The sequence below is a fragment of the Anaeromyxobacter sp. SG17 genome, from assembly GCF_022690695.1.
Classification (GTDB): domain Bacteria; phylum Myxococcota; class Myxococcia; order Myxococcales; family Anaeromyxobacteraceae; genus Anaeromyxobacter; species Anaeromyxobacter soli.
The window spans coordinates 1-42,137 of record NZ_JALCYX010000037.1; the positions used below are offsets into that span (position 1 = coordinate 1).

Sequence of the window (42,137 nt, forward strand, 5' to 3'; positions counted from 1 at the left end):
GGGATCGCTCCGGCCGCACTGCGTCCACGCGCGGAGGTAGAGGCGGCCGGGATCGTCGGCGCCCGGCTCCTGCGCCGGCTCGCCCCGGGCCCGCCGGGGCGCGCCGCGTCGCGCGCGGGCGGCGCGCCGCCGGTGCGGCAGGCGAGGGCGGCGAGGAGCGGGAGCAGCAGGGCGGCGCGGGTGGACCCGGGCACGGGCACCTCGTCGAGGAGGGTGGTCCTGGAACGAGAGACGCCCGCGAGCGGGATGTGACGCTGCGAGAAGGTCGGCGCCCTACAGGAACTCGCAGAGGTACGCGGCCGGCGCGAGCGCCTTCACGTCGAAGCCGCTCTTCGGCGGGACCTCGAACGTCGTCCCGGCGGGGAACGGGCGGAAGGTCGCGTCCCCCGGGAGCTTCGCCCACAGCTCGCCGGACACGACCGTCATCCGCTCCGCGGCGTCCGTCCCGAAGTGGAACTCGCCCGCGTCCACGACGCCGACCGTGTGGCGCCGCCCGTTCCGCTCGAACCCGACGCTCTGGACGCCGCCGTCGAAGTACGCGTTGTGCTTGAGCATGAAGGGGACTGAAGCACGGGCGCGGCCGTCCTTTCAAGGGCGAGCGGCCCGCCGGCGGCGGGAGCGGCCCGCGCCGGGGAACCCGTTCGCCAGACGGCCGATCCTCGCCAGCCGTCGTTCAGCGGCGCCGCTTCTGGCCGCTGCGGCCGACGCTCCACGACCCCACGAGGCGCGACTTCCCGCCGGAGCCGGAGCCCGCGTCGGTCGCGCTCGCGCCGCCTCCGTGCTGCGAGCGGGAGGCGCCCGACCGCTGCGCGCGGCCGTCACCGCGAACGCGGGCGCGGGCAGGCTTCGCCTGCTGTGGGCGGTGGCGCGGCTGCGCGGGGCCCGGGTCCTTCTGGGCGGACGCCGCGCGGGCGAGCTCGACCTGGAAGATCTCCGCGTCGCGCGGCACCTCGGCGCGCGGGAGCACCGCGCGCGTGAGCCGCTCGATCGCGTGGAGGAGATCGCGCTCCTCCGGGGCGGAGAAGCTCGAGGCCCTGCCGCTCGCGGCCGCTCGCGCGGTGCGGCCGATGCGGTGCACGTAGTCCTCGGGCACGTGCGGCAGGTCGAAGTTCACGACGTGGCCGATCTCGGCCACGTCGATGCCGCGCGCGGCGATGTCGGTCGCGACGAGCACGCGGTAGGTCCCGTCCTTGAAGCCGTCGAGCGCCATCCGCCGCTGCGCCTGCGAGCGGTCGGCGTGGATGCGCGCGACCTTGTGGCCGGCGCGCCCGATGTGCTTCCAGATCTTGTCGGCGCGCCGCTTCGTGCGGGTGAACACGAGCGTCGAGTCGCCGTCGCGCTCGAGCAGCGTGAGGAGGAGCGGGAGCTTCTCGTGCTGCCCCGCGAGGAACACCTGCTGCTCGGCGCGCGCCGCGGTGGTGCCGCTGCGCGCCACCTCGACGTGGACCGGATCCTTGAGGTGCGCGCGCGCGAAGTCGGCCACCTCGCCCGCCGTGGTCGCGGAGAAGAGCAGCGTCTGGCGCTGCTTCGGGAGCCGCCGCAGGATCCGGTCGAGCTGGGGCTTGAAGCCCATGTCGAGCATCCGGTCGGCCTCGTCGAGGACGAGCACCTCGATCGCGTCGAGCTTGGCGTTGCCCTGCTCGAGATGGTCGACGAGCCGCCCGGGCGTCGCGATGACGATCTCGCGCCGCTCCCGGAACGCCTCGGCCTGGGCGCCCATGCCCACGCCGCCGATGATCACCGCGCCGCGCACGCGGCGGCCCCGGCCGAAGCGCTCGAGCTCCTCGCCGATCTGCACGGCGAGCTCGCGGGTGGGCGCGAGCACGAGCGCCCGCGTCCCGGCCGGCTTGCCGGCGAGCCGCTCGATGATGGGGAGGAGGAAGGCGGCGGTCTTGCCGGTGCCGGTGGCGGCCGTGCCGATGACGTCCCGGCCGGCGAGCGCCGGCGGGATGGCCTCGGCCTGGATGGGGGTCGGGTGCTCGAACCCGGCGTGCGCGAGCGCGGTGAGCGCCTCGCGCGACAGCTTCAGATCAGCGAAGGACTTCGACGTCGACAGAGGGTGCTCCTCGTGGGAGGCGCGCGGCGATTCGCGGCGCGCGTCTTGAAGTGAGGCCGGCTGAACGGGAGGACCGCGCGGGCCGGGATCTCCCGGCGGACAGGCTTCGGGCGCGGTACGAACGAAACGGCCGCGAATGGTATACCCGGCCGCGGAAGCCGGGGCAACGCGCGATCGCTCGGGGTGGGGGCGGGTGGGCGAGCGGCTGCCGGGATCGCCGCGGTCGCGCCCGGGGCGAGCGGGGCGCGCGAGAGCGCGATACCGGGGGGACATGGACGCACGAACGACGCTGAAGCGGGCCGGGCTCTTCGTGGCGCTGCCGGCCGCGGCCGTGGCGGGCTGGGCGGCGTTCGTCCGCCCCTGGCTCCGCCGCTGGGGCGCGACCGACGAGGAGATCGCCCGCCCGATGCCGGGCGACGAGCTCGTCTCGAGGCCGCGCTACCGGTCCACGCGCGCCATCACCGTCCGCGCGCGGCCGGAGGAGATCTGGCCGTGGCTCGCGCAGATGGGCAACGGGCGCGGCGGCCTCTACAGCCTCGACCTGCTCGATCGCGCGCTCGGCGTCCTGGACGCGCCCAGCGAGGAGCGGGTGCACCCGGAGTGGCAGGACCTGAAGCCCGGCGACGTCGTGCCCATCGGCGGCACGCCCGGGTGGCCCGTGCACGCCGTCGAGCGGGAGCGCTCGCTCGTCCTGCGCATCGAGCACGGCGAGGCGCTCGTCACGCAGGCGTGGGGGATCTACCCCGTCGACGCGGAGACCACCCGGCTCGTGCTGCGCGTCCGCGGCGCGGCGCCGCCGGGTCTCCGCAGCACCGCGCTCGTCGCGATGATCGAGCCGCAGGAGCTCATGATGGTCCGGGCGCAGCTCCTCGGGATCCGCCGGCGCGCCGAGGGGCTCGCCCGCGCCCGGCGCGCCGCGGCGCAGGCGGCGGCCGGCGGCGACCGCGGTCCGTGACGGGGTCAGGCGTGCTCGAGGCGCGCCTTCCCGAACCGCGTGCGCGCCCACGCGTGCAGGGCGTGCGGGAACCCGGTCTCCGGGAGCACCATGAACGGACAGAGATCGGTCACGACCGAGATCCCGTGCGCGTCGCAGTAGCGCACCGCCTCCGGGCTCGCGGCGCCCACGCCCATCCCCCTGTGCATCCAGACGTAGCGCACGCCCGCGCGGGCGCAGTCGCGCACGACCTCCTCGGTCTGGGTGGGCGGGGTGAGGAGGAGCGCCGCGTTCACCGGCGGCTTCACGTCCTGGACGTGGGGGAAGCAGGCCTTTCCCTCGGCCACGTCGAGGGCGGGGTTCACCGGCACGACCTCGTAGCCCGCCTTCACGAGCGCGCGCAGCACCTGCCGGCTGAAGTCCTTCTCGTCGCGCGAGATCCCGACCACGGCGATGCGCTTCTGGGCCAGGAACTCGCGGGCGCGATCGAGCGCGATCCCCCGCATGGCATCCTCCTGTGACTCCGGCTACCGCCCCGGGTTGTGGGGTCCTCGGTAGAGTCTACGCGGCTCGTCGCTGCGTGAAGCGCGGCGCCGCGCCGCGCACCCGGCCGGCCAGCCGAGCCGGCCCCGGGCGCGAGGCCCATGCTGCAATCACGACGGTCGGAGGACGGCATGGCGGAACGAGCGGGGGGCAAGCGTGCGAGGAGGTCTCAGGGGCGTGCGCTCTTCCGGGCGAGGTCTTCCTCCGCGCGCCTCGCGAAGACGACCTTCGCGATCGCGGTCGGCGCCGCCGCGCTCGGCGCGCTCGCGGTCGGGAGCGTCGCCGTCGGCGCGCTCGCGATCCGCAAGCTCGCCGTGGGCCACGCGCGGATCGGCCGGCTCGAGATCGACGAGCTGCACGTGCGCAGCGCGCGTGGGCTGCCGCCGCCGCCCGCGTGAAGGCCCATCCGGGCCAGGCAACCTCGCGGCGCGCGCGCCCTGACGGCTCAGCGCCGCCGCCACCCGCGGCGCCGGTCGCGCAGCATCTCCCGCGCTGCGTTGTAGCCGCAGGCCCCCATGATCCCGCCGCCCGGGTGCGTGGCCGCGCCGCACAGGTACAGGTTCGCGATCGGCGTGCGGTAGTCGGCGAAGCCGGGCAAGGGCCGCATCGAGAAGAGCTGCGGGAGCGTCATCGCCCCCTGGAAGATGTTCCCGCCGGTGAGCCCGAAGCGGCGCTCGAGGTCGGGCGGCGCGAGCACCTCGCGCGCGAGGACCGACGCCGTGAACCCGGGCGCGTACTCCTCCAGCGCCGCGAAGCAGCGGTCCGCGAAGCGCTCGCGCTCCTCCTCCCAGCCCCCGCTCGCGAGCCGGTAGGGCGCGTACTGCACGAACATGGACATGAGGTGCTTGCCGGCGGGCGCCACGGTGTCGTCCACCGCGGAGGGGAGGGTGCACTCGAGCACCGGGGCGCGCGAGGGCAGCCCCGCGCGCGCGTCGTCGAAGGCGCGCTCGAGGTAGTCCATCGAAGGCGCGACGTGGATCGTGCCGCGGTGCTCCGGCCCCGGCTCGCCGCCGCCACCCCCGGGCCGCGCGCTGAAGCGGGGCAGCGCCGACAGCGCGACGTTGATCTTCACGGAGCCGCTCGCGTAGTCGATGCGCCGCGCCCGCTCCGCCACCGCGGGCGGGAGGTGCGCCTCGCCGACGAGGCCGAGGAGCGTGCGGGTCGCGTCCGCGTTCGAGGCGACGCGGCGGGCGAGGAGCTCCGTCCCGTCCCCGAGCGCGACCCCGCGGGCGGCGCCCTCCCGGACGAGGATCCGCTCGACGCGCGCGCCGGTGCGGATCTCGGCGCCGGACGCTCGCGCCGCGGCGGCGATGGCCTCGGACAGCGCGCCCATCCCGCCGCGCACGTAGCCCCAGACGCCCCGGGCGCCGTCCACCTCGCCCATCACGTGGTGGAAGAGGACGTAGGCGGTGCCCGGGGTGGAGGGCGAGGCCCAGGCGCCGATGATGGCGTCGGTCGCGAGCGTGGCCTTGAGCGCGTCGGACTCGAACCAGCGGTCGAGGACGTCGCGGGCCGCGCCGGCGAGGATCTCCACCGCCGCCGGGCCGTCCTCCCTGCCGAGGCGCAACAGGCGCGCGCCCATGCGCGCGAGGCGCAAGAGCTCGCGCGGGCGGCGTGAGAACGGATCGGGCGGCGTCTCGAGGAGCGCCGGCTCGATGGCGCAAGCGATCCGCTCGAGCTGCGCCTCGTAGGCGGGGAGCCGCGCCGCGTCGCGCGCCGAGAACCTCGCGACCTCTCGCTGGTTCCCGGCGAGGTCCGGCCCGAGGAGCAGCGAGCGGCCGTCGGGGAGCGGCGTGAACGAGGAGGGATCGCGGCGCAGCACCCGGTAGCCGTGGCGCGCGAGCTCGAGGTCGCGGACGATCTCCGGGCGGAAGAGGCTCACCACGTACGCGGCGGTGGAGACCTTGAACCCGGGCCACGTCTCCTCGGTGGTGCACGCGCCCCCGACGCGGTCGCGCGCCTCGAGCACGAGGACGCGCTCGCCCGCGCGGGCGAGATAGGCCGCGAGGACGAGGCCGTTGTGGCCTCCGCCGACGACGATGACGTCCCAGCTGCGCACCGGTACGCGCGGGCCGATGGCGCCGCGCCCGCGGGAGGCCCTAGCGGTGGGAGGGAGGCGCCGCGCGGCCTTCCCGGGCCGGGCGCGCAGCGCCTCGGATCGAGCTCACGCCTGGTGGTGGATGCAGAGGATGTTGCCGTCCGGGTCCTTGAACCAGGCGCAGGTCTCCTTCCCGACCTCCGCGATGCCGTCCTTGGTCTTCAGGGCGGGGTACTCCTCGAAGCTCACGCCGCGCGCCCGCAGGTCCTTCACCTCGGCGGGCACGTCCGGCACCTCCCAGCTCATCGCGGTGTGGTCGGACTGCGGCGGGGTCTCGCGCGGATACAGCGCGAACTCACCGCCGTCCCCCTCGAACACGACGTCTCCGTTCTCCAGGGTGCGGGTCGCGTGCAGCCCGAGCTTCTCCTCGTAGAACCGGCGTGCCCGGGTGATGTCGGTGACCGGCAGCATGGCCGTGAAGTGACGATTCCCCAGCATGTGGCGCCTCCTGTTCCGCGGAACTGCCGGGAAGGACCGTAAGTGGCGCGGCAGCCTGCCGCGCCTGCCGGCTGGGATCCCGCGCGCGGGGGGCGGCGCCGACCGATCGGGCGCCGCTCCGTCCGCGCGCAGCCGGGTGGCGTCCGGCGCGCGCGGGACGTAGCATGCGCGCCCCATGGAGCTGGAGCACCGCACCGTGTCCCGCTACCGGCTGCGCCCGGAGGCGTCGCGCGCCACCGCGCGTCGCATGAACCGCCGCTTCCTCGCGACGCTCGTCGCGGTGGTCGCGCTCGTGCTCGCCGCGTACGGCGCCGGGCTGCGCGATCCCGGCCGCGGCTTCGACGCGCTCGTGGTCCCGTTCGCGCTCCTGCTCGTGCTCGCCGCCTTCTCGTACGTGCGCCGGATGCGCCGCTTCCGCGCGCGGTGGGCGTCGTTCGAGATCGCGCTCGAGGAGGACGCCATCGGGCGCGCGGTGGTGGGCTTCCCGCCCGTGCGGATCCTGCGCGCGGAGGTGGCGGCGATCGAGGACGTCCCCGCTGGGCTCGCCGTGCGCGCCCGCGACGGCCGCGGCCTCGTCGTGCCGCGCGAGCTCGACGGCTACGAGCGCGTGCGGGCGACGCTCGCCGGATGGGGGACGATCGCGGCGCGTGGGCGGTGAGCCGCGCTCGTTCGTGCGCGCGCGAGCGCTCGCCCGGGGGGCGCCGCCCCGCGCAGCCGGGCGGCGGTCAGAGGTCAGAGGTGCACGACCCGCACGCCCGGCTCCGCCGCGGCGAGCGCCTCCGCGAGCACCGAGCGGTGGCAGCGCGCGGGGTTCGCCTCCGCGCAGAGGAGCGCCGTCCGCGCTCCGGCCGCCGCGTCGAGCACCGCCCGCACGGCCTCGGGGCGCTCCGCGAGGTGCGCGCGGTAGCGCGCGAGGACGCCGGGGAGGTCGGCGGCCGCCTCCGCGTGGAACGGGTTCCCCGCCTCGGGCAGGTGGCGGTACTCGAACCCGGCGGCGACGAGGGCGCGCTCGAGCGGGCCCTTCGAGAAGCCGGGCTTCGGCGAGCGGGCGGAGCGCCTCACGTCGAGGACCCGCGTCACCTGCGCCTCGCGCAGCCGGGTGGCGAGGGCCCGCACCGAGCGTCCCTCGTACCCGATCGTGAAGACGAGCGCGGCGGGCGTCACTGCTTGAGCTGCGGGCGGTGCTGGGCCTCCTCGTCGAAGCCGTGCGCGACCACCACGTGGTAGACGGCGTACGGCTCCTCGCCGGAGCCGCCCACCAGCTCGAACAGGAACTGCCCCTGATCCCCGTCGGGATCGGGCATCGCCTGGACGAACATCACCTCGCGCGACTCGATGAGGATCTCGCCGAGGAGCTGCTTGCCGCGGAGGACCTGGATGGTCGGCGTGCGGTCCTCGTCCTCCTCGAGGTGCCAGTGCAGGTCCTCGTGGTCGTAGAGGTAGGCGTCGGCCGTGCCCGCGCGGAGGATGCAGTTCGCGTGGCGCTTGAGCCAGCGCCAGAAGCGGTCGAAGGCGAGGGTGGTGCCGGTCTCGACGGTCACGGGCATGCGCGGAATATACCGGGCGGAGGAGCGCCGCGGGGCGCACAGGGGCGAGCGTGGGGACGCCCGTCCGGGGCCAGCACGGGGTCCCCCCACGCGGGCGTGCCCCGCCTGCGCCCGCGGGCTCTATGCACGGGGAAGCGCCGGAGGCGCCGCCGGACGGGAGGTGCGCCATGCTGTGTCAGGACGTCATGAAGAGCGAGGTCGAGACGTTCCGCGAGACGGACCCGGTGATCGACGTCGCCCGCCGCATGCGCGAGGTGAACATCGGCTTCGTGCCGATCTGCGATCGCGACGGTCACCCGGTGGGCGTGCTCACCGACCGCGATCTCGCCCTCCGCGTCTGCGGCGAGGACCGCCGCGCGAGCGAGACGCGGGCGGGTGCGGTGATGACGCGCGAGACCATCACCTGCCGCGACAGCGATCCCATCGAGGCCGCCGAGCAGCTCATGGCGCGCTACCGCAAGTCGCGGATGATGATCGTGGACGAGGAGGGCCGGCTGGTCGGCGTCATCAGCCTCTCCGACATCGTGGAGGAGGAGGACGATCGCCGCGCGGCCGAGACCATGCGGTCGGTCTCGGAGCGGGAGCTGCATTGATCTGACGGGGGCTGCGCCCCCGCCCCGCCGACGGCTGGCCGCCGTCGATCGGCTACCGCGCGTCTCTCGGCTCCCGCTCGGCGAGCGTGGACACCGCCTCGACCGCGCCGCCGCGGAGGTAGAGCCGCGGCACGCGGGCGGTGAGGCCGGCGAGGATCTCCCAGGAGATCGTGTCCACCAGGGACGCGAGCTCGTCGGCGTCCACCCGCTCGTCGCCGTCGCGGCCGAGGAGCGTCGCGACGTCTCCCGCGCGCACCTCGGGCACCGCGGTCACGTCCACCATGCACATGTCCATGGCGACCCGGCCGACCACCGGCGCCCGGCGCCCGCGCACGAGCACGTGGGCGCGGTTGCCGAAGGCGCGACGGTACCCGTCCGCGTAGCCGCACATGACGAGCGCGACGCGCGACGGGCGGGGCGCCGCCCAGGTGCGGCCGTAGCCGACGGTGGCGCCGCGCTCGATCTCGAGCACGCGCGCGATCCGGCTCCGCAGCGACAGCACGGGCACGAGCTCCGCGTCGGTGCCGCACCACGGCGCCGGCCGGTAGCCGTACATCGAGAGGCCCGTGCGCACGACCTCGAGCGCCATCTCGTGATCGAGGAGGACGCTCGCCGAGGCGGAGCAGTGGCGCTCCTTGACGAAGGGGAGGCGTGAAGAGACGTCGCGCAGGATCTCGAACTGCCGGCGCGTGAAGCGCTGATCTCCCTCCTCCGCCGCGGCGAAGTGGGTGAAGAGGCCCTCGACCGAGAGCTCGGGGATCTCGCGCAGCCGGTTCGCGAGCGCGACCAGCGCGTCGGGCCGGAGCCCGTGCCGGTTCAGGCCCGACTCGAGCTCGAGGTGGACCGGGACCACCGCGCCGCGCCGCTTCGCGGCGGCCGCGAGCGCCTCGGCGACGTCGGCCGCGCCCACCGTCGGGCGGAGCCCGAGGGCGACGACGCGCTCGGCGTCGCTCGGGGGGGTGTAGCCGATGACCAGGATGGGCGCGTCCACGCCGGCGCGGCGAAGCTCCTCCGCCTCGTCCACGCAGACCACGCACAGCCCCGAGGCGCCGGCGGCGAGCGCCGCCCGCCCCACCGCCACCGCCCCGTGGCCGTACGCGTTGGCCTTCACGACGGCGTAGAGCCGGGCAGGCGCCGCGCGGCCCGCGAGCAGGCGGACGTTGTGAGCGAGCGCGTCGAGGTCGACCTCGGCCCAGACCGGCCGGCCGCCCCACTGGGAGGGGTTCGTGGACATGGAGCCGTCAATATACCCGCCGGCCCCGCGCTGCCAGAGGGGCGATCGGGCGCCCGCCGTGCCGCCGCCCTCACGAGGGCCCGCCGCACCGGGGGCCGGCGCGCGAGACGGCCCATCATTCGCGGCACCGGAGGCGAGCCGAGGTGAAAGGAACTGTGGTCTGGAGGTTCGCGTGAGCAATCGATACCAGCAGCTCTGCCAGACGCTCGAGGACGCCCGGTCCCGGTTCGCCGCCTACCACTCCGAGTGCGTGCTGTTCGCCGCCACGCTGTCGCGCGGCCTCATCGAGTACGCCGGGTGGCCCCGCGAGCTCGTCACCTACGAGCCGCTCCCCGGCGACGTGCCCGCCGCGCCGACCCACCGGATCGAGGACGCGATGCACCTCGACGCGGACGCGTTCTGGCACGTCGGCCTGCGCCTCGCGATCGAGGAGCCGCGGGCGCGCGACTCGATCCTGCTGCGCGTCCGCTTCAAGAAGCTCGACACCCGCTACATCGTGAGCCTGTTCGGCTTCGAGGACTTCGAGGTCGCGGCGCCGACGCCCGAGCAGCTCCAGCCGATCTACGAGTCGATCCTGAACGCGGTGAAGCGACACTACGAGTACGGGCTGCGCCTGTTCCTCGAGAACGGCGGGCGCGGCCTCAAGATCCCCATCTCCACGGACCGGCTGCTCGAGCTCGCGCGCGGCGCGCCGCCGGTCTCGGCGCCCGGCGAGGCCCGCGAGGGAGCGGAGGCCGGCGAGGAGGAGCCCGCGCCCGCGCCGGAGCCCGCCCCCCACGCGAGGGCGGCGCCCGCGCCGCGCGCCAAGGCCACGGGGCCGAGGGCCAAGGCGGCCGTCAGCGGACGAAGCTCTCCTGGTAGCCCCCGTCCTCGACCCCGAGCGCCGCGGGGGTCGCGGCGAGCGGGAGGTAGCAGTCGAGCATGACGGCGAGCTCGCTCGTGGTGCGCGCGCCGATCGAGCCCTCGTAGGCGCCGGGGTGCGGGCCGTGCATCACGCCCGCCGGGTGATGCGAGATCGAGCCCGGGCCCACGCCGCGCCGCGAGGTGAACTCGCCGCGGACGTAGAAGAGGAGCTCGTCCACGTCCACCGACGCGTGCGGGTAGGGGCAGGGGACCGCCTCGGGGTGGAAGTCCACCACGCGCGGCACGAACGAGCAGACGAGCGCGCCGCGGGCGGCGAAGGTGCCGTGCCAGGTGGGCGGCAGGTGCACGAGCCCGGCGCGAGGCTGGAAGTTCAGGATCGGGAAGGCGAACGGGTAGACGGCGCCGTCCCACCCGACCACGTCGAGCGGCGACTCGTCGAAGCGGAAGCCGTGGAACGCGCCCGCGCGCTTCACGAGGAGCTCGCGGATCCCCTCGTCCATCGGCCCCTTCCACTCCACGCGGCGGAAGTCGCGGTGCGAGTAGGGGGCGTCCATGCGGAGCTGCCCGGTGTCGTTCCGCCACTGCGAGGGCAGGTGGACGCCGCCCGGGAACTCGAGCGAGAGCCAGCGCTGCGGGCCGGGATCCGGCACGAAGCGGTGGAGGAGGCCCTTCGGCACGTAGACGTAGTCGTCCTTCGCGAAGCGCAGGTCGCCGAGCGGCGAGCGGAGGAGCCCGCCGCCCTCGAACACGAAGAACAGGTCGTCGCCGTCGCCGTTCGAGAAGTAGACCGGGTCCTCGGCGGAGGGGGTCGCGAGGCCGGCCACCACGTCGGCGTTGAAGAGGAACGGGACGCGCGCGTCCACCGCCGGGCCGGACGGGGCTGGGAGATCCTGCGTGCGGTAGTGGCGCTTCAGGAGCGCGCGGGGCGGCGCGGCCTGCGGGAGGGTGAAGCCGTGGCGGACCTCCGCGGCGTGCGTGGCGTGCGGCCGGTGCCGGTGGTACGCGAGGGTGTACGCGCCGTCGAACCCGGCGCGCGTGAACGCCTCCTCGTGCAGGAGCCTGCCCCCGGCGTCGCGGAAGGCGATGTGGTGCTTCCGCGGGACCTCGCCCTGGACCATCCGGTCGAGCATGGCGGCCCGCGCTACGCGCGCCCCTCGCGCTGCTGCTCGCGCTCGATGGACTCGAAGAGCGCCCGGAAGTTCCCCGCGCCGAAGCCCTGGTCGCCCTTGCGCTGGATGATCTCGAAGAAGAACGGGCCGGCCTCGGGCTCGTGGTAGAGCCCCGCCGCCTCGCGCAGGAAGATCTGGAGCAGGTACGAGCCCGGGCCCGCGCCGTCCACCAGGATCTCGAGCTCCTGCAGCGTCTTCACCTCCTCGTCGATCCGCCCGATCCCGGTCTGCTGGATGCGCGCCGGGAGCGCCTCGTAGTAGGAGGCGGGGGTCGGCATGAACTCGACGCCCCGCGCGCGCAGGCCGCGCACCGCGGAGAGGATGTCCGTCACGGTGAGCGCCGCGTGCTGGATGCCGTCGCCGCGGTGGTCCTCGTTGAACACGTTGATCTGCGAGGACTTGAAGGCGGGGCGCCACGGCTCGTTGTTCGCGAACTTCACCCCCGAGCGCAGGTCCTTCATCACGACCGAGCGGAGCCCGGAGCCCTTCTGCGCCTGGACCGCGGCGCGCTTCGCCTCCGCCGCGTCCTTCGTGTGGAACTGCACCTCCCAGAACTCCTCCATCCCGAGCACGTGCTCCATCCAGAGGAGCGCCGGCTTCATGGTCTGGAAGTTGGAGGTGAGGTGGTCGATGTAGCCGAAGCCGAACGCGTTCGCGCCCCCCCTCGGCGCCGCGTGGCGGGCGACGCCCGGGTAGAGCCCTCGGTAGCCGCGCCGCTCGACGAAGCGGAAGGTCGTGTCGCCGAGCGGGGTCGTGATGTTGAAGGTGCGGAGCGTGCCGCCCTCGTCCTCGTGGACCTGGAGGTCGGTGACGGGCGTGCCGCCGCGCTCCTCGAGGAGCCGGAACGCGCGAGCCGCGTCCTCCACCTCGAAGATCACCGCGCCGACGCCGTCCGGGTGCTTGCGCAGGTAGCGCCACGCGCGGCCGCCCTCGCCGAGCGGCTGGGAGCAGAGGATCCGGACGTCGCCGGCCTCGAACGCGGCGGAGCGCTGGTGGCCCTCGCGATCGAGGTCCGGCGTGGACGCGCCCGTCTCCGCGAAGTCCAGCCGCTCGAGGTAGAAGCGCCGGCTCCGCTCGAGATCGTGCACGTAGTAGTGCAGGGCCTCGATGCGGACGATCCCCAGGGGCTCGAGAGTCGTGGTCATGGTGTCCTCCGGTCCTTCGGCGGTGCGTCGGGCTGGCGGTCGGGGTGGGCGTCCTGGAACGGCGCGAGCGCCGCGCACGCCTCCTCGATCCGCAGGAGCGTGGGGTAGGGCGCGACGTCCAGCGAGAACCGCCGCGCGTTGTAGAGCTGGGGCACGAGGTAGCAGTCGGCGAGGCCGGGCGCCTCGCCGTGGCAGAAGCGGCCCGTCTCGTCGTCCTGCAGGGCGCGCTCGAGCGCCTCGAGGCCGCGGCGGATCCAGAGCGCCGCCCACTCCTTCTCGTAGCCGGGCAGCTTCTCGCGGAGGGTGCGCAGCACGATGGCGTTCTGCAGGGGCTGGATACCGGAGTTCACGTGCTCGGCGAGGGCGCGGACCCGCGCCCGCCCGTCGAGGTCGCGGGGCAGGAGCGGCGCCTGCGGGTAGCGCTCGTCGAGCCACTCCAGGATCGCCATCGACTGGGCGAGCCGCACCGAGAACCCGTGCTCCGAGACCTCCAGCACCGGCACCTGCGCCATCGGGCTCCGCTGCTGGTAGACCGGGTCGAACTGCTCCTGGGCGAGCAGGTTCACCGGGGCGTACTCGTAAGGGAGCCCCTTCAGCGCGAGCCCGATGCGCACGCGCCAGGCGGACGAGGAGCGCCAGTAGGAGTAGAGCCGCATCACGGCGTCACCACCCGCTGGTCGATGGTGCCGAAGACGTTCCGGCCGGCCAGGTCCCGCACCTCGATCTCGATCCGGTCCCCGGGCGCGAGGAACCGCGTCCGCGGCGCGCCGTGGTCGATCATCTCCCGGGCCCGCTGCTCGGCGATGCACGAGTAGCCGCGGGCGCGGTCGGCGTTCGAGACCGTGCCGCTGCCGAGGATCGTGCCGGCCGTGAAGGCGCGCGTCCTCGCCACGTGCCGGAGGAGGTCGTGGAAGGAGAAGTGCATCTCCGGCCCCGTCTCGACGTCGCCGACCCGCTCGCCGTTCCAGCGCACCGTCATGCGCAGGTGCAGCCGGCCGCCCCGCCAGGCCTCGCCGAGCTCGTCGGGCGTGACGGCGAACGGGGAGAACGCCGTCGCTGGCTTCGACTGGAAGAACCCGAAGCCCTTGGCGAGCTCGGGGGGGACGAGGTTCCGGTGCGTGACGTCGTTCGCGAGGCAGACGAGCCGGACGTACCGCTCCGCGTCGGCCGCCGCGACGCCGCGCGGCACGTCGCCGAGCACGACGCAGACCTCCGCCTCGAAGTCCATGCCCCAGGCCGGATCGGGCAGGGGCAGGTCCTCGCGCGGCCCGAGCAGCACGCCCGAGCCGCCCTGGTAGACCAGGGGATCCTGCTCGAGGGTGGGCGGCGGCTCCGCGCCGCGCGCCTTGCGGACGAGGCGCACGTGGTTCAGGTAGGCCGAGCCGTCCACCCACTCGAACGCGCGCGGCAGGGGCGAGAGGAGCCGGGCAGGGTCGAGGGGCTCCGCCCTGGCGCGATCGGCGTCGAGCGACGCGGCGAGGGCCCGCAGCGCGGGCTCGCGCGCCTCCCAGGCGTCGAGCGCGGCCTGCAAGGTCGGCGCGACGCCGGAGGCGTCGGCGAACGCGGCGCCGTCCCGGCGCACCACCACGAGCCGCCCGTCGCGGCTCCCGTCACGTAAGGTCGCGAGGCGCATCTTCGGGCGAAGGGTCTAATGGGCGCCCGCCCGAGACGCGAGGTGCGCGGGGCGTCCCGTGTAGGGCGAGCGGGCGGCCGTGCCGTGCCGCGTCGCGGCAGGCGCCGCGCCGCCCTCGAGAGCATCCCGGGCGAGCAGGGCTATAAGAACCGCCCGTGACCGCCCTCTCGCTCTCCGCGCACGCCTCCATCTCGGAGCTCCCCGCCGAGGAGTGGGACGCCCTCTTCGCCCACGAGCCGGCCCGGGCGAGCCCGTTCGTGCGCCACGCGTTCCTGCGGGCCCTCGAGGAGAGCGGCTCGGCCTCCCCGCGCACCGGCTGGCGCCCGCGCCACCTCGCCCTCCGCCGCGGTGGGACGCTCGTCGCCGCCGCGCCGGCGTATCTGAGAGGCGGCTCCGACGGGGACTTCTCGCGCGACTGGGAGTGGGCGGCGGCGGCCGAGCGCGCCGGGATCCCGTACTACCCGAAGCTCGTCCTCGCCGTCCCATTCACGCCCGCCACGGGCCGGCGCGTCCTCGTCGCCGGCGGCGAGGACCGGCGCGCGCTCGCCGCCGCGCTCCTCGCGGGCGCACGGCGGGTCGCGCAGGACGAGGGCGCGCACGGGCTCCACGTGCTCTTCGCCGACGCGGAGGAGGCGCGCGAGCTCGAGGAGGTCGGGCTCGCGCTGCGCGTGGACTTCCAGTACCACTGGCGGAACGAGGGCTACGCCTCGCCCGAGGAGTTCCTCGCGCGCTTCCCCTCGAAGCGCCGGAACGCGCTCCGCCGCGAGCGGGCCGCGCCGGAGCGCCAGGGGATCGCGATCCGCACCGTGCGCGGCGACGAGCTCTCGCGCGACCCGGAGGGCTGGGCGCGCGCGTGCTACCGGCTCCACCGGGCCTCGACGGACCGGATGGTGTGGGGGATGCGCTTCGTGAACCTCGGCTTCTACGAGCGCGCCCTCGCGTGGCTCCCCGACGCGGTGGAGGTGGTGGAGGCGCGACGCGAGGGGAAGCTCGTCGGGATGGCGTTCAACGTCGCCGGCCCCGACCGGCTGTACGGGCGCTACTGGGGCTGCGTCGAGTCGCACCCGTTCCTCCACTTCAACGTGGCGCTGTACCACTCCATCGACGAGTGCATCCGGCGCGGCACCCGGGTCTTCGAGGGCGGCGCGGGCGGGGAGCACAAGGTCGCGCGTGGCTTCGAGCCGGCGGAGACCTGGAGCGCCCACCTCCACCTCGACCCCCGGCTCGACGTGGCCGTGCGCCGCCACCTCGCGGACGAGCGCGAGGAGCGCCTCGTCGCCGTGCGGCGCTGGCGCGAGGAGCACCCCCGGCTCGGCGGGTGAGCGGCCGGTCTTTCAGCGCGCCCAGGCGAGCGTGAGCTCGCGGCGCCACACCGCGCCGCCGTGGACGCTCGCGAGCGCGCGGGCGTCGGCGAGGAGCGCCGCGAGGGCGCCCTCGCCGAGCGCGGGGCCGACGTAGGAGAGCGAGCGAAGCACGGCGTCGAGCCGCTCCGGCCCGAGCTCCTCCTCGTCGTCGAAGCCCTCCGTCTCGGGCGCGCCGAGCCCCGCGACGGAGAAGAGGAGGCCGACGGGCGGCGCCGCCGGCCGGGCCTTGAAGTTCGCGGCGGCGATCCGCTCCGTGAGCGCGGCGAGGAACGGGGTGTCCGCGAGCCGCGGGGTCACCACCGCGAGGACGCCCGCCGGGGCGAGGAGCCGCGCGGCCTCGCGCGCTCCGCGCGTGGGATCGACCCACTGCAGGGCGTCCGCGAGGACCACGAGGTCGAACGCCGCCGCGGCGAGGCCGGTCTCCTCGGCCGCGGCGTGCACGGCGGTGACGCGCGGCGCGCCCGCCGCCGCGAGGACGTCGAGCATGGCGCGCGCCGGCTCGACCGCGTGCACCTCGGCGCCGAGCGCCGCGAGCGGGAGCGCGAGCTGGCCGGTGCCGGCGCCGAGGTCGGCGACGCGCGCGCCCGGACCGCCCGCCAGCGCGAGCAGCCGCGCGACGAGCGGCGAGGGGTAGCCCGGCCGCTGCCGGTAGTCCTCCGCGAGCCGGTTGAAGACCCAGCGGGAGGGATCGGAGACGCGGACGCCGTGGCGGGACACGGGCCTAGCCTAATCGAGCCGCGCCCGCCGGGCGCCCCGCGGCCGGGAGGACCGCGGTGGCGCACACGGAGCGGCGAGGCCGGTGGCGTCAGCGGCCGGCGCGCGGCATGCGCCACTCGAGGCCGGCGACGGCGCGCACGTTGTCGTAGCTCCAGCGGATGTCGTAGTAGCGGCCGGCCGGATAGACGCCGGGGACGTAGTCCGGGTAGTTCGTGTCGCGCGTGATCCACTCGGCCTCCGCGCGCAGCGCGAGGCCGCCGGCGAGCGCGTAGCGGAGCTCGCCGCCGAGCGCGAGGCGGTTGTCGTGGAGCCGCGCCCCGTCCGACGTGTTGGTCTTCGAGTCCGGCCCGTAGCCCCGCAGCCACGCCTCGGCGCGGAGCTCGGCCGCGAGCCGCTCGGTGAGCGGGGACTTCACGATGAGGCGAGGGTGCTGCCCCTGGTAGGAGTAGTAGCCCTGCCAGGCGTCGCGCTGGACCTCGTACCCGTAGCGGAGCGACACGTCGACCTTGCCGCCGAGCTTCGAGAGCTCCACCTCCACGGAGGGCTCGAGCGTGTCGAGCTCCTGCTCCGGGTTCCCGCTCGTGGCGCCGGTGCCGGCGTCGCGCGCGAGGAGCGTGAAGTCCTGGCGGTGGGCGTAGTCGATCCGGAACGCCGTGGCGTAGCGCTCGCCCAGGATCCGCCACGAGGCCTCGAGCTGGTTCTGGCCGTTGTCGCGGGGCGTCAGGTGCATCGGCACGGCCGGGTCGAAGTTGGGGTCCTCGACGTAGGAGTACGAGACGTAGCGGTACTTGAGCCGCAGGTGCTGGTGCGCGAACGGCGTCGCGTAGAGGTTCAGGCCGGCGCGCCACGTGAAGTAGCCGTAGCGGTCGGTGCCCGGCATGTCGCCGAGCGCGTCGCGCTGGTAGAGGTCCTCCCAGCCCGGCCGCCAGGCGCCCCCGACCGACGCCTCGGCGCCCAGGCGGAGCCGCTTCAGCACCCGGTACTCGGGCTCGACGCCGACCGAGCCGGTGGTCTCCGACAGCGTCGCGCCGAAGGTCTGCCGGTGGGCGAAGCGGACGGGCAGGTCGAGCTGGAAGGCGCCGCTCCGGAGCTCGGGCGTGAGCGCACCCTCGGCGAGGAGGAGCGTGCCCGAGTCGCGGCGGACGCCGTAGCCGTCGAAGGCGCCCGCGTACAGGCCGGCGCGCGCGTCGAGCGTCCACTGCGGCGTGGCGTCGGCGGCACCGGCGGGGGGCGCGGCGGCGAGGAGGGTGAGGGCGGAGGCGAGAGCGAGGGAGCGGATCATCGCGGGGTTCCTTGTCACGGGCAGACGCACGGCGGGGTCGCGCCGGCGAGGTAGGTCGCCGTCGAGGAGACGTAGGGGCTCGAGGGGAAGTCGGCGGAGAGCTTCGCGTAGGCGGCGCAGGCCGAGGCCGGGGCGGGATCCGACGCGTGCGGGGTGGTGCAGAACTGCCAGGTGGAGTTCACGTAGGTGCGCGCGAGGTAGTGCAGCGCGTTGTCCGCGTAGGTGCTCGTCGCCGGGACGGCCCGGAACGCGGCGTCCGCCGCGGCGAGGTCCGCCGGGTCGAGGCCCGCGCTCGCGTAGTAGAACGCGTGCGCGTAGCGGGCGCGGCCGAGCCAGTACTGCGCGGAGCCCGCGAACGTCGTCGCCGGCACCGCGAGGGTCCGCTGGAACGCCGCGATCGCCGCCTCGAGGTTGGCCTTGCGGGCCGCCGCCTCGGAGGCGGAGAGCCCGGTGACGGTGGCGGTGGCGTTCACCGGCTCCTCGAGATAGCTCCGCCCGAGGTAGTACTGCGCGTTGTCGTAGTAGGTGCTCGTGGCCGGCACCGCAGTCAGCTCCGCCTCGGCGAGGTCGAGCAGGGCGGCCGCGCCGAGCCCGTCGCCGGCGTTCGCGCGCGCGAGCCCCAGCTCGAAGTCGCACCGGCCGAGGTAGTACTGCGCGTTGTCGGCGTACGTGCCCGTCGGGGAGGCCGCGAGCGAGCGCTGGAACTGCGGGCGCGCGGCGGCGTAGTCGCCGAGCTGGAACCGGGCGCGGCCGTCGAAGTAGGCGGCGTTGTCGATGAAGGGCGAGGAGGCGAAGGCGGCCTGCATCGCGTCGAGGCGCAGCGCCGCGTCCTGGAGCTCCGCCGGATCCCCGCCGAGGACCCCGCGCTCGTAGCTGCAGCGACCGGCGAGGTAGGCGGCGTTGTCGAGCCGGATCGAGGTGGGGAACTGCACCGGCAGGGCGTCGAACCTCGCCCGCGCGTCCGCGTAGTCCTGGAGCGCGAGCGCCGCCTTCGCCGCGCTCGCGGCGGGGTCGGTCGCGGCGAGGGCCCGCGCGTCGGCCGCGGCGACGTTGGCGGCGTCGTAGAGCGCGAGCCCCTCGGCGAAGAGCGAGTCGCCGGGGCGGTTGGGATCGATGGGGACCTTGCCCGGCGCGCTCGCGCCGTCATGCCCGCCGCTGCACGCGAGCGCGAGCGCGGCGAGGGCGGCGCAGCAGGCGAGGCCGCGCGAGATGTTCAGGTGACGCTGGTGCACGGGGGAGCTCCTCGGTGGGGCGCTAGGGCGCGACGGCGGTGGTGGGGGTGGCGAGGTGCGGGCCGAGGGCGCCCGTGCCCGCGCATCGTGAAAGGAGGCCCTGCACGGCCGGGTCCTTCGGGGCCTCGGCGAGGAGCCGTCGCGCGGTGCGCTCGCAGGCGGCGCGGTCGCCCTGGCGGGCCGTGAGCTCCGCGAGGCCGGCGCGCGCCTCGAGATCGCCGGGGACGAGGTCGAGGAGCTCCTCGAACGCCTTCCGCGCCTCCGCGAGCCGGCCGGCGTCGAGGTGCAGCTCGGCGAGCGCGCGCAGCGAGGGGGCATGGGCGGGGTCGATGGCGAGCGCGCGGGCGAGGGCGTCGCGCGCCTCGTCGCGGCGCGAGACGGTTCCGAGCACGAGGGCGAGGTCGTAGAGCGCCGACACGCTGCGCGGCGAGCGGGCGAGCAGCGCCTGGTACGCGGCGATCGCCTCGTCCGGCTTCCCGGCGCGCGCCGCCGCGACGCCGAGGGAGAGCTGCGCGGCGTCGTAGCCCGGGCGCGCCGCGAGCGCGCGCCCGAGCGAGGACCGCGCCTCGTCGAACCTCCCCGCCTCGGACTGGAGCTGCCCGAGCGCGAGCCACGCGGGCGCGTACTTCTCGTCGAGCGCGATCGCCTTGCGGTAGGCCGCCTCCCCCGCGGCGCGATCGCCGCCCGCCTCCTCGAGCTTGCCGAGGTTCACCCAGGCGGCGCCGTAGGCGGGGCGCAGGCGCAGGGCCTCGCCGTACGCGGCGCGCGCCGCGGCGGCGTCCCCGGCGCGCTTCTCGAGCACGCCCAGGTTCAGGTAGGCCTCCGGGTAGTCGCCCTTCGCGACCTCGATGGCCTTGCGGTACGCCTTGCGCGCGTCGTCGTCGCGGCCGTCGCGATCCGCGACGAGCGCCGCGAGGAAGTGATGCTCCGGCTCCGCGGGCGCGTCGGCGACGAGCCGGTCCGCCTCGTGGCGCGCGCGGGAGAAGTCGCGCGACTGGAGCGCGAGCCGCAGCAGGCGGCGGCGGGCGTAGCGCTGGGTGGGGTCGAGCCGGAGGGCGCGGTCGTACGACTCGAGCGCCGCCGCCGTCTCGTCGGCCCGCTCGTGCGCGCGCCCGAGCAGGGAGTGGACCGCGGCGAGGTCCGGCGCCACCTCGGCGGCCCGGAGGAGCACCTGCACGGCGCGTCGCACGTCCGGGGCGGAGCCGGTGCCGAGCCAGGCGCGCGCGGTGCCGAGCAGGATCTCCGCGCTCGCCGGCGCGTACTCGATGGCCTTCGCGAAGCGCCGCTCGGCGTCCTCCCGCCGGCCGGCCGCGAGCTCGGCCGTGCCGAGCGCCACGAGCGCGCGGGCGCGGTCCTCGTTCGAGCCGGACTGGGCGGCGGGCGCGAGGATGGCGACGGCGCCGACGGGATCTCCCCGGCGGCGGAGCAGGTTCCCGAGCGCGATGCGCGCCTCGCCCGTGGGCCGGAGCGCGAGCGCGCGACGGAGATCGCGCTCGGCGCCGTCCAGGTCGTCGAGGCGCGCGCGGGCGAGCCCGACGCGGAGCGCGCGCTGCGGGCCCGGCCCGAGCTGCTCCGCCCGCACCAGGTGCGGGAGCGCCGTCGCCGCGTCGCCCGCGGCGAGGAGCACCGCGCCGAGCTCCTCCTCCACGGCGGCGGAGCCGGGGCTCTCGGCGAGGGCGGCCTCGTAGAGCTTCAGCGCCTCCGGCTTCTCGCCCCGGCGTGCGGCGCGCCGGGCGCGGGCGTGGGCCTCCGAGACCGGCCCCTCCTCCCCGGCCGCGGCGGGCGCGGCTGGCGCGTCGCCCTCGTCCCCGAGCGACTCCTCGTCGCCGGCGATGGAGATGACGAGCGGGTCGTTGCCGCGGCGCGCCGCGAACCCCTCGAGCGCGAGCGCGCCCGCGAGCAGCACGCCGAGGAACAGGAGCATGGGCCAGAGGCGGTCGAGGACGAGGCGGTTCATGCGGCGCTCCCGCTCGCGGCGAGCGCGCCGGGGACCTCGACCACCGCGGGGAGCCCCGCGAGCGCGTCCCCGAGCGCGACGCCGGTCACGTTCTGGATCTCGAGGCCCGGGCGGGCGTTGATCTCGAGGACGAGCGGGCCGCGCTCGCGGTCGACGACCACGTCCACGCCGAGGTAGCCGAGCGGCACGGCCCGCGCGGCCCGGCGCGCGACGTCGAGGATCTCCGGCCAGCGGGGCAGGGCGATCCCGACGAGCGGCGCCCCCGACTCCGGGTGGCGCTCCACGGCGCGCCCGTGGTGGAGCGCGCGGGAGGTGCGGCCCGTCTCGAGCTCCACCGCGATGCCGAGCCCGCCCTGGTGCAGGTTCGCGCGACCGCCCGACTCGGCGGTGGGGACCCGGATCATCGAGAGCACCGGCTCGCCGCGCAGGGTGATGACGCGCACGTCGCAGAGCCCGTCGGCCCAGAGCGCGGCGAACACGTCGTGCGGGTCGACGCGGCGCTCGACGAAGGCGCGGTCCTCGAGCTGGTTCGAGTGGACCCCGAAGACCACGTCGGCGAGGTGCCGCGCGAGCGCGTGCGGGGTGAGGAGCGCGCCGCCGGCGCGGCGCCAGCCGCCGGCGTCGGGGAGCCACTCGCCCGCGACGAGGATCCCACCGCCGCCCGAGCCGTTGGCCGGCTTCACGACGAACCGCGACCGGCCGCGCAGCGCCTCGACGACCCCGGGGACGGAGAAGAGCCCGTCGCACACCGCGAGCGTCTCCGGGACCGGCACGCCCGCCTCCGCGAACCGCTCCTTCGCGAGGAGCTTGTCGTCGGCGAGCGGGTAGTCGCGCCGGTCGTTGTTCGGGTAGACGAGGACGAGGTTGCGGCGGTTGATGCCGTAGACCGCCTCGCGGCGGGCGAGGAGCGCGCGCACGCGGCCGCGCGCCGCGGCGAGGAGGCTCACGGCGCGCCTCCGGTCAGGAGCCCGCGGAACCGGCGGTACTCGCTGAGGCGCATCCCCACCCAGCGCCCGAGGTACACGTTCGCGGCGACCGCGAGCAGCAGCACCTCGGGGAAGCCGATGACGAGCACCTGCAGCGCGAGCGAGTTCATCACCACGTAGCAGGCGAGCATCACGACGAGCGTGCCCCCGAGCTCCTTGCCCGCCGCGCGCGGCCCGTGCTCGGTGAGCGACAGGTAGAAGCGCTCCGCGCAGATGGCGAGCACCGCGAGCGGGAACATCGTGACGTGCGTGAGCCCCGCGACGCCCAGCCGCTCCGCGAGCATCGAGGTGCCGACGAGCGTGACCACCACCGCGGAGAGGAGGATCGCGAGCGTGGGCGAGTGGAGGAGCTCGAGCCGCGCGACGGCCCAGCGCGCGGTGGCGACCGCCGCGACCACGATGAGCACCGCGAGCGCGCCGTAGCCCGCGCCGGTCTCCCCCGCCGCGGCCGCGAGGAGCGCCGGCAGGAACGTGCCGAACGTGGGCATGCCGACGACGTTCCGGAACAGCACGGTGAGGAGCGCGCCGATGGGGAGCATGAGGATCGTCCGGAGCAGGCTGAACGGCAGCTTCAGGCGATCGAACAGGCCCCACACGTCGAGGAAGGTGAAGGAGGCCTTCGCGCGCGGCGACGGCACGAGCTGCGTGCGCGTGTCGAACCGGTAGTCGAAGTTCACGTCCGAGGTGTGCCGGAACAAGACCTCGTCGCCGTAGTACAGGGAGAGGTAGCGCTCGGGCAGCTCGGCGAAGTGGTCGTTCGTCGGGCAGAACGGGATCCAGTGGCCGGACACGTACGCCTCGACCCACTGGTGCGAGGTGCGCTTCACGCCGGGCTCGAGGATGAGGCCGCCCACGAGGCGCGCGGGGATGCCGGTCGCGCGCGCGAGCGCGACGAACAGGCGGCTCTTGCCGTTGCAGCTCGCCTCGCCGAGGCGGAGCGCGGTGAGCGCGTCGGTGGTCCCCTTGAACGGCCGGGTCGTGAGCCCGTGGGTGTAGTCGTGGATCCGCCGCAGCCGCTCCATCACGGTCCCGCGGTCCGCCCCGATGCGGGCGAGGGTGGCCGCGATCTCCGGCGCGTCCACCTGGATCTCCTTCTCCGGGCGGAGCGCCGCCGCGGTCGAGGGAGGATAGGAGGACGGCACGGCGAGCTCGGCGGGGATGCGGTACGAGACGCGCCGCGGCACGATCTTGACGGTGTGCCGGATCTCCGCGCCGTCCGGCACCTGCGCGCCGACCCAGGTCGCCACGCGGTTCGGGCCGTCGAACACCTGCGAGAGGTGGAAGCCGGCGGACTCGGTCCGCTCGTCGGAGATCGTCTGCCGCGCGTCGCTCGCGGGGAGGAACGTCCGCACGCGCACGTCCCCGCCGTGCCCGTCGAGCCGCAGCGCGTACGTGACCTCGTACTGCCGCACCGGCAGGACGTCCGCGAGCGAGTAGCCGAGCGCGCGGACCTTGTAGAGCATCAGGCCGGCGGTCGCCGCGACGAGGGCGACGATCGTGACGGCTACCTTCCGGGGGTGCGCGACGGACATGAGGGTGCGGCGGATGATCGCGGCTACTCTCCGCCCGGTCAACCGTGCGCTCCCTCGCCCCCTTCGCCGACAGGTGGGACATCCTGCGGCGAGCGGTGCGCACGCGCACCTCGGCCGAGCGGCGTGTTCGGGCTCCACGTCGGGCCCGACCGCGCGTAGGCTCCGCACGACCGAACCGGAGGACCGCGTGATATCCGACGAGCTCCGCGCCGCCGCCCGCCGCGCCGGCGCGCTCCCCGACGAGGCGCTGCTCGCCGAGTGCGAGGAGGCGTTCTTCGTGGGCAGCGGCCCCGGCGGTCAGCACCGCAACAAGACCGAGAGCGCGGTGCGCCTCGTCCACCGCCCCACCGGCGTGACGGTCACCGCGACGGAGCGGCGCAGCCAGCTGCAGAACCGCGCGGCGGCGCTCGCGCGGCTGCGAGAGCGGCTCGGCGCGCTCGCTCACCGCCCGAAGCCGCGCCGGCCGACGAAGCCGACGCGCGGCTCCAAGGAGCGGCGCATCGCCGAGAAGAAGCGGCGCGGCGAGCGGAAGGCCACGCGGCGGGGATGGGACTGAAGGACGGCCTGCGGCGCGCGAGCGGCCGCGGGCGCGAGGTGAGAGCGCGCGGCGCTCGCGGCTCGACCTCAGTTGCCGAGCTGCGACGCGAGCGGGATCGGCGCCACGACCCCCGCGGCGACGAGCCGCTCGAGCGAGGCGCGCACCTCATCGGCGGCGATGCCCGCCGCCTCGAGCTCGCGGACGAGATCCGGGACGCCGAGCCGCTTGCCGCGGAGCTCCGCGAGCACGATCCCGTCCGCCGGCGCCACGCGATGCGGCCCTGCCCACGCGGCGAGCGCGGCGTCGAGCGCGGCCCGGCCGCTCGAGCGCGCCTCCGCGACGACGTTGCGGTACGCGGCCTCGGCGTCCGCGCCCTCCGGGGAGAGCGTGAACTTCTGCCCGCGCGGCCATCGCTTCGCTTCGTTGCGTTTGCCCAGCATCGGCGGGAACTTATGCGGCCGAGGCCGGGTGGTTGTCAATCATCGGCTCCCCTGGGACCTGGTGGGAGCGGAGCGTCCGCCTCCCCCGGCCGCGGAGCGGCGCAGGGGCGGGCGGCTCGTCAGCAGCCGCCCGGCTCCAGCCGGGGGTTGAAGGCGACGAGCCCTTCGCGCCCGAAGACGCGCTGGATCTCGATGCGGAGCCCGTCCACGAGCTCTCGCTGGCGCGCCTCCGCCAGGAACCGGATCCCGTCCTCCTCGATCACCACGTCGCGCTGCGGGTCGGCCGTCTCGTCCAGAGACAGGTTGAAGCTCACGCCCCCTCAGCCATGGCCGACGTGGATCCGGACGTACTGCGCGTGCTCGCCCGTGCTGGCGAGCGCGCGGAGCGTCTCCAGGGCGCGGGGCTCGATCTCGATGACGGGGTCGGGCTGGGAGGTCATGGGTGCGTTGGAGCCGTTCTCCGCGCGGAGGGTTCCGGAGCTCGGGCCGTCCGCGGGTGAGGGGAGGGGGAGCGCGAGGAGGCCCCGTCGCGGGCTGGACGCAGGACCCCACTCCACCCATGAGATGGCGTCGCATGGAGGAGGAACGCGAACGCCGGCAGCGGGCCGCCCCGGGGTGGGGGAAGGCCCAGGTCCTCGCCATCGGCCACTCCACGCGACCGATCGCGGAGCTCGTCGAGCTGCTCCGGGGCGCGGACGTCGTCACGGTGGCCGACGTCCGGACCATCCCGCGCTCGCGCGCGAACCCGCAGTACGAGGGGCCGGCGCTCGCGCGCGCGCTCGCCGCCGCGGGCATCGGCTACGAGCACCTGCCCGCGCTCGGCGGCCTCCGGCGCGCGCGCAAGGACTCGCCCAACGCGGGGTGGAGGAACGCGAGCTTCCGCGGCTACGCCGACCACATGGCGACGCCCGAGTTCGAGGAGGGGCTCGTCCAGCTCCGCACGGTGGCCCGCGGGGGGCCCGTCGCGATCCTGTGCGCGGAGGCGGTCCCGTGGCGCTGCCACCGCTCCCTCATCGCCGACGCGCTGCTCGCGCGCGGCGTCGTCGTCCAGCACATCGTCGGGCGCGGGCGGACGCGGCCGCACCGGCTCACGCCGTTCGCGCGGATCGAGGGGCGCCAGGTGACGTACCCCGAGCCCGCGCCCGACGATCGCGGCGCCGGTGGCGGAGGACGATGACGAGCCCCACCACCGCGCTCGCGAGGAGGACGGCGTTCGTCGCGACGAACACCGGGTTGCCGACGAGCGCGCTGTAGAGCGTGAAGCCGGTCGAGGCGGCGATCTGGCCCACGAAGAGCCAGCGCGAGACGCCCTCGCTCGATCCCTCCTTCCACTGCTTGTGCACCTGCTTCGCGAGGGTCGCGACGAGGACGAGGGAGCTGAGCCAGCCGAGGAGCTCGGTCACCCGTGAACGGTGCGCCTCCGCGCCGGGCCCGGCCACCGTTTGCGTTCGCCCCGCCCGCCGGGCGACACTCCCGCCCCCTCCCGCCCCGAGGAACCCCGTGCGCACGCTCCCGCTCGCCCTCCTGCTCGCCGCCGCGCTCGCCGCCCCGGTGGCGAGGGCCCGGCCCGTCCCCCCGGCGGCCGTGCGCTCCCCGCCCGCGAAGGGCGGCGCGCTCCCGCACGAGGTGGCGGGGCTCGTCCGGCGCTGCGTAGAGGCCTACGGCGGCGAGGCCGCCCTCGCGCGCGCCGCGCGGAGCGTGCACGAGGGGACGGTGACCTCGCTCCTCCACCCCGGCGCGCCGGGCCGCATCGGCCGCGCCTACGCGCGCCCCGCCCGCCTGCGCGTCGAGGTGGCGTTCGGCGACGCGCAGGACGCGGAGATCCGCGTCCTCGACGGCGGGCGCGGGTGGCGTCGCGGGCAGGAGGTCACGGGGCCGCTCCTCACCTCGATGATCCTGCAGGCGGCGCGCATGGACCTGCCCGCGCTGCTCGCCGCGCCGGGCGCCAAGGTCTCGGCGCGCGGCACCCTCGCGCTCGGCGGCAAGGAGCTGCGGGTGCTCGCGCTCGAGCTCGCGCCGGGGGTCGTCGTCGAGGCGGCCATCGACCCCGACTCCGGCCGGATCCTGCGCTCGCGGGGGAGCGGGGCCGGGCCGGCGCCCGTCGAGTTCATCACGACCTACTCGGACTTCCGCACGGTGGACGGAGTGCTCGTGCCGTTCCACGAGGAGAACTGGGCGAACGGCAAGACGACCGGCGAGACGGTGCTCTCCCGCGTCGAGTTCCCCGCGTCCTTCCCGCCCGAGCTGTTCCGGCCGTAGCTCCGCCCGTCACGCCCCCACGCGCTGGAGCGACAGGAGCGGCAGGTCCGGGTCCCGCGGCGAGGTGAGGTCGATCTCGCACTGGATCATCCAGTCGACCTCTCCCTGCTCGTCCACGATCCGCTGGACCGCCTCCCAGCGCCGCGGCCCGAGCTCCTTCACGAACGTGTTGTGCGGGCGGCGCGCGGCCGGGGTCGTGTCGATCCGCTCGTGCTCGGCCCAGTACGGCGCCATCGCCTCCTCGAGGCGGGCCGGCGTGAGGTCGCCGCCCGGCGCGAGCGCGGCGACGGCGGCCGCGGCGTCCTTGCGGGCGAGCGCGACGAGCAGCGCGTGCAGCTCGGTGCGGATCCGCGCGGCGAACGCGCGCGGGTCGGCCCAGATCGGCGGCGGCCCGAGCGTCTCCGTGACGGCGGCGCGCGCGTCGACCACCCGCGCCTGGTATGCCGGGTCGCGCATCCGCTCCCACTCGTCGATGAGCGAGGAGTCGACGCCGCGGACGGTGGCGCGCAGGAAGGCGATGACGTCCAGGAGCGCGTCGTCCCGGTAGGTCTCCGGGACCGTCTGCACGAGCGTCTTGTAGGCCTCCGAGAGGTAACGCAGCACGAGGCCCTCGGAGCGCTGCAGCTCGTACTCGCGCACGTAGTCGCCGAAGGTCATGAACCGCTCGACCATCTCTCGCGCGACCGACTTCGGGCGGATGTTCTCCTGCCCGACCCAGGGGTGCTTCGCGGCGAACTCGTTGAAGGTCGCGTAGACGAAGTCGCGGTTCGGCTTCGGGTACTCGACCTTCTCGAGCTCCGCCATCCGCTCGTCGTACTCCATCCCCTTCGCCTTCATCTCGGCGATGGCCTCGCCGCGCGCCCTGTCGAGCTGCTTCCACAGGATGACGTCCGGGTCCTCCAGGATCGACTCGACCGTCGAGAGCACGTCGAGGGCGTAGGTCTCGCGCTCGGCGGGGATGCGCGGCAGCGTGTCGAGCAGGTAGAGCGCGAGCGTGTGGAAGAGCGAGAAGTCCTTCTGCAGGCCGCGCGAGGGGCGCACGTAGGCGCCCCGGTAGCCGTCGACGCGGCGGACCTCCACGAGCCCCGCCCCGCGGAGCGTGCGGAAGCGCTGCGCCGCGAGCCGGCGGTGCTTCGCGCGGACGTGGTCGTTCCCGTGCGAGCGCCCGATGAGCGCGACGAGGCGGCCGTAGCCGCCGCCGACCCGCGAGGTCTCGCTCTGCAGGAGGTTCACGAGGAGGCCGAAGGTCGGATCGAACCGGCTCTCGAGCGGCTCCGGCTCCTTCTGGATGAGCTTCTCGAAGGTGCTCCTGTCGAAGTGGACGTAGCCCTTCGTCGGCGGCTGCTTCTTCACCACCTTCTTGCCGGCGGCGGCCTTCTCGGCGAGCTTCTTGTTCTCGATGACGTGCTCGGGCGCCTGCGCCACCACGAAGCCGCGCTCGTCGAACCCCTTGCGCCCCGCGCGCCCGGCGATCTGGTGGAAGTCGCGCGCCGAGAGGATCCCCGTCTTCTGCCCGTCGAACTTGCAGAGCTGGGTGAACAGCACCGTGCGGATGGGGATGTTCACGCCCATGCCGAGGGTGTCGGTCCCCGACACGACCTTGAGGAGCCCGCCCTGGGCGAGCTTCTCGACGAGGAGCCGGTACTTGGGGAGGAGCCCCGCGTGGTGGAGCCCGATGCCGTGCCGGAGGAAGCGCTGCAGGTCCTTGCCGTAGGGCGAGTCGAAGCGCACGCCCTCCAGCATCGCGGCGATGCGCGCCTTCTCCTCCTTCGAGGAGAAGTTCGCGCTCATGAGGTTCTGCGCCTGCTCGGCCGCGGCGCGCTGCGTGAAGTTGACGAGGTAGATGGGGGCGCGGTTCGCCGTGACGAGCGCCTCCAGCGTCTCGTGCAGCGGCGTCTCGCGGTACTCGTACTCCAGCGGCACCGGCCGCGCCGCGTGGCGCACCGCCGCCACCTCGCGCCCCGTCACCTGCCGGAGCGACTCCTCGATCGCGCGCGTGTCGCCGAGCGTCGCGGACATGAGGAGGAAGCGCGTGTCCTCGAGCGCGAGCAGCGGCACCTGCCAGGCGACGCCGCGCTCCCGGTCGCCGTAGTAGTGGAACTCGTCCATGACGACCGCGTCCACGCGGGGGCCGGCCTCGCGCACCGCGAGGTTCATGAGGATCTCGGCGGTGCAGCAGACGATGGGCGCGTCGCGGTTCACCGCGCCGTCGCCCGTCATCATCCCCACGTTGTCCGGGCCGAACAGCCGGCACAGGTCGAAGAACTTCTCGTTGACGAGCGCCTTGATCGGGCAGGTGTAGAAGGACCGCTTCCCCTCGGCCATCGCCTGGAAGTGCAGGAACGTCGCGACGAGCGACTTGCCCGAGCCGGTCGGCGTGTTGAGGACGAGGTGGCGCTCGTCGAGGAGCTGGAGGATCGCCTCCTCCTGGTGCGGGTACAGCGTGAGGCCGGTGGCGCCCACCCACGAGACGAAGCGGTCGAGCACGGCGTCGGGAGCGAGGGTCTCGCCCGGCGACGGGAGGAGCGCGGCGAGGGGGGCCTCGCCCGGGGTGGCGGCGGCGGTGGTCATGGGCGGAGGCTTTCGTACCGCGCGCCGGCCGCCGGCGCCAGGGCGGACCGGCGCGGCGCGGCGGCGCGGGCTGCCCCGGACGGCGGACGGCGCCCCTAGACCCGGAACCCGTCGGCGATCGCCGAGATGCGCGCCGCGGTCGCGGTCAGCTCCTGCGCGGCGCCCTGCAGCAGCTGCACGCGCGCGACCGTCTCCTCCATCCCGCGGTCGAGGTCCCGCATCGCGCCGGCGATCTGCGCGACCCCCTGTGACTGCTGCTGGACCGCGGTCGCGATCTGCAGCGCCGCGTCGCTCGTCTCCCGCACGAACGCCCCGATCTCGCGCAGGCTGTCCCCGGAGGCGCGGATCCGCGCGACCGAGCTCTCCATGCCGCGCGTCCCGCTCTCGGTCGTGTCGAGCGTCGCCCGCACCGCGCCCACGATGTCCTCGACGATCCGGGCGATGCGGCCCGCGCTCTGGCCCGACTGCTCGGCGAGGGCGCGCACCTCGGCGGCGACCACGCCGAACCCCTTGCCCGCCTCGCCGGCGCGCGCCGCCTCGATCGAGGCGTTCATCGAGAGCACGTGCGACTGCACCGACAGGTCGCGGACGCTCTCCACGATGTCGCTCACCTGCTGCGTCTGATCGAGGAGGCGCGACGACCGGCCGAGGATCTCCCCGACCGCCGCCTGGATCCGGTGCAGGCCCTCCACGCTCACCTCGGCGGCGGACTGCCCCTCGCTCGACAGCTCCGCCGCGCGCCGGGCGACGTCGAGCACGGAGGCGGCGCGGCTCGCCGCGACGGCGGAGGTCTGCTCGAGCTCCCGCGTCGTCGCGCTCGTCTCCGAGACGCCCGCCGCCTGGCGCTCGAGGATCGCGTTCTGCGCGCGGGCGTGCTCCGCGAGCCGCTCCGCGGCGCCCCCGAGCTCGGTGGACGAGCGCTTGAGCGCGGCGACGATCTGGCGGAGCCGCTCGTTCATGCGCCGGAAGCTGAAGGCGAGCGTCCCGATCTCGTCGCCGGTGCGCAGGTCGATGTCGTGCGTGAGGTCGCCGTCGGCGATGCGGAGCGCGGCGCGGTTGAGCGCCATCACCGGCCGGGAGAGGCGCCAGGCGAGCACCCAGGCGAGCACTGCGGAGCCGACGGCCGCCGCGAGCAGGATCGCCGCGCTCACCACGATGGCGCGGCGCTGCAGGTCCCGCGCCGCCTGGAACCCGCTCGCCATCGCCTGCCGCGCCCGCTGCGTCTCCGCCGCGAGCGCGTCCTTCACGGCGAGGAAGCGGGCCGACGCCGCGCGCGCCATCGCGTCGTCGGCCGGCGCGGTCGCGCCCCGCACGCGCGCCGCCGCGCGCTCCCGGGCCGCGCCGTACCAGCCCTGGAGCCCGTCCACGAGCATCGCCGCGCGATCGTCGTCCACGGACCGCGTCGGCGCGGCGGCGAGCCGCGCGAGGAGGTCCTCCTGGAGCACGTCGGCCGCCTCGAGCGCGTTCGGGTCGCGCTGCTCCGACGCCTCCTCGAGCTGCCGCTGCACCCGCGCGAGGCTCGTCTCCAGGTCCTGGAAGAGCTGGAGCGTGGGGAACTCCCGGGTCTCCACGCGCCGGAGCTCGTCCGCGGCCGACGAGGAGAGCCGGGAGGAGACCACGGTGGCGAGCAGGGTCGCGACGGCCGCGATGAGCGACGGGGCCACGATCTTCTGGCGGAACGAGAGGGCGAGCGGGCGCATGGTCCGCGCGGAGGATAGCATCCCCGTCCCCGCTGCCCGAGCGGACCGACGGCGCGGGCCCGACCGTGCCACGCGGGCCGCGGAGGTGCGACGTCGCGGCGCGCGGCCGGCCGGCCGGGAGTGTGGCGGGGCGGAGGGCGTTGCAGCACAATCCGGCGGCACCCGGGACGAGGGGGAACGGCGGAAACATGAAGCGGCTCGGCTACGACTGGTTCGGTGCCCTCATCGGCGTGGGGCTGCCCGTGGTGGCGACGCTCGTCGAGGCGTATCGCCACCTCGGCACGCTCGCGCCCGGCGCGCTCGTCCACACCCACCTGCACCAGCCGCTGCTCTGGCTCATGGACACGACGCCCTTCGTCCTCGGCGCGGTCGGCAGGCTCGTGGAGCGGCAGCGCGGCGAGCTCCTCCGCCAGAGCGCGGAGATCGTGCGCCAGAGCGACGAGATCGTGCGGCTGGAGCAGGCGCGCCGCGAGAGCTTCGATCGGACGGCGAAGGAGCTCTTCCACGCGGCGCAGGGGCTGCTCGGGAACGTCGCGGCGTTCACCCGGACGAGCTCCGGGGCGGCCGCGAGCGTCCGCGAGACCACCTCCGCGATGAGCCAGCTCTCCCAGAGCGCCAGCTCCGCGGCGCTCACCGCGGAGACGGTGATCGGCCTCGCCGTCCAGGCGGAGCGCCAGAGCGCGCAGGGCCTCGCGCAGGCGGAGGCCTCCGGCGCGGAGCTCCTGCGGCTCGCCGAGGAGGTCCGCGGCCTGTCGCGGCAGATCGAGGCGCTCGACGCGCGGATGCGCGACGTCTACGACCTCGGCGATCTCCTGCGCGACGTGGCGGACCGCTCCGAGCGGCTCGCGGACGGGGCCGCCGGCATCGCGGCGCGCGCCCCCGGCGCGGAGGGGCTCGGGGACGTGGCCGAGCGGCTGCGCCGCCAGGGCGCCGAGACCCGCAGCGCCGCCGCCCAGGCGCGCCAGACCCTCGCGGACGTGCACCGGGCGATGCTCGACGCGGTGAGCGCCGCGGAGGGGGGCATCGCGCACGCCCAGCTCGGCGCCTCCGCCGCGATCCGCACCGCCGAGACGATCCGCGGGCTCGCGACCGCCCTCTCGGAGTCGTCCCGCGCGGCGCGGGAGATCGCGCGCGTCGCGCAGCAGCAGGAGGGCGCGATCGAGCAGGTGCTGAAGGCGATGAACGAGATCGCCCACGCCACCGACGACACGCTCGCCTCGACGCGCGAGGTCGACCGCGAGGCGCGCGCGCTGAACGAGCTCGCGACGTTCCTGAGGGCGGCGACGAAGTCCTGACCCGCGGCGCGGGCGCCGTCAGCGCCGCCGCGGCGCGCTGAACAGCACCTCGAGCTTCCCGGTCCGGCCGTCGCACCGCTCGACGTGCTCGGGGATGACCCGCAGGAGCGCGAGCTCGCGCTGCTCCGGCCCCTCGGGGAACCAGCGCACCCACGACGGATCCCAGAGCTCCTGCGCGAGCTTCTTGTCCTTCAGCACCTCTCCCCGGCCGGACACCGAGACCGTCGTCCCGTCGGCGGCGTCGAAGAACGCGAGCGCGCAGCGGGCGTCGGCCTCGAGGTCCTTGCACTTGCTCGACGCGACCGAGGTCGCGAACCAGATCTCCTCGCCGCGCACCTGCTGGCGCATCGCCATGGGGCGGGCGTGGAGGTGGCCGTCCTCCGCGCCGCGCGTCGTCAGGATCGCGGTCCGGTAGCCGGAGAGGAGCGTGGCGTACCCGTGGGGATCGTCGGAGGCCATGCTCGAATCATGGGGGCTGCGGCGCGCGCGGACGCGCGCCGGTTGGGGGCCTCGGGGGTCGTGCGCCGCTCAGGCCCGGTCCTTCCAGCGCGTGTGCCCGAGCCACTCGCGGACGGAGGGGCGGGCGAAGATGGCGCGCGCGTAGTCGGCGAGCCGCTCCGGGCAGGGGTCGTGGTTCGCCGCGAGGCGCTGGAGCATGAGCGCGAGGTCGGCGTCCGCGGGCGTGAACGCGCCGGTGAGGAACGACGCTCCGGCCGGCAGCGCGCGGTCCGCCATGCGGACGAGCCGCTCGGCGTCGGCGCGCCCGACCGCCGTGAGGGGCTTCGCGGGCTCACCCGAGAAGAAGGTCGAGGTCGGCCGCTCGGCGCGCAGCGCCCCGAGGTCGCTCCGGACGAGCGCCTGGATCATGCGGACCTTCGCGCGGGCGCGGGGGTCGGCAGGGTAGAGCCGGGGATACGCCGGCGGGCCGAACGCCTCGTCCACGTACTCGTCGATCGCCGACGACTCGGCGAGCCAGAAGTCCCCGTGCCGCAGCGCCGGCACCCGCCCGGTGATCGACGCGTCGGCGTACTCGGGGCGCTGGTGCTCCCGCCGCTCGAGCGACAGGAGCTCCATCCGGAACGGCACGCCCTTCTCCTTCAGGGTGACGAACGCGGAGAACGCGTAGGGGCTCGTCCAGCTGTCGGTGCCGTAGAGGATGAGTTCGTCGGCCATGTCGAAGAACCGTAACGCCGGACGGAAGCCCCGTTCACGCCCAACGCGAGCCATGCGGCAGAGGCGCCCCCGCGGGGCACAACGGCCGCTACCGTGGGAGGGCCCCGCGCGAAGCGCGGGAGGGGCGAAGCCCCTCCGGCGGGGAACCTGCGCGCACCCGCGAAGCGGGCGCGCAGGTTCACGGGCCCCGCCGAGCAGGGGTGGGGCCCCGGCGACGGCGGTCAGCCGTCGACGGGGCGGGGGCGGCAGCCCCCGTTCAAATGCCCAAGCCCCCGCTACTTGACGATATCCAGGAGCTCGATCTCGAACGTGAGGACCGCGTTGCCCGGGATGACCGGCGGGCGGCCCTGGGCGCCGTAGGCGATGTCGGACGGGCACACGAGCTTGGCCTTGCCGCCGACCTTCATCTTCTGGAGCCCCTCCGTCCAGCACTTGATGACGCCGCCGAGCGGGAACTCCGCCGGCTGGCCGCGCTGCACCGAGCTGTCGAACACCTTCCCGTTCACGAGCGTGCCCGTGTAGTGGACCTTCACCTTGTCGGCGGCGGTCGGGGTCGCGCCCGTGCCCTCCTTGATGGGGAGGACGATCGCGCCGGACGCCGTCTTGATGGCGCCCTTCTCGCCCGCGGCCTTGGCGAGGAACGCCGGGCCGGACTCCTTCTCCTTCGCAGACGCGGCCGCGTTCGCCTTCTCCATGCGCGCGCGGGCGAAGTCGTTCACCGCCTGCCCCGTCTTGGGATCGAGGTCCGTCTTCGCCTTGCCCGTGGCGCCGTCGCGGATGCCCTTCATGACGATCTCGAGCTCGGCGGGAGAGAGGGCGAACACCTGCAGGCTGTTCGCGACCGCGAGGCCGACCGAGTAGAGCGTCTTCTCGGTGTCCGCCGGGCTCTCCTTCTGCGCGCCGGCGGCCGGGGCCGGGGCAGGGGCGGGCTTCTTCTCGGCCGCCTTGCCGGTCTGGGCGTGCGCGGAGGCCGCGAGCGAGAGCGCGGCGAGCAGGGCGAGTGACTTCTTCATGTGGAGCTTCCTTTCGTGTGCGGCGCTTCGAGCGTCGCGTCCTGCGGGGTCGCTGCGGGCACCGCGCGAGCCTCGGCGGCGCGAGCGTCGAGCTCCGCCAGCTTGCGGTGCAGGAACCTGAAGATCGCGACGAACACGCTCGCCACGGGGACCGCGAGCAGCGCGCCGACGAGCCCCCAGGTGCGCTCGCCGATGACGAGCGCGAGGACGATGAGCACGGGGTGGATCTTGGAGGCGTCCCCCATGATCTTGGGGTTCAGGACGTACGCCTCGAGCGCGTGGATGACGAGGATCCACCCGAGCGCCAGCGCGGCTTTCGAGAGGCCGCCCGCGGTGAGGGCGAGCAGCACGATCGGGACCGAGGAGAGGATGGTGCCGAAGATCGGGACCACGTAGAGGACGGTCGCGAGGGCGGCGAGCGCGAACGCGAACGGCACGGGGATGAGCAGGAGGCCGACGAGCGTGAGCGTGCCGTTCACGACCATGATCGTGAGCTGGCCGCGCACCACGCCGGAGAGGCCCGAGTCGATGCCGCGCAGGAGCCGCCGGAAGTCGTCGCGCAGGTTGCGCGGCACGAGGGACTCGAAGAACCGCACGATGCGCGGCGCGTCCATCGAGATGAACGCGGTGAGCATGAAGAGCAGGATGCAGAAGAACAGCGTCTGGATGGTGCCCGCGATGACGAGGCGCGAGAACGAGACCACGTCGCCGACGCGCCCGCGCATGCCCTCGCTGGCGTGGTGCAGCGCGTCGGCGATCCCCGCCGCGAGGTCCACCGAGAAGCGCGCCCCCTGGCGCGTCCCCTCGGAGGGCAGCACGTCGACGGGGATCCCGTAGCGCTCGAGGAACGCGTCCATGCTGCGCACCCAGCCCTCGATCTTCTCGGGCGTGATGCTCGCGAGGAAGTCGCGCAGCTCGACGAGGCCGCGGACCGCCTCGCGGTAGATCTGCGGCAGGATCGAGACGCCCGCGAGGTAGGCGAGCGCTCCGAGCGCGGCGTACACCACGAGCACCGCGGTCCAGCGCGGGACGGGGCGCCCGGCGACGCGCGTGCGCGAGAGCCGCGAGATGAGCGGATCGAGCACGTAGGCCGCGAGCGCCGCGAGCACGAAGGGCAGGAGCACCGGCCACGCGATCAGGAAGATCGCGAGGACGAGCGCCCAGACCACCGCCGTCAGCGCGATGAGCTGCGCGCGGGGTCTCTTCCAGAGCGGTGCGCGGAACGGCATCGGCGCGCGAGTATCCCCCATCGTCCGGCCGGGCGCCGCCCGAAACTTCCTCACTCCTCCAGGGTCGACACGTCACCTTCCGGGAGGCCCTGCGCGCGGGCCTTCAGCACGCGGCGCATGATCTTGCCGGAGCGGGTCTTCGGCAGCGCGTCGACGAAGATCACCTTCTCGGGCCGCACGATGGGGCCGAGGTGCTGGGCGACGTGGTTCTTCACCTCGTCCTCGAGCTCCGGGCTCGCCTTGAAGCCCTGGCGCAGCAGGCAGTAGCCGTGGATCGCCTGTCCCTTCACCTCGTGGGGCAGCCCGATCACGGCCGCCTCCGCGACGGCCGGGTGGGAGACGAGCGCGCTCTCGATCTCCGCGGTGCCGAGCCGGTAGCCCGACACCTTGATGACGTCGTCGGTGCGGCCGATCACCCAGAAGTACCCGTCGCGATCGCGCTTGGCGGAGTCGCCCGCCATGTACTTGCCGGGGTACTTGCCCCAGTACGTGCGCACGAAGCGCTCCGGGTCCCGGTAGATGGTCATCGCCATCGCGGGCCAGGGCTTCTCGAGGACGAGGAAGCCCTCCTCGCCGTCGGCGACGGCCTTGCCCTGCTCGTCGAGGATGGACGCCTCCTGCCCGAAGAACGGCTTCGCGGCGGAGCCCGGCTTGAGCGGGAGCGACGGGACCGGGGTGATCTGGAACATCCCGGTCTCGGTCTGCCACCAGGTGTCCATGATCGGGCAGCGGCCCTTCCCGATGACGCGGTGGTACCACTTCCACGCCTCGGGGTTGATCGGCTCGCCGACCGATCCCAGGATCCGCAGCGTGGAGAGATCGTGGCGGTTCGGCCAGGACTCACCGAAGCGCATCAGGCCGCGGATGGCGGTCGGCGCGGTGTAGAGGATCGTGATCCCGTACTTCTCGACGAGCGACCACCAGCGGTTCGGGTACGGGTAGGTCGGCGCGCCCTCGTAGATGAACGTCGTCGCGCCCATGAGCAGCGGCCCGTACACGATGTAGCTGTGGCCCGTGACCCAGCCCGGATCCGCGGCGCACCAGTAGCGGTCCTCGTCCTTCACGTCGAAGACGTACTTGAGCGTCGAGTAGATCCCGACCATGTAGCCGCCGTGCCCGTGGATGAGCCCCTTGGGCTTGCCGGTCGTGCCGGAGGTGTAGAGCACGTAGAGCGGGTCGGACGACTCCATCACCTCGGTCGGGCAGTGGCCCGTGGCGAGGGGGAGCTTCATGAGCTCGTGGTACCAGTAGTCGCGCCCCGGCTCCATCCGCACCTCGTGCCCGGTGCGCTGCACGACGATGACCGTCTCCACGGTGGGGCAGCGCCGGACCGCGTCGTCGACGGTCTTCTTGAGCTCGACGACCTTGCCGTTCATGAACCCGCCGTCGGCGGTCACGACGACCTTCGACTCGGAGTCCTCGATGCGCCCCTGCAGCGCGTCGACCGAGAACCCGCCGTAGACCACCGAGTGGATCGCCCCGATCTTGGCGGCCGCCAGCATCGCGATGACGATCTCGGGGATGCGCGGCATGTAGATCGTGACGCGATCGCCCTTCTTCACCCCCATGGCCTTGAGGACGTTCGCGAACTTCGAGACGTCGCGGTTCAGCGCGAAGTACGAGTAGGTGCGGACCTCGCCCTTCTCGCCGACCCACACGAGCGAGAGCTTGTTCTTTCGCCAGGTGCGCTGGTGTCGATCCAGGCAGTTGTGGACGATGTTCGTCTGGGCGCCCTTGAACCACTTGAAGAACGGCCGCTCGGACTGATCGAGGACCTTGTCCCACTTGCGGTACCACTCGAGCTCCTCGGCCTCGGCGGCCCAGAAGCCCTCGAGATCGTCGGCGGCGCGGCGCGCGAGCGCCTCCCAGTCCTTCACGCGGGCCTGGGCGACGACCTCGGCGGAAGGGGAGAAGACCTCACCCTCGAGCTCCTGCGGGTTCTTCATGACGCGACTCCTTTTGCTCCCGGGCGCCGGCCCGCGGCGGACCGCCGGAGAGCGGGGGGTGTCCATGGGTGTAGCCGAAAAGAATTCTCAGAGCAGGGTAGCGAAAGCCGGTCCCGAGTGGGGGGCGATCGTCGCGCCGCCCCTGGGAGGCCGCTCACAACCTCGTGACGCGGCGCGGCGCGCCGTCTCGACCGGACCTCCGCACGCGGTTATCCTCGGAGCGCCGTGATCCTCCCCCCCGCGCTGCGTCCCGGAGACGTCGTCCGCGTCATCGCCCCGTCGAGCTCGTTCGACCCGGATCCGTTCGAGCGCGGGCTCACCGTGCTCTCCGCGCGGCTCGGGCTGCGGCCGCGCATGCGCGCCGACGTGGCGGCGCGCTGGCGCTACCTCGCCGGCGACGACGCGCGCCGCGCGGAGGAGTGGCGCGAGGCGGTCGCCGATCCCGAGGCGCGCGCGATCGTCTGCGCGCGCGGCGGCTACGGGGCCCTGCGCATCCTCCCGGCGATCGACCCGGCGCCGCTCCTCGCCCGCCCGAAGCTCCTCGTGGGCTTCTCCGACATCACGGCGCTGCACGCGCTCCTGAACCGCGCAGGCCTCGCGACCGTGCACGGGCCGGGCGTGACCCAGCTCCCGCGGCTGCCCGAGGAGGCGCTCCAGCACCTCGAGGCGCTGCTCCGCCGGAGCGCGCCGCCCGCCGGGAGCGCGCCGCCCGCGCCGGGCGCGGGGCTCGTGGGGCGCGCCACCGTGCGGCCCGGGCGCGCCTCCGGCCCGCTCCTCGGCGGCTCTCTCACGCTCCTCTCGCACCTCGCCGGCACCCCCTACGCGCCGCGCCTCGAGGGCGCGATCCTCTTCCTCGAGGACGTGGCCGAGAAGCCCTACCGGCTCGACCGCTACCTCACGCACCTCGCCCTCGCCGGCGCGCTCCGCGGCGTCGCCGGGATCGCCGTGGGCCAGCTCACCGGCTGCGACGACGCCAACGCGCACGGCGCCGACGTGGTCCGGGAGGCGATCCTCGCGCTCGGCGTCCCCGCCATCGAGGGGCTCCCCGCCGGGCACGAGGACGCGAACTTCGCGCTCCCGCTCGGCGCGCGGGCCACGCTCGTCGCGCCGGCGCCTGGCGAGGGCGGCGCGCCGCGCCTCGTCTTCGACGGCTGGACGGACGGGGGGGGCGCCGCGTGACCGCGGTGCTCGCGCCCGTCGTGGGCGTGCTCGAGGCCGGCCATCGCGAGGGTGTCGGGGGAGCGCTGTCGGCCGCGGTGATCGCCGGGGGCCGGCTCGTGCACGCGAGCTGCCACGGCGCGCTCGACGGGCCGGGCCCTCGCGCCTTGCGGGCCGACGATCTCTTCGACGTCGCCTCGCTCACCAAGGTGATGGCGACGACCACGCTCGCGGCGCAGCTCGCGGGCGCGGGGGCGCTCCGGCTCGACGTGCCCGTCGCGGAGACGCTCCCTGGCTTCGAGGCGGCCGGCAAGGGAGCGGTCACCGCGCGCCACCTGCTCTCGCACGCGAGCGGGCTCCCGGAGTGGCGGCCCTACTTCGAGCACGCCGCGCGAGATCCGGTCGCGGGCCAGGCTTTCCTGCCCCCCCGCGAGCGGCCTCCGCCGCCGCTCCTCGCCGCGGCGGCGGTCCGGGGCCGCGCGATCGTGCGGGAGCTCGTCCTCGCCGAGGCGCTGGAGGCGCCGCCCGGCGCGCGGGCCGTGTACGGCGATCCCGGCTTCATCGCGCTGGGCCTCGCGATCGAGGCGCTCGCCGGGACGCCGCTCGCCGGGCTCGCCGAGCGGCGCGTGTTCGGCCCGCTGGGCCTCGCATCGACGGGCTTCCTCGACGCCGCCCGTCCCGCACCCGCCGTCGGCCGGGTCTTCGTCCCGACGGGTCGGAGCGCCCCGCGGCGCGAGGACCTGTGCGGCACGGTGAACGACGACAACGCCTGGGCGATGGGCGGAGTGGCCGGCCACGCGGGCGTCTTCTCCACCGCTGCCGACGTCGCCGCGCTCGGCCAGGCGTGGCTCGACGCGCTGTCGGGCGGGCGCGGCCCCATCCCTTGCGACGCCGCCCGGGAGTTCGCCCGTCGCGACGTCACGACCCCTGGCAGCGCGCGCGCCCTCGGCTGGGACACGCCGAGCGGGGCGGCGCCGGCGATCGGCAGCCGCCTCGGGCGCGGCCCCCGGGGCGCCATCGGGCACCTCGGCTACACCGGCTGCTCGCTCTGGATCGACCTCGACGCGGGCGTGGTCTGCGCCCTGCTCACGAACCACGTCCACCCCTCCGGAAAGTCGGACAAGCCGCGAATCCGCGAGCTGCGCCGCCGGTTCCATGACGCGGTGGCGGAGGGGCTGGGGATCGGGTAGAGGGCGTCGGGGTCGAGGTCGGGTCGAGGTCGAGGTCGGGGTGGGGATCGAGGTCGAGGTGTCGTTCAAGGAGAGCCGCAGCGTGATCGACTGGTCGCAGGTGAAGCGCATCCACCTCATCGGCGTGGCGGGCACCGGCATGGGCTCGTTCGCGGGGATGCTCAAGGCGGCGGGGTACGCGGTGACGGGCTCGGACGAGAACGTCTACCCGCCCATGTCCACGCAGCTCGAGCGCTGGGGCATCGAGGTGATGACGCCCTACGACCCGCGCAACCTCGATCGCGCGCGCCCGGACCTCGTCGTGGTCGGCAACGTCGTCCGCAGCGTGAACCCCGAGGCCGCGGCGATGCGCGAGCGCGCGCTGCCCCACGTCTCGTTCCCGCAGGCGCTCGGCGAGGCGTTCATCGGCCCGCGGCACGGCGTGGTGGTGGTGGGCACGCACGGGAAGACCACCACCTCGGCGATGATGGGCTTCCTCCTGCACCACGCCGGGCGCGACCCCTCCTTCCTCGTGGGCGGGGTGACGCGAGACTTCGACTCGAACTACCGGCTCGGCGCGGGCCCGCACTTCGCGGTCGAGGGGGACGAGTACGACACGGCCTACTTCGACAAGGGCCCCAAGTTCCTCCACTACCGCCCGCGCACCGCGATCTTCACGAGCTGCGAGCTCGACCACGCCGACATCTACCGCGACGAGGCGCACTACGAGAGCGCGTTCGAGCGCTTCGTCGAGATCCTCCCGGCGGACGGGTTCCTCGCCGCCTGCGCGAGCTACGAGAGCGTGCTCCGCATCGCGCGCGGCGCGCGGTGCCGCGTGGAGACCTACTCGGTCGATCGCCCGGGGGCGGACTGGGAGGCGCGCGGGCTCGCCCTCTCGCCCGACGGGGCGCGGTTCACGCTCGTGCGCAAGGGGGACGCGCTCGCCGAGGTGCTGCTCCCGGTGGGCGGCGCCCACAACGTCGAGAACGCGCTCGGCGTGGCCGCGGCCGCCACCGCCCTCGGGCTCTCCCCCGCGGAGATCGCCGCCGGCCTCGGCGCCTTCCACGGCGTGAAGCGCCGCCAGGAGGTGCGCGGCAAGGCGGGCGGCGTCACGGTGATCGACGACTTCGCCCACCACCCGCGCGCCGTGCAGAAGACGCTCGCGGCGATCCGCGGCGCCTACCCCGGCGCGCGCCTCCTCGCCGCGTTCGAGCCGCGCTCCAACACGAGCCGCCGGAACCTGCACCAGCGCGAGTACGCCTCGAAGGACACCTGGGCGGACGCCGCCGAGGTGTTCCTGCTCCGGCCCGCGCCGACGGACCGCGTGCCGGAGAGCGAGCGGCTCGACGTGGACGCCCTCGTCCGCGACCTCTCCGCCGCCGGCAAGCCGGCCCGCGCCTTCACGAGCGTCGACGAGATGGTCCCCGCGATCGCCGCGGCGAGCCGCACGGGCGACGCGGTGGTCGCCATGTCGAACGGCGCGTTCGGGGGCATCTGGGGGAAGCTTCTCGACGCGCTCGGCCGCTGAGCGCCGCGAGGCGACGGAGACCGGAGCCGAGGCGGGCAACCGCAGCGACGCGCGCCGAGGCGTACTGCTTCCGTCTCAATCATTCGTCACAAGTGCGGGTACTCGCCGGACGAGCGGCGGGTGTTTCGACCACGGTTCCCGTGCGCATGGCGGATTCGGGGCATCGACGGGGTCGGCGCACGCGCTCGTGCTCGACCCCCGATGAACGCGGGAAGGCGGCGGAGCAGGCGAGCGTCTCGTCGTGTCGAACCGGGCGCAGCGACGGCGTGACTTCGCGCGGGGTGCGCGCGGACTTCTCGAAGGCGTTTCCGCGGCTCGAGGTCGACCGTATTCACCTGGGGTGACAACTATCGCCAGCGGTAGTGCCGGCCGGTGCCGCGGCTCTTCTCGCGACGAGGCAAGACGTCCCAGATGCGGTGGGTGAGACATTTCCCATTGACGCCTTCTCGCCTCGATCGTGGTCCGGAATAGGAGCCGGCGCGGAAGACCGCTCTCGCGCACGCGCCTCGCGCGTGGCAGGCGCGCCGACCGCCGGAGTGCCTCGACGAGGGCGCCGTGGAGAAAGCCGCGCAGACACGAGCCTGGAGCGTCTCCGGAGCCCTGAAAATCGCGTGCTACGAAGGGTGTACTGGAGGTGCACCCTATGTCTGCGCTCACCCCCGCTTCTCTCGAGTCGAACGTTCTCGCCCTGCGCCTGCGCGAGCTCGCCGGAGAGGAACGAAACGTCCAGGTCGACTTCCTCCTGCACCTCGACGAGTTCGATCGGCGCCGCGCCTTCGTTGAAGCCGGCCATG

General features: G+C 74.7%; 42 protein-coding genes and 1 pseudogene. 15 read left to right on the plus strand and 28 right to left on the minus strand.

Annotated features, from left to right (window positions below):
* On the plus strand, positions 1-252 hold a 252-nt coding region (locus MNY60_RS14210; protein WP_242360888.1), incomplete at its 5' end, for a hypothetical protein.
* A gap of 21 nt (positions 253-273) precedes the next feature.
* Here the strand turns inward: MNY60_RS14210 and MNY60_RS14215 are convergent.
* Together MNY60_RS14215 and MNY60_RS14220 are read right to left on the minus strand one after the other, a co-directional pair.
* Complete coding sequence (locus MNY60_RS14215; RefSeq protein WP_242360890.1) at positions 274-555, minus strand: pyrimidine/purine nucleoside phosphorylase; 282 nt, start codon at positions 553-555, stop codon at positions 274-276.
* A gap of 118 nt (positions 556-673) precedes the next feature.
* On the minus strand, positions 674-2,329 hold the full coding sequence (locus MNY60_RS14220) for a DEAD/DEAH box helicase (protein WP_242340214.1): 1,656 nt from the start codon (positions 2,327-2,329) through the stop codon (positions 674-676).
* On the opposite strand from MNY60_RS14220, the gene MNY60_RS14225 reads away from it, so the two are divergent.
* A complete protein-coding gene (locus MNY60_RS14225; RefSeq protein WP_242340215.1) occupies positions 2,328-3,011 on the plus strand; it encodes a hypothetical protein in 684 nt (227 codons plus the stop codon). The two genes, MNY60_RS14220 and MNY60_RS14225, sit on opposite strands and share 2 nt — an antisense overlap.
* 5 nt (positions 3,012-3,016) lie before the next feature.
* Here MNY60_RS14225 and MNY60_RS14230 read toward each other — a convergent pair whose 3' ends face one another.
* On the minus strand, positions 3,017-3,496 hold the full coding sequence (locus tag MNY60_RS14230) for a CoA-binding protein (protein ID WP_242360892.1): 480 nt from the start codon (positions 3,494-3,496) through the stop codon (positions 3,017-3,019).
* Between the two features lie 168 nt (positions 3,497-3,664).
* Here MNY60_RS14230 and MNY60_RS14235 point away from each other — a divergent pair, with 168 nt between their 5' ends.
* Entirely contained in the window at positions 3,665-3,931 is a 267-nt protein-coding gene (locus MNY60_RS14235) for a hypothetical protein (protein ID WP_242360894.1), read from the plus strand.
* A 47-nt stretch (positions 3,932-3,978) separates the two neighbouring features.
* Here MNY60_RS14235 and MNY60_RS14240 read toward each other — a convergent pair whose 3' ends face one another.
* Positions 3,979-5,592: an NAD(P)/FAD-dependent oxidoreductase gene (locus tag MNY60_RS14240; protein ID WP_242360896.1), complete on the minus strand. Its 1,614-nt coding sequence runs from the start codon at positions 5,590-5,592 to the stop codon at positions 3,979-3,981.
* A 105-nt stretch (positions 5,593-5,697) separates the two neighbouring features.
* Entirely contained in the window at positions 5,698-6,069 is a 372-nt protein-coding gene (locus tag MNY60_RS14245; RefSeq protein ID WP_242340220.1) for a VOC family protein, read from the minus strand.
* 175 nt (positions 6,070-6,244) lie between these two features.
* On the opposite strand from MNY60_RS14245, the gene MNY60_RS14250 reads away from it, so the two are divergent.
* Positions 6,245-6,727: a hypothetical protein gene (locus tag MNY60_RS14250; RefSeq protein WP_242360897.1), complete on the plus strand. Its 483-nt coding sequence runs from the start codon at positions 6,245-6,247 to the stop codon at positions 6,725-6,727.
* Positions 6,728-6,801: 74 nt separating this feature from the next.
* Here MNY60_RS14250 and MNY60_RS14255 read toward each other — a convergent pair whose 3' ends face one another.
* Both MNY60_RS14255 and MNY60_RS14260 read right to left on the minus strand, forming a co-directional pair.
* Positions 6,802-7,233, minus strand: a complete 432-nt coding sequence (locus MNY60_RS14255; protein ID WP_242340222.1) for a DUF488 family protein — start codon at positions 7,231-7,233, stop codon at positions 6,802-6,804.
* On the minus strand, positions 7,230-7,616 hold the full coding sequence (locus tag MNY60_RS14260) for a hypothetical protein (protein ID WP_242340223.1): 387 nt from the start codon (positions 7,614-7,616) through the stop codon (positions 7,230-7,232). The genes MNY60_RS14255 and MNY60_RS14260 overlap by 4 nt, the downstream gene beginning before the upstream one ends.
* A 167-nt stretch (positions 7,617-7,783) precedes the next feature.
* Here MNY60_RS14260 and MNY60_RS14265 point away from each other — a divergent pair, with 167 nt between their 5' ends.
* Positions 7,784-8,209 carry a CBS domain-containing protein gene (locus tag MNY60_RS14265; protein WP_242340224.1) on the plus strand — a complete coding sequence of 142 codons (426 nt, stop codon included), beginning with the start codon at positions 7,784-7,786 and terminating at the stop codon, positions 8,207-8,209.
* Between the two features lie 52 nt (positions 8,210-8,261).
* Here the strand turns inward: MNY60_RS14265 and alr are convergent, their stop codons facing one another.
* Positions 8,262-9,443, minus strand: coding sequence for an alanine racemase (gene alr / locus MNY60_RS14270; RefSeq protein ID WP_242340225.1), 1,182 nt, complete (start codon positions 9,441-9,443; stop codon positions 8,262-8,264).
* Between the two features lie 172 nt (positions 9,444-9,615).
* Here alr and MNY60_RS14275 point away from each other — a divergent pair, with 172 nt between their 5' ends.
* Complete coding sequence (locus MNY60_RS14275; protein WP_242355053.1) at positions 9,616-10,368, plus strand: hypothetical protein; 753 nt, start codon at positions 9,616-9,618, stop codon at positions 10,366-10,368.
* Here MNY60_RS14275 and MNY60_RS14280 read toward each other — a convergent pair.
* Genes MNY60_RS14280 through MNY60_RS14295 form a run of 4 tightly spaced genes read right to left on the minus strand, consistent with a single transcriptional unit; the run spans position 10,280 to position 14,254 of the window.
* A complete protein-coding gene (locus MNY60_RS14280) occupies positions 10,280-11,437 on the minus strand; it encodes a homogentisate 1,2-dioxygenase (RefSeq protein ID WP_242355055.1) in 1,158 nt (385 codons plus the stop codon). The genes MNY60_RS14275 and MNY60_RS14280 overlap by 89 nt on opposite strands.
* Before the next feature lie 11 nt (positions 11,438-11,448).
* Entirely contained in the window at positions 11,449-12,621 is a 1,173-nt protein-coding gene (locus MNY60_RS14285) for a 4-hydroxyphenylpyruvate dioxygenase family protein (protein ID WP_242340228.1), read from the minus strand.
* Complete coding sequence (gene maiA, locus MNY60_RS14290) at positions 12,618-13,277, minus strand: maleylacetoacetate isomerase (RefSeq protein ID WP_242355057.1); 660 nt, start codon at positions 13,275-13,277, stop codon at positions 12,618-12,620. Before maiA ends, MNY60_RS14285 begins: the two co-directional genes overlap by 4 nt.
* A complete protein-coding gene (locus tag MNY60_RS14295; RefSeq protein ID WP_242355059.1) occupies positions 13,277-14,254 on the minus strand; it encodes a fumarylacetoacetate hydrolase family protein in 978 nt (325 codons plus the stop codon). The genes maiA and MNY60_RS14295 overlap by 1 nt, the downstream gene beginning before the upstream one ends.
* A gap of 155 nt (positions 14,255-14,409) precedes the next feature.
* Here MNY60_RS14295 and MNY60_RS14300 point away from each other — a divergent pair, with 155 nt between their 5' ends.
* A complete protein-coding gene (locus MNY60_RS14300) occupies positions 14,410-15,576 on the plus strand; it encodes a GNAT family N-acetyltransferase (protein ID WP_242340231.1) in 1,167 nt (388 codons plus the stop codon).
* Positions 15,577-15,588: 12 nt separating this feature from the next.
* Here the strand turns inward: MNY60_RS14300 and MNY60_RS14305 are convergent, their stop codons facing one another.
* The 6 genes from MNY60_RS14305 to MNY60_RS14330 form a co-directional block, all read right to left on the minus strand.
* Positions 15,589-16,335 carry a class I SAM-dependent methyltransferase gene (locus MNY60_RS14305; protein WP_242355061.1) on the minus strand — a complete coding sequence of 249 codons (747 nt, stop codon included), beginning with the start codon at positions 16,333-16,335 and terminating at the stop codon, positions 15,589-15,591.
* A gap of 88 nt (positions 16,336-16,423) precedes the next feature.
* Entirely contained in the window at positions 16,424-17,617 is a 1,194-nt protein-coding gene (locus MNY60_RS14310) for a hypothetical protein (protein ID WP_242360899.1), read from the minus strand.
* Between the two features lie 14 nt (positions 17,618-17,631).
* Positions 17,632-18,849: a tol-pal system YbgF family protein gene (locus MNY60_RS14315; protein WP_242339939.1), complete on the minus strand. Its 1,218-nt coding sequence runs from the start codon at positions 18,847-18,849 to the stop codon at positions 17,632-17,634.
* A gap of 22 nt (positions 18,850-18,871) precedes the next feature.
* On the minus strand, positions 18,872-20,806 hold the full coding sequence (locus tag MNY60_RS14320) for a tetratricopeptide repeat protein (RefSeq protein WP_242360901.1): 1,935 nt from the start codon (positions 20,804-20,806) through the stop codon (positions 18,872-18,874).
* Positions 20,803-21,753, minus strand: coding sequence for a sugar-transfer associated ATP-grasp domain-containing protein (locus MNY60_RS14325; RefSeq protein ID WP_242339941.1), 951 nt, complete (start codon positions 21,751-21,753; stop codon positions 20,803-20,805). The genes MNY60_RS14320 and MNY60_RS14325 overlap by 4 nt, the downstream gene beginning before the upstream one ends.
* A complete protein-coding gene (locus MNY60_RS14330) occupies positions 21,750-23,324 on the minus strand; it encodes a 7TM domain-containing protein (RefSeq protein WP_242360903.1) in 1,575 nt (524 codons plus the stop codon). The genes MNY60_RS14325 and MNY60_RS14330 overlap by 4 nt, the downstream gene beginning before the upstream one ends.
* A gap of 187 nt (positions 23,325-23,511) precedes the next feature.
* Between MNY60_RS14330 and MNY60_RS14335 the strand changes: the two genes are divergently transcribed.
* Positions 23,512-23,880 carry a peptide chain release factor-like protein gene (locus MNY60_RS14335; RefSeq protein WP_242360905.1) on the plus strand — a complete coding sequence of 123 codons (369 nt, stop codon included), beginning with the start codon at positions 23,512-23,514 and terminating at the stop codon, positions 23,878-23,880.
* Positions 23,881-23,948: 68 nt separating this feature from the next.
* Here the strand turns inward: MNY60_RS14335 and MNY60_RS14340 are convergent, their stop codons facing one another.
* Together MNY60_RS14340 and MNY60_RS14345 are read right to left on the minus strand one after the other, a co-directional pair.
* Positions 23,949-24,302, minus strand: a complete 354-nt coding sequence (locus MNY60_RS14340; protein ID WP_242339944.1) for a hypothetical protein — start codon at positions 24,300-24,302, stop codon at positions 23,949-23,951.
* A gap of 119 nt (positions 24,303-24,421) precedes the next feature.
* Positions 24,422-24,616: a hypothetical protein gene (locus MNY60_RS14345; protein WP_242355072.1), complete on the minus strand. Its 195-nt coding sequence runs from the start codon at positions 24,614-24,616 to the stop codon at positions 24,422-24,424.
* 260 nt (positions 24,617-24,876) lie between these two features.
* Between MNY60_RS14345 and MNY60_RS14350 the strand changes: the two genes are divergently transcribed.
* Positions 24,877-25,479, plus strand: coding sequence for a DUF488 family protein (locus MNY60_RS14350; protein ID WP_242339946.1), 603 nt, complete (start codon positions 24,877-24,879; stop codon positions 25,477-25,479).
* Here MNY60_RS14350 and MNY60_RS14355 read toward each other — a convergent pair.
* A complete protein-coding gene (locus tag MNY60_RS14355) occupies positions 25,391-25,705 on the minus strand; it encodes a hypothetical protein (RefSeq protein ID WP_242339947.1) in 315 nt (104 codons plus the stop codon). The two genes, MNY60_RS14350 and MNY60_RS14355, sit on opposite strands and share 89 nt — an antisense overlap.
* Positions 25,706-25,802: 97 nt before the next feature.
* On the opposite strand from MNY60_RS14355, the gene MNY60_RS14360 reads away from it, so the two are divergent.
* Positions 25,803-26,561 carry a DUF4292 domain-containing protein gene (locus MNY60_RS14360; protein ID WP_242360906.1) on the plus strand — a complete coding sequence of 253 codons (759 nt, stop codon included), beginning with the start codon at positions 25,803-25,805 and terminating at the stop codon, positions 26,559-26,561.
* Between the two features lie 9 nt (positions 26,562-26,570).
* Here the strand turns inward: MNY60_RS14360 and MNY60_RS14365 are convergent, their stop codons facing one another.
* Together MNY60_RS14365 and MNY60_RS14370 are read right to left on the minus strand one after the other, a co-directional pair.
* Positions 26,571-29,132 carry an RNA helicase gene (locus tag MNY60_RS14365; protein ID WP_242360908.1) on the minus strand — a complete coding sequence of 854 codons (2,562 nt, stop codon included), beginning with the start codon at positions 29,130-29,132 and terminating at the stop codon, positions 26,571-26,573.
* 95 nt (positions 29,133-29,227) lie between these two features.
* Positions 29,228-30,832: a methyl-accepting chemotaxis protein gene (locus tag MNY60_RS14370; RefSeq protein WP_242360910.1), complete on the minus strand. Its 1,605-nt coding sequence runs from the start codon at positions 30,830-30,832 to the stop codon at positions 29,228-29,230.
* 188 nt (positions 30,833-31,020) lie between these two features.
* Between MNY60_RS14370 and MNY60_RS14375 the strand changes: the two genes are divergently transcribed.
* Entirely contained in the window at positions 31,021-32,127 is a 1,107-nt protein-coding gene (locus tag MNY60_RS14375; RefSeq protein WP_242360912.1) for a methyl-accepting chemotaxis protein, read from the plus strand.
* Positions 32,128-32,145: 18 nt separating this feature from the next.
* Here MNY60_RS14375 and MNY60_RS14380 read toward each other — a convergent pair whose 3' ends face one another.
* The 5 genes from MNY60_RS14380 to acs all read right to left on the minus strand — a co-directional run bounded on the left by MNY60_RS14380 (position 32,146) and on the right by acs (position 37,488).
* Entirely contained in the window at positions 32,146-32,586 is a 441-nt protein-coding gene (locus tag MNY60_RS14380; RefSeq protein WP_242339952.1) for a pyridoxamine 5'-phosphate oxidase family protein, read from the minus strand.
* Between the two features lie 69 nt (positions 32,587-32,655).
* Positions 32,656-33,300, minus strand: coding sequence for a glutathione transferase (yfcF, locus tag MNY60_RS14385; RefSeq protein WP_242339953.1), 645 nt, complete (start codon positions 33,298-33,300; stop codon positions 32,656-32,658).
* Between the two features lie 275 nt (positions 33,301-33,575).
* Positions 33,576-34,313, minus strand: coding sequence for an FKBP-type peptidyl-prolyl cis-trans isomerase (locus tag MNY60_RS14390; protein ID WP_242339954.1), 738 nt, complete (start codon positions 34,311-34,313; stop codon positions 33,576-33,578).
* Complete coding sequence (locus MNY60_RS14395) at positions 34,310-35,542, minus strand: AI-2E family transporter (protein ID WP_242360914.1); 1,233 nt, start codon at positions 35,540-35,542, stop codon at positions 34,310-34,312. Before MNY60_RS14395 ends, MNY60_RS14390 begins: the two co-directional genes overlap by 4 nt.
* Positions 35,543-35,592: 50 nt before the next feature.
* Entirely contained in the window at positions 35,593-37,488 is a 1,896-nt protein-coding gene (gene acs / locus MNY60_RS14400; protein WP_242355076.1) for an acetate--CoA ligase, read from the minus strand.
* Positions 37,489-37,713: 225 nt separating this feature from the next.
* Between acs and MNY60_RS14405 the strand changes: the two genes are divergently transcribed.
* From MNY60_RS14405 to MNY60_RS14420, 4 genes and pseudogenes are all read left to right on the plus strand, one after another.
* On the plus strand, positions 37,714-38,667 hold the full coding sequence (locus MNY60_RS14405; protein WP_242339957.1) for an LD-carboxypeptidase: 954 nt from the start codon (positions 37,714-37,716) through the stop codon (positions 38,665-38,667).
* Complete coding sequence (locus MNY60_RS14410) at positions 38,664-39,836, plus strand: serine hydrolase (RefSeq protein WP_242360917.1); 1,173 nt, start codon at positions 38,664-38,666, stop codon at positions 39,834-39,836. The genes MNY60_RS14405 and MNY60_RS14410 overlap by 4 nt, the downstream gene beginning before the upstream one ends.
* Positions 39,837-39,918: 82 nt before the next feature.
* The gene (mpl, locus tag MNY60_RS14415; RefSeq protein WP_242339959.1) at positions 39,919-41,343 is read left to right on the plus strand and encodes a UDP-N-acetylmuramate:L-alanyl-gamma-D-glutamyl-meso-diaminopimelate ligase; all 1,425 of its coding nucleotides are present in this window, start codon (positions 39,919-39,921) and stop codon (positions 41,341-41,343) included.
* A 643-nt stretch (positions 41,344-41,986) separates the two neighbouring features.
* Positions 41,987-42,137 (plus strand): annotated as a pseudogene (locus MNY60_RS14420) (HNH endonuclease); the annotation flags it as partial.

Coding starts and splice junctions, on each gene's coding strand:
- MNY60_RS14215 (WP_242360890.1), bottom strand. CDS start 555: ATGCTCAAGCACAACGCGTACTTCGACGGCGGCGTCCAGAGCGTCGGG.
- MNY60_RS14225 (WP_242340215.1), top strand. CDS start 2,328: ATGGACGCACGAACGACGCTGAAGCGGGCCGGGCTCTTCGTGGCGCTG.
- MNY60_RS14220 (WP_242340214.1), bottom strand. CDS start 2,329: ATGTCCCCCCGGTATCGCGCTCTCGCGCGCCCCGCTCGCCCCGGGCGC.
- MNY60_RS14230 (WP_242360892.1), bottom strand. CDS start 3,496: ATGCGGGGGATCGCGCTCGATCGCGCCCGCGAGTTCCTGGCCCAGAAG.
- MNY60_RS14235 (WP_242360894.1), top strand. CDS start 3,665: ATGGCGGAACGAGCGGGGGGCAAGCGTGCGAGGAGGTCTCAGGGGCGT.
- MNY60_RS14245 (WP_242340220.1), bottom strand. CDS start 6,069: ATGCTGGGGAATCGTCACTTCACGGCCATGCTGCCGGTCACCGACATC.
- MNY60_RS14250 (WP_242360897.1), top strand. CDS start 6,245: ATGGAGCTGGAGCACCGCACCGTGTCCCGCTACCGGCTGCGCCCGGAG.
- MNY60_RS14260 (WP_242340223.1), bottom strand. CDS start 7,616: ATGCCCGTGACCGTCGAGACCGGCACCACCCTCGCCTTCGACCGCTTC.
- MNY60_RS14265 (WP_242340224.1), top strand. CDS start 7,784: ATGCTGTGTCAGGACGTCATGAAGAGCGAGGTCGAGACGTTCCGCGAG.
- alr (WP_242340225.1), bottom strand. CDS start 9,443: ATGTCCACGAACCCCTCCCAGTGGGGCGGCCGGCCGGTCTGGGCCGAG.
- MNY60_RS14280 (WP_242355055.1), bottom strand. CDS start 11,437: ATGCTCGACCGGATGGTCCAGGGCGAGGTCCCGCGGAAGCACCACATC.
- MNY60_RS14285 (WP_242340228.1), bottom strand. CDS start 12,621: ATGACCACGACTCTCGAGCCCCTGGGGATCGTCCGCATCGAGGCCCTG.
- maiA (WP_242355057.1), bottom strand. CDS start 13,277: ATGCGGCTCTACTCCTACTGGCGCTCCTCGTCCGCCTGGCGCGTGCGC.
- MNY60_RS14295 (WP_242355059.1), bottom strand. CDS start 14,254: ATGCGCCTCGCGACCTTACGTGACGGGAGCCGCGACGGGCGGCTCGTG.
- MNY60_RS14310 (WP_242360899.1), bottom strand. CDS start 17,617: ATGATCCGCTCCCTCGCTCTCGCCTCCGCCCTCACCCTCCTCGCCGCC.
- MNY60_RS14320 (WP_242360901.1), bottom strand. CDS start 20,806: ATGAACCGCCTCGTCCTCGACCGCCTCTGGCCCATGCTCCTGTTCCTC.
- MNY60_RS14330 (WP_242360903.1), bottom strand. CDS start 23,324: ATGTCCGTCGCGCACCCCCGGAAGGTAGCCGTCACGATCGTCGCCCTC.
- MNY60_RS14340 (WP_242339944.1), bottom strand. CDS start 24,302: ATGCTGGGCAAACGCAACGAAGCGAAGCGATGGCCGCGCGGGCAGAAG.
- MNY60_RS14350 (WP_242339946.1), top strand. CDS start 24,877: ATGGAGGAGGAACGCGAACGCCGGCAGCGGGCCGCCCCGGGGTGGGGG.
- MNY60_RS14365 (WP_242360908.1), bottom strand. CDS start 29,132: ATGACCACCGCCGCCGCCACCCCGGGCGAGGCCCCCCTCGCCGCGCTC.
- MNY60_RS14370 (WP_242360910.1), bottom strand. CDS start 30,832: ATGCGCCCGCTCGCCCTCTCGTTCCGCCAGAAGATCGTGGCCCCGTCG.
- MNY60_RS14375 (WP_242360912.1), top strand. CDS start 31,021: ATGAAGCGGCTCGGCTACGACTGGTTCGGTGCCCTCATCGGCGTGGGG.
- MNY60_RS14380 (WP_242339952.1), bottom strand. CDS start 32,586: ATGGCCTCCGACGATCCCCACGGGTACGCCACGCTCCTCTCCGGCTAC.
- yfcF (WP_242339953.1), bottom strand. CDS start 33,300: ATGGCCGACGAACTCATCCTCTACGGCACCGACAGCTGGACGAGCCCC.
- MNY60_RS14390 (WP_242339954.1), bottom strand. CDS start 34,313: ATGAAGAAGTCACTCGCCCTGCTCGCCGCGCTCTCGCTCGCGGCCTCC.
- MNY60_RS14395 (WP_242360914.1), bottom strand. CDS start 35,542: ATGCCGTTCCGCGCACCGCTCTGGAAGAGACCCCGCGCGCAGCTCATC.
- acs (WP_242355076.1), bottom strand. CDS start 37,488: ATGAAGAACCCGCAGGAGCTCGAGGGTGAGGTCTTCTCCCCTTCCGCC.